Here is a 56083-nt window from a genome sequence, read left to right as displayed (position 1 = left end):
TGGTGCCGCCGGTGGCCGCGGGGATCGCCTACGTCCTGTTCGGCGAATCCCTGAGCCCCGTGCAGTTCGCCGGCATGGCCATCGCCGCGGCCGGCGTCGCCATCGCCAGCCGCGGATGAGCAGACGGCGGCAGGGATACTGAATACATTGAAGAAACCGGCCTGCCGCAGTGCAAAACCCCTACTCGGGGACCGGCGCGACCTATAAAGAAGGCACCAAGTGTAACGAACAGAGAAACGCCCATGTCCGCCACCGCCGCCGTTCAGACCACGCCGCAGGACCTGCTCACGCTCTCGCGGGAGGCGGCGGAAGCGGCCGGCGCCCTCGTCGCCGAGGCGACCCGCCGGGTGCGGACGCGGGTGGCCGGACCCGAGGGCAAGCTCTCCGCCGAGAAGCTCGAGACCGAGCAGCACGCCGCCCACGGCCTGTCCTGGCTCGCCACCTACGGCGAGGCCGTCCGCGAGCTTGCCGCCTACGCCGCCCGCCTCTCCGAGAGCGGCAGCCTCGGCGAGACCGAGACGCTGCTCGTGAAGATCGGCATCGGCGAGTATCTCGACCAGATGTTCGGCGGCATCCCCATGAGCCAGGGAGAGATCGTGCGGCCGACGACCTCGCTCGGCCTCTCGGCGCGGGAGCTTGCGAAGTTCCGCAGCGAAGCCGTCGAGGCGATGATCGCCGACGGCAACACCCCGGAGAACCGCGCGGCGCTGGTCGCCCGCATCCGCGACGGCGGCGGCTCGGCGACGGTCGGCAACTCCGGCCTCGACGAGGACATGGAGGCGATCCGCTCCGAGATGCGCCGCTTCGCCAAGGCCGAGGTGGTCGACAAGGCCCAGGAGTGGCACCGGGAGAACGCCTACATCCCGATGGAGATCATCGGGAAGATGGCCGAGCTCGGCGTGTTCGGGCTCACCATCCCCGAGGAGTACGGCGGCATGGGCATGCCCAAGGCCGCGATGTGCGTCGTCTCGGAGGAGCTGTCGCGGGCCTATATCGGCGTCGGCTCGCTCGGCACCCGCACGGAGATCGCCGCGGAGCTGATCCTCGGCGGCGGCACCGAGGAGCAGAAGCAGCGCTTCCTGCCCCGCCTCGCCTCTGGCGAGATCCTGCCAACGGCCGTCTTCACCGAGCCGAACACCGGCTCCGACCTCGCCAACCTTCGCACCCGCGCGGTGAAGGAGGGCGACGTCTGGAAGATCACCGGCAACAAGACCTGGATCACGCATCCGGTGCGCGCCGACATCATGACGGTGCTCGTGCGCACGAAGCCCGACGAGAAGGGCCATCGCGGCCTCTCGATGCTGATCGCCGAGAAGCCCCGCGGCGACGATGCCGAGCCCTTCCCGGTCCCCGGCCTCTCCGGCGGCGAGATCGAGGTGCTCGGCTACCGCGGCATGAAGGAGTACGAGCTCGCCTTCGAGGGCTTCGAGGTACCCGGCGCGAACCTGCTCGGCGACGTCGAGGGCAAGGGCTTCGCCCAGCTCATGCAGACCTTCGAGTCCGCCCGCATCCAGACGGCGGCCCGCGCCATCGGCGTCGCGCAGTGCGCTCTCGACCTGGGCCTCCGCTACGCCGAGGAGCGTGTGCAGTTCGGCAAGGCGCTGGTGAACTTCCCCCGCGTCGCCGACAAGCTCGCGATGATGGCGGTGGAGATCAACATCGCCCGCCAGCTCACCTACTTCTCGGCCCGCGAGAAGGACGAGGGCAAGCGCTGCGACCTCGAGGCGGGCATGGCGAAGCTGCTCGCCGCCCGCGTTGCCTGGGCAGCGGCCGACAACGCCCTCCAGATCCACGGCGGCAACGGCTTCGCGCTGGAGTACCCGGTGAGCCGGGTGCTCTGCGACGCCCGCATCCTGTCGATCTTCGAGGGCGCCGCCGAGATTCAGGCCCAGGTCATCGCCCGGCGCTTGCTGGAGCAGGCGTAGGCGTCACCGCCTACTTCGTCACCTTCACCGAGACGGGATCGCTGGAGGGAAAGGTCTCTTCGAGGGCGTCGTCCAGGCGCTCGTCGATCTTCTCCTTGGCGTTCTCCGGGTTCTTCCTGTCGTCGGGGCGCGGGGCCTGCCCCGATGGCTGATCCTCGGGCTTGGTCCTGTGCTCTTCGGCCATACGCGCGCTCCTTCGATCGGGTAATCCCGCTCGGACACCCTTGCGCATCAACGCGACGCGGGGGCCGGGTGTTTCAAGATCGCGGCGCGCCCGGGCTCGGGAGCGTGCGCAAGGCGGCACCGATTCGTTCCCCATGGCGCCGCTCCGGGCCAAGCATGCGCCGGGCCGCGGACGGAGGCGGCCCCTCTCTCGATCCGTGACGGCCATGCTGCGCTGCACGAGGCCGACCGACGCCGACAACTGAGCGTCGAAGGTTTCCGATCTGTAACCACAGTGCCGATACTGTCGTCGCATTGTCTGACGCTTGACATTCATGTTGCGTCGCAACATAAGGGCGGCGGTCGGGACCGGCCGCGGCCGCCCGATGCATCCCATTCGAGAGGATCCCATGACGCAGCCCTTCCAGGTTCCGAACGAGCTCCGGGACTTCGCCGAGAAGAGCGTCGACCAGGCCCGCACGGCGGTCGAGACGCTGTTCAGCAACGCCGCGAAGGCCGCCGAGCAGCTCCAGACCAGCGGTCACAGCTTCCAGTCCAACCTGCAGGGCGCGGTCGCCAAGGGCTTCGACTTCGCCCAGACCAACACGCACGCCACCTTCGACTTCGCCCAGAAGGTCGTCCGCTCGAAGGACCTCAAGGAGGCCTACGAGCTGCAGACGGAGTTCCTGCGCAGCCAGATCGCCACGTTCCAGGCCCAGGCCAAGGAGCTCGGCTCCTTCGCTCAGCCGGCGCGCTGAGCCTTTCGGACGGCGGGCTCCCTCCCGGAGCCCTGCCGCCCGCGCATCCGGCGCGCCGCTCGACAGCGGCCGCGCCGGGCTGCATCCTTGAGAGCGTGGAGACGCCCCGCCCCGCCCGGCGGGAGGCTGAAGGCTCCAGGGGCTCGAGATGGCGCGCCCGATCGCGCCCGGCCCGGACGACGAGGAGATCATCGCGATGGCGACGCGGAACCCCCCGCCCACCCCCGGCAAGACCTCCCCCGGCAAGGCGTCTCCCGGCAAGCCCGAGCCCGCCAAGACGACACCCGACACGAGCGCCCCCGCGCCGAAGGCCGCGGCATCGCCGAAGGGGCCGGTCGCCAAGCCCGCTCCCGCCGCCAAGCCGCCTGCGGCCAAGCCTGCCGCGGCCGCGCCGGCTCCTGCTCCGAAAGCCTCCCTGGTCGAATCGGTCGCCCCCGTCGCCGTCGCGAGCGCCGCGGTGAAGGTGGAGGCGCACAGCGACCTGCCGCTCGCCAAGAACCCGCCACCGGCCAAACCGGCGCCGTCGCCCCCGGTCGCGAAGCCCGCGCCTGCCGCCGCGAAGCCGGAGACCCCGAAGCCGGTTCCCGGCGACGCCGCCCCACCGAAAGCCGCCGAGACGCCGGCAGCAGCAGTCTCCGCCGCTCCGCCCGCGCCGAAGCCCGAACCCGTGCCCGTTGCTCCGGCCCCCGTCGAGCCGGTGGCCGGTCCGCGCCTCGTGTCCTCGAAGCCGCAGCCCGCACCGACGGCCGCCAACAGCGACGAGCCCGTCGCCCGCACGTCCCCCGCGGGGACGGCGAACGGGGGCGCTTCCGACCTCGCCGGGATCGGCGAGACCGTGGCGGAGTTCCTGCGCGGCGAGAGCGCTGCGGCTCTGGCTCACCTGAAGGCGCTCAGCGCCGCCCGCACGCCCGCCGAGGTGTTGCGGCTCCAGGTCGGCGAGTTCCAGCGCGCGGCCGACGCCTCGCTGACCGTCTGGAGCGACATCGCCCGCCGCACCAGCCGGCTGCTGACCACGCCCCGCGGCTAGGGTCCTCGCCCGGCGGCGGCCTCCGGGCCGTCACGGAGCCGACGCGGACTCTCGCCAGCCGCCATCGCGCGTTCTACATGCCCCGGAGCGCCGGGGCCCGGCGTCCCGGCCGCGCGACGGCGGCCGGTCGAGGCGGGCTCCCGGAGCGGGGGCGTCCCGGCTTGCGATTCGCAGGATCGCGGCGGGGCACGCCCTCCCTTTGGTGAGGCATCGTCCGAGGCCGGCCCGGCGGGCACCGGCGGGAGGATGCCGCGGTCCAGCCGGAGCCTTCGATGACGCGCCCGACCCTCCTCGCCGCCGCCGGCACAATCGGCCTGCTCCTCGCGCTGCCCGCGGGCGCGCAGATGGCCAAGACCCCGGACAAGACCCCCGAGAAGAGCGCCGAGATCACCAAGGCGGTCCCGCCCTCCCGCAGCGACGTGCAGCTCTCCTTCGCGCCGGTGGTGAAGCGGGCGGCGCCCTCCGTCGTCAACGTCTACGCCTCCCATGTCGAGAAGCGGGCCCGCACCAGCGCCATGGAGGAGTTCATGCGCCGGTTCTTCGGCGAGGACGGGCGCGGCCGGGGCATGCCCGGCGACCGGGCGCAGCGCTCGCTCGGCTCCGGCGTGATCCTCGACGAGACCGGGCTGATCATCACCAACAACCACGTCATCGAGAACATGAACGAGGTGAAGGTCGCGCTCGCGGACAAGCGCGAGTTCGAGGCCTCGATCGTGCTGCGCGATCCCCGCACCGACCTCGCCGTGGTGAAGATCAAGTCCCCGACGGGCGGCCTCACGCCGATGCCCTTCGGCGATTCGGACGGGCTCGAGGTCGGCGACTTCGTGATGGCGATCGGCAACCCGTTCGGCGTCGGGCAGACGGTGACGCAGGGCATCGTCTCGGCGCTCGCCCGCACCCAGGTCGGCCAGACCGACTACCAGTACTTCATCCAGACCGACGCGGCGATCAATCCGGGCAACTCCGGCGGCGCGCTGGTCGACCTCCAGGGCCGTCTCGTCGGCGTCAACACCGCGATCTACTCCCAGTCCGGCGGCAGCCACGGCATCGGCTTCGCGATCCCCGCGAGCATGGTCCGGGCGGTGGTCGAGTCGGCGAAGTCCGGCGCGAGCGTGGTGCGCCGGCCGTGGCTCGGGGCGCGGGTCCAGGGCGTGACGCCGGACATCGCCGAGAGCGTCGGCCTCGACCATCCGACCGGCGTCCTCGTGGCGAGCCTCCAGCCGAAGAGCCCCGCCGAGGAGGCCGGGCTGAAGCGCGGCGACGTGATCCTCACCGTCGACGGGCAGACCGTCGACGACCCGGAGGCCTTCGGCTACCGCTTCGCCCTCAAGGGCACCTCGGGCCAGACGAAGTTCGGGCTCCTGCGCGGCAGCAGCCGCACCACCGTTGCGGTGAAGCTCGGGCCGGCGCCGGAGACGCGGCCCCGCGACCTGCTTAAGGTGCGCACCCGCTCGCCCTTCATGGGCGCGACCCTCGTGAACACCTCGCCCGCGATCGCCGAGGAGATGCAGGCCGATTTCCCCGCCGACGGCGTCGCCGTGATGTCCGTGGAGGACAACTCCTTCGCCGCCCGGGCGGGCCTTCAGAAGGGCGACATGGTGCTCGCGGTCAACGGCGTGCCAGTGACGACCACCAAGGACCTCGAGCGCGTCACCCGCAACACGCTGGGCGCCTGGGAGGTCTCGATCAACCGCGGCGGAGAGGTGCTGACCTCGGTGTTCGGGGGATAGGTCGCACCCGGGCTTGCGCCGGCCGCCCGCCTCGGAGCTTGTGAGGCCATGTCCGATCTCTTCATCTCGGCCGGGCTCGGGGCCGATGCACCCCGGCCACTCGCCGACCGCCTCCGCCCGACGAGCCTCGATGAGGTCGTCGGCCAGGAGCATCTCACCGGACCGGACGGGGCGCTGACCCGTCTGCTGCGCTCGAAGTCGCTGGGCTCGCTGATCTTCTGGGGGCCGCCGGGCACCGGCAAGACCACGGTGGCGCGGCTGCTCGCCGGCGAGACGAGCCTGCATTTCGAGCAGATCTCGGCGATCTTCTCCGGACTCGCGGAGTTGCGGAAGGTGTTCGAGGCCGCGCGCAAGCGCCGGGCGACGGGGCAGGGGACGCTGCTCTTCGTCGACGAGATCCACCGCTTCAACCGCGCCCAGCTCGACGCCTTCCTCCCCGTGATGGAGGACGGCACCGTGACGCTCGTCGGCGCCACCACCGAGAACCCGTCCTTCGAGCTCAACCCGGCGCTGCTCTCGCGGGCCCGCGTGCTGCTGTTCCGGGCGCTCGACGAGGCGGCCATCGCCCGGCTTCTCGCCCGCGCCGAGGACGTGACCGGGCGGCCCCTGCCGCTCGACGAGGAGGCCCGCGGCGTCCTCGTGCGCATGGCCGACGGCGACGGGCGGGCCGCGCTGACCCTCGCGGAGGAGGTCTGGCGCTCCGCCGGTCCCGGCGAGACGCTCGATGCCGAGACGCTGCAGGAGATCATCCAGCGCCGCGCCCCGATCTACGACAAGGCGCAGGAGGGCCACTACAACCTCATCAGCGCCCTGCATAAGACCGTGCGCGGCTCCGATCCGGACGCGGCGCTCTACTATCTCTGCCGGATGCTCGATGCCGGCGAAGACCGGCTGTTCATCGCCCGCCGCCTCGTGCGCATGGCGGTGGAGGATATCGGGCTCGCCGACCCGCAGGCGCTCGTGATCGCTACCGCCGCCAAGGACGCCTTCGACTTCCTCGGCTCGCCGGAGGGCGAGCTGGCGCTCGCGCAGACGACCGTCTACCTCGCCTGCGCCCCGAAATCGAACGCGGTCTACGAGGCCTACAAGGCCGCGACGCGGGTCGCCAAGGCCCACGGCTCGCTGCCGCCGCCGCGCACCATCCTCAACGCGCCGACGAAGCTCATGAAACGCATCGGCTACGGCGAGGGCTACCGCTACGACCACGACGAGCCCGACGCCTTCTCCGGCCAGGATTATTGGCCCGAGGCGCTCGGCCGCCAGCATTTCTATGCGCCGACCGATCGCGGCATGGAGAGCCGCTACCGGGACCGACTCGACCACTGGGAGCGCCTGCGCCGGGAGCGGCGCGGCGAGGACTGATCGTGCCTCTCGACGTACTCTGGAAGGGCCTCGTCGGCGGCCTCGTCACAATGGCGATCGTGCTCGCCTCGAAGCGCGGCACCATTCTGCCGGGCATCCTGCCGCTGGCGCCAACCTTCGCGATCATCGCGCTGCTCGCCGTCGGCGCCAAGGGCGAAGCGGGCGCCTTCCGCGAGACCTGCCTCGCCGGCGTGAAGACCATCCCCGCCTATCTCACCTTCCTCGGCGTCGCCTGGTGGCTCGGCGGCGGGCTCGATTATCGGCTCGCCATCCTCGGCGCGCTCGCCGCGTGGCTCGCCGTCGCGCTGGCGATCTTCCTGCTGCCGGGCCGGCTCTGAGGCTGGACCCGGACCGCGCCGGGCGGTAGGGGAGCCGCCCCCCTATCCAGCCTTTCCCAAGGACCGACGCCCGATGGCGGCCTGCGGCCTCGATTTCGGCACCTCGAACACGACCCTCGGCCACCTGAGCGGCGGCCGGCCGGAGCTACTGCCCATGGAAGGCCGCCACCTCACGGTGCCGAGCGCGATCTTCTTCGCGCCGGGCCGCGAGCCGGTGATCGGCCGGGCGGCGATGGAGGCCTATGTCGAGGGCGTGGCAGGCCGGCTGATGCGCAGCCTCAAGTCGGTGCTGGGCACCTCGCTCATCGAGGAGACGACGCCGCTCGGCCACCAGCGCCTGCGCTTCCGCGACGTCATCGCCCGCTATCTCGCCGCGGTGAAGGCGCGGGCCGAGGCGGCGGCGGGGACCGAATTCGACACCGTCGTCCACGGCCGCCCGGTCCATTTCGTGGACGGCGACGGGGAGGGCGACCGCCGCGCGGAGGAGACGCTGCGCGAGATCGCCCGGAGCGTCGGCTTCCATCACGTCTCCTTCCAGTACGAGCCCATCGCCGCCGCCCTCGACTACGAGCGCAGCGTCACGGGGGAGGAGATCGCCCTGATCGCCGATATCGGCGGCGGCACCTCGGACTTCTCGATCGTGCGCCTCTCGCCCGAGCGCCACGCCCGCCCGGACCGGTCCGGCGACATCCTGGCCAACGACGGCGTGCGCATCGGCGGCACCGATTTCGACCGGATGCTGAGCCTCGGCACGGTGATGCCGCTGATGGGCCTCGGCAGCCCGATGAAACGTGGCGACCTCGCCGTGCCGAGCGCCTACTTCCACGACCTCGCCACGTGGTCGAGCATCAACCGGCTCTACAATCCGAAGACGCTCCGCGAGATCGAGGAAACACGCCGCGACGCCGCCCGGCCGGAGCTGATCGAGCGCCTCTACGGCGTGGTCGAAGGCGAGCGCGGCCATGGCCTCGCGCTCGCCGTCGAGGGCGCCAAGATCGCGGCTTCCGACACCGACACCGCCGGGATCGATCTCGCCTTCGTGGAGCCCGGCCTCAAGGCCGGCGTCGACCGCGCGAGCCTGGAGGCGCAGACCGGCATCCTGGCGCGCCGCGTCAGCGAGCGGGTCGGCCGCTGCCTGACCCAGGCCGGGCTCTCGCCGGAGCGGATCGACGCGCTCTTCCTCACCGGGGGCTCGACCGGGCTGCCGCATGTGCGCGCCGGCCTCACCGCCTGCCTGCCACGGGCGCGGGTGGTCGAGGGCGACACCTTCGGCTCGGTCGGCCTAGGCCTCACCGTCGAGGCCGCGCGGCGGGCGGGGTAGGGCTGCGGCGTCGATCTATCGCCGTCCCAGGCCGTAGGCGACCGCCGCGAGGGCGACGAGGAACGGCGCCCAGAAGTGGACGAGCCCGAGTCGGCTCCAGACCGAGAAGGTCTCCCGGCAGCCCGTGGTGTTCATCGCGCATCCCAGCGGCACGAAGTAGAAGAACCACACCATCGTCGCGAAGCCCAAGACGACGCCGAGAAGCAGTGCGAAGGTCCTCAACGCCATCCCCTTCGTGCGCGTGGGTGCCGCCCGGACCCGCCGCTCGTGTTATCCTCGAGGACGCTGCCTTCGATCCACTGCGGCGCCGCGGCCCGGATACCGGATTTCGCCGCGGTACCGCAGCGCTCTTCCTTCGGGCACGCGTGGCCAGCGTGGAAGGGCAGGCCGATGCGACACCGCGCGCGGGAGCAGGCCCGACGGCACGCCGACCTCAATTGTCGCCGTCGTGCCCGGATGATAGCAGCGCGGAGATGACGACGAAGCCTCCTCATCGCGGCGGTCCCGGCAAGGGCGGCGGCTCCGGCCGGGGACCGGGCAAAGCTCCCGGCCGGGGCGCCGGCAAAGCCTTCGGAGCGCCGGGCGGGCGTGGCGCCGCCCGCGGTCCGAAGCCCGGCGGACGGCCGGAGCGCGCCCGCACCGGCCCTCGCACCAGCGCCCTCGACGCCGCCCAGCGCGCCGCCCGCATGCGCGGCGACGACGCCCTCGATCGCTCGCCCTGGGAGGATGTCTCCGGCGAGGAGGCCCGTCCCGCCCGTGCCGCGGCGACGCCCCGGAAGGCGCCGGCCCCTCGCACCCGCTCTCGCGACGAGAGCACGGCGTCGCGCCAGCCCGGCGGCCGCGCGCGGGGAACGCCCGTGGCGAAGCCGCGCGCCGAGGTGCCGGAGGGTCCGACCCGGCGCGAGCAGCGCGCCGCGGCCTCCGCGACGCTGGCGAGCGGCGTGCAGACGCTGACCGTCGAGGCGGACGAGGCGGGCATGCGCATCGACCGCTTCCTCACCGCCCGCTTTCCGCAGCTGCCCTTCACCCGCGTGCAGAGCATCGTCCGCAAGGGCGAGCTCCGGGTCGACGGCAAGCGCGCCAAGCCCAACGACCGGCTGGAGCCCGGCATGAGCGTGCGGGTACCCCCGCTGAAGCTCGCCGAGCCGGAGGAGCGTCCGCGCTCGCCGACCCGCGACGCGGGCGACGCCGCTTTCATCCGCTCGCTGATCCTCTACGAGGACGCGGAGATGATGGTGCTCAACAAGCCCTTCGGGCTCGCCGTCCAGGGCGGCTCGGGCACCGTGCGCCACGTCGACGGCCTGCTCGACGCCCTCACCGGCCCGGACGGGCAGAAGCCGCGCCTCGTCCACCGCCTCGACAAGGACACCGCCGGCTGCCTGATCGTCGCCAAGACGAGGCTCGCCGCCTCGACGCTCGCCAAGACGTTCCGGTCCAGAGCCGCCCGCAAGGTCTACTGGGCACTGACCGCCGGCGTCCCCCGGGTCCGCCAGGGCCGGGTCTCGACCTACCTCGCCAAGGACGAGCCGACCGACGCGGACGCGCGCATGCGGGTCGCCAAGCACGGCGACGAGGGCGCGAGCCACGCCCTGACCTACTACGCGCTCGTCGACAACGTCGCGCAGAAGCTCTCCTGGCTCTCGCTGAAGCCCGTCACCGGGCGCACCCATCAGCTGCGCGCCCACGCGGCCCATATCGGCCACCCGATCGTCGGTGATCCGAAGTACTTCGACATCGAGAACTGGGAGCTGCCCGGCGGCATCCAGAACCGCCTGCACCTGCTGGCGCGGCGGATCGTCATCCCCCATCCGCGCACGGGGCAGCCCGTCGACGTGTCGGCGCCGCTGCCGCCGCACATGGCCCAGAGCTGGAACCTGCTCGGCTTCGACGCCGCCCGCTACGACCCGATCGTCGAGGCTCCCGAAGCCTGAGGGTTCGACCTTCCGGCCCCTTCGAGATCCTCGACCTTCCGGTCCCTTGGCAATCCCAGGGCAGAGCTTATTCTTCCCGCGCGGCTCCCGTCGGCCGCGGCCGCGAAGCGAGATCCGACCCCCATGAACCGCGCGACGATGGCCTGCCTCGCCCTGCTGCTGATCCCCACCGCGGGGGCGGCGCGCGCCATCGACAAGCCTGCCCAGCCCGCCGCCGCGCAGGCCGCCCAGCCCGCCGCCCAGGCGGCGCCGGCGCAGGCCGCGCCCGCGAACCCGCCGCGCGGGGTCGAGCCCCGCCGCCGGCGCTCCGGCTACGCCCGCTGCAACCGGCTCTCCCACGAGCGCGGCCTGCGCGGCGGTGCCCGGCGGCGCTTTCTGATCCGCTGCCGGCTCGGCTACGTGCGCAACAAGCCGGGACAGGCCGCGACGCAGCCGCCCCAAGTGCAGCCGCAGGGCCAGCCTCAGCCGCAGCCGGCCGTTCCGCCCGCGGACACGCAGCCTCCGGTGCAGGGCACGCGACCGGCCGCCCCCGTACCCGCCAAGCGCCCCTGAGCCGGAAGGGAAGGCCGCCTTGCCCGACCCGGCCGTGAAACTCCTCGTCTTCGATGTGGACGGCACCCTCATCGACAGCCAGCACCTGATCGTCGCCGCCCAGGGCATCGCCTTCGCCGAACACGGGCTGGCGCCGCCGAGCCGGGCGACGGCGCTCTCGGTGGTGGGCCTGTCGCTCCCCCAGGCGTTCCGCCGCCTCGTCGGCGACGACGGCCCCATCGAGGGCCTCTCGGAGAGCTACAAGCGGGCCTTCAACACCCTGCGCCTCGACCCGGCCCACGAGGAGCCGCTGTTTCCCGGCATGGCAGAGCTGCTCGCGCGGCTGCACGAGCGGGACGACGTGCTGCTCGGCATCGCCACCGGCAAGTCGCGGCGCGGCGTCGACCGGCTGATCGAGTCGCAGGGCTGGCAGGGCTGGTTCGCAACCACCCAAAGTGCCGACGACGCTCCCTCCAAGCCCGACCCCGCGATGTTGCTCCAGGCCATGGCCGAGGCCGGCACGCGGCCGACCCACACGATGATGATCGGCGACACCACCTTCGACATGGGGATGGCCACGAGCGCGGGCGCGGCGGGGATCGGCGTCTCCTGGGGCTACCACAGCCCCGGCGCGCTGCGCTCGGCGGGCGCGGTGACGGTGGTCGACTCGGCCGAGGAGCTCTCCGCCCTGTTCCCGCGGGCCTCCGCCGCCTGACGCTCGCGCCGGCCGCGCCCGCGCCCTATATCGGCGCCCGGATCACGAGACCGCGATACAGATGGCCGACGAGAGAGACGACGTCACCCGCGACTGGCTCGGCGAGCCCGGCGCCGAGAGCCGGCCCGACCCGCTCGCCGCCGCCCGCGGCGCCAGCCGCCCGACGCGGCCGAGGAAGTTCTACGCGCAGGCCGGGCTCGCGGAGGGGGAGGGCGGCTTCCGCCTGACGCTCGACGGCAAGCCCGCCAACACCCCCGCCCGCCGCCCCCTCGCGGTGCCCGACCGGCGCGTGGCGGAGGCGCTCGCCGCGGAGTGGCAGGGCCAGGGCGAGACCATCGAGCCCGCCACCATGCCGCTCACGCGGCTCCTCAACTCAGCGATCGACGGCGTCGCCGAGCGCCGGGAGGCGGTGGCCGAGGACCTCTGCGCCTTCGCCCAAACCGATCTCGTCGCCTATCGCGCGGACTCGCCGGAGCGCCTCGTCGCCGCGCAGGCCGCAGCCTGGGACCCGGTGCTCGACTTCGCCCGCGAGGCGATCGGCGCCCGCCTGCTGCTCAGCGAGGGCGTGATGCATGTCGAGCAGGCCCCGGAGGCCGTGGAGGCGATCCGCCGGGCGGTCCTGGCGGTGGAGGACCCGTTCCGGCTTGCCGCGCTCCACACGATGACGACGCTGACCGGCTCGCTCCTCATCGCGCTGGCCGTGCTGAACGGGCGCCTCACGGCGGCGGAGGCCTGGGAGGCGGCCCATGTCGACGAGACCTATCAGGCGAGCGTCTGGGGCCGCGACGCGGAGGCCGAGGCGCGGCTCGCCGCCCGCAGGGCCGAGTTCGATGCGGCCGCCCTGGTCGCGGCGCCTGATTCCACGCCCTGAGTTCGGGGACATGGCTATGCCGTGGGAGAGTGGAGGCTCTCTCAGGGCGCCGACTGTAGGACAAGCCGGTGCGGGCTCGGACATCCGCGACCATCTATCGGTAAGCCGATCAGGGGTTGCTTGTACCCCTTCCGAGACTTAGCCAATGCCCCGCTCGGCCGGCATGGACCGAGCGGGCAGGAGAAGACCGGTGGAAAGCGGACGGGTCGTCGCGGTATCCAAGGACGCGGAGCATCGCTTCTCGAAACGGTCTACCCCCGAACTGAACGTGATCGCCGGGCTGGGTATCGAGGGCGACGCGCATCAGGGCACGACAGTCCAGCATCGCTCCCGCGTCGCGGTGAACCCGTCACAGCCCAATCTCCGTCAGGTTCACCTCATCCCGATCGAGACACTCGACGAGCTGCGCCGGAAGGGATTCGCGGTCGGCCCTGCCGATCTCGGCGAGAATGTCACGACCGAATCCATCGACCTCTCCGCGCTGCCGAGAGGCAGCCTCCTCAAGATCGGCGCGACCGTGGTTCTGGAGATCACGGGACTTCGCAATCCATGCGTCCAGATCGAGCAGTTCCTGCCGGGCCTTCTGAAAGCGGTCGTCGACAAGGGGTCGAACGGCGACGTGATCCTCAAGGCGGGGATCATGACCGTGGTGCGCGAAGGAGGCGCCATCAGGCCGGGCGATCCGATCAGTGTCGAACTGCCGCCGATGCCTCATCTTCCGCTGGAGCGTGTCTGAGGGTTCGTTCGACGAGAGCTCGCGAACGCCGGATCGCGCCTGCCCCATATCACAGCCGATCGCTTCCAGACGTTGGGTTCGGGACTGACGAAGAGTCGATTTCGTCATCCGGGCACTCGTGCTAAGGGCGATCCCAAGCCCCACCGCCAAGCCTCGCGATGCCTCGACAAGACGCGCGCCGGCACAGCGAGACAAGGGGCGCCCGTCTCAGGCACAGCGGAGGCCGCACGCCCTATGAAGGACATCCTCGAGAAGCTCGAACAGCGCCGCGCGCAGGCCCGCCTCGGCGGCGGCGAGAAGCGCGTCGAGGCCCAGCACAACCGCGGCAAGCTCACGGCGCGCGAGCGCATCGAACTGCTCCTCGACCACGGGTCGTTCGAGGAGTTCGACATGTTCGTGCAGCACCGCTCCACCGATTTCGGGATGGAGAAGCAGAAGATCCCCGGCGACGGCGTGGTGACCGGCTGGGGCACCATCAACGGCCGCACGGTGTTCCTGTTCTCGAAGGACTTCACGGTGTTCGGCGGCTCGCTCTCGGAGACGCATGCCGCCAAGATCGTCAAGGTCCAGGACATGGCGCTGAAGATGCGCGCGCCGATCATCGGCATCTTCGATGCCGGCGGCGCACGCATCCAAGAGGGCGTCGCGGCGCTCGGCGGCTACGGCGAGGTCTTCCGCCGCAACGTCGCGGCCTCGGGCGTGATCCCGCAGATCTCGGTCATCATGGGACCGTGCGCCGGCGGCGACGTCTACTCGCCGGCCATGACCGACTTCATCTTCATGGTCCGCGACACGAGCTACATGTTCGTGACCGGCCCCGACGTGGTGAAGACCGTCACCAACGAGGTCGTCACGGCCGAGGAGCTCGGCGGCGCCAAGGTCCACACCTCGAAGTCCTCCATCGCGGACGGCTCCTTCGAGAACGACGTCGAGGCGATCCTCCAGATCCGGCGCCTGCTCGACTTCCTGCCCGCCAACAACATCGACGGCGTGCCGGAGATCGAGAGCTTCGACAGCGTCGACCGGCTCGACAAGTCGCTCGACACCCTGATCCCCGACAACCCGAACAAGCCCTACGACATGGGCGAGCTGATCCGCCGCGTCGTCGACGAGGGCGATTTCTTCGAGATCCAGGCGGCCTACGCGCGGAACATCATCACCGGCTTCGGACGCATCGAGGGCCGCACCGTCGGCTTCGTGGCGAACCAGCCGCTGGTGCTGGCCGGCGTGCTCGACTCGGATGCCTCCAGGAAGGCCGCCCGCTTCGTGCGCTTCTGCGACGCCTTCTCGATCCCGATCGTCACCTTCGTGGACGTGCCCGGCTTCCTGCCGGGGACGGCGCAGGAATACGGCGGCCTCATCAAGCACGGCGCCAAGCTGCTCTTCGCCTACTCGCAGGCCACCGTGCCGCTCGTGACCATCATCACGCGAAAAGCCTTCGGCGGCGCCTACGACGTGATGGCGTCCAAGCACGTCGGCGCCGACCTCAACTACGCCTGGCCGACCGCGCAGATCGCGGTGATGGGCGCCAAGGGCGCCGTCGAGATCATCTTCCGCGCCGAGATGGGCGAGCCGGACAAGATCGCCGCGCGCACCGGCGAGTACGAGGAGCGCTTCCTGTCGCCCTTCGTGGCTGCCGAGCGGGGCTACATCGACGAGGTGATCATGCCACACTCGACCCGCAAGCGCATCGCGCGGGCGCTGGGCATGCTGCGCACCAAGGAGATGGAGCAGCCCTGGAAGAAGCACGACAACATCCCGCTCTGAGGATCTTTCGCGCTGGGGCAACAGCGTCCCGGCGCGAATGGCCCTCTCGGGAGCCGTGCTACTTGGAGGGGTCGGCGCCTTCGGCGGCCACGCAGAGCTTCACCGCGGCCTCGATCTCGATGTCGCGGGGATCGCCGACATTGGCAGTCTCCTCCAGGCAGCGCAGGAAGTACTCCTTGTCGAGGCCCGGCGAGAGGGCCGAGAAGGACTTGCCGAGCCGTGTCGCGAGGTCGAGCCTGTCCGCCGGCGGGGCCCGGCGATAGGTGCTGATCTTGTCGACCACCGAGAGCCGCGCCTCGGCCGCTCCGGTGAGGAAAACCATGAAACCTAAGACAAACGTAAGATCACGCGCGTGCATCGGCGACGATCCTCCCTGCTTTTTCCAAATCATAGAAGCAGAGAGGCGCGGCGAACAAGACGTTCTCAGGTTCTGTCGTCGCGCTGGATCGCCGCGCAGAGCGTGAGCGCGCCCCGCTCGGCCGAGTCCGTCACGGAGCAGACGATCCGCAGGCCCGGCAGGTCGACGCTGCTGTGGCGCAACCGCGAGGCGGCGTCGCGGGCCTGCCGGCCGGCGGCCTCGATCGCGGCGGGATCGGCGCCCGTCACCACGGCGCCGGCCTTGCCAAGCAGCGCGTAGAAGCGCTCCGGCGGCTCCTTGCCCTTGAACTGCACCCCGGTGGAGGTGAGCGGGCCGCAGGCCAGCGTCAGCCCGGTGTCGGGGCCGGCCTCGAGATTGGCGAAGTCGCTGCGGCCGGAGGTCACCGTCGCGCCGGTCGCCGCCGCGATCCTATCGGCAAGGGCGCCGCACTCGTCGGCGCAGGCGGGCAGAGCAGTGAACAGCAGCAGGGCGGGGACGAGAAGGCGCATGCCCACAGAGCTAGGGCGCTCCGGTTCGCGTGCGAGCTCAGCCAAAGTCGCCGCTGCGGGTGGCGGCAAGCCGCGGCGCCTCCGCGATTAACCGCCGCTTCAGACGCACGATGCCCTCCCGCTGCAGCTCGCTCGGGGCGGAATGGGCGCCCGCGACGCTCCCGAGCATGTCGACGAGGTCGCGGCGCTCGGCCTCCGTCAGGGCCTCGCGCAGGAGCGGCAACAGCGGATCGGCGGCGAGGGAGAAGGGCCGGCGCGGCTCGGTGTAGGACCAGGCCCGCTCGAAGGTGCCCTCGACGTCCTCGACGCCGAGATTGTCCTTCATCAGCGTCAGGATGCGGTTCTTCTCGCTCGCCGTGACGGGGCTGCCGGTGCGCACGAGCTGGATCATCAGGATTACCGCCGCGAGCCGCGGGTCGCGCACCCGCTGGAGCGGCGTGCCGATGATGCCCTCGATAGTCGAGCGGGCCCGCCGCTGAAAACCCTTGGTGTCGTGGTCGATCTCGCGGATCTGCTTCACGGTGCCGTGGGCGCGCAGCACCCAGAACAGGATCCCGGCGATGATCGCCGCGACCGCCAGGAGGAACGCCATCGACCCACTCCCCGTCATGCCCCCGGAAGGGCGGGAGTCGAACCATGGCCGGCCGCCCGCGTCAAACCGGAGCGTTCAGGAGCGCAGGGCGGCGACGGCGGGCGGATGCCCGAGATCGAGCAGCACGATCTCCGGCGGCACGCCGAAGCGGACCGGGATTCGGCTGACGCCGAAGCCCCCGGAGATGATCATGTGCCGGCCGCCGCGCACGATGTGGCCGTAGGCGTAGCCGTTCCCGTAGGAGGAGGGCACCACCGGCGAGAAGCCGAACAGCCGCACCTGCCCGCCATGGGTATGGCCGGCGAGCGTCAGGGAGACACGCTCGGGCACCTCGGTGAAGATGTCGGGCTCGTGCACCATCAGCAGAACCGGCGCCTCGTCGGTCACCTTGGCGAGGGTGCCGGGCAGGTCGTCGCGTCCCTGCGGGTCGCCCTGGATGACGAAGGGCTCCTGGTCGCCGATGCCGGCCACCCAGAAGGGCAGGCCGTTCTTGGCGAGGCGCACCGCCTGGTTCTCGAAGACGGGGATTCCTTCCGCCTCCAGCACCCGCTGCGCCTCGCAGGGGCCGCGGCGGGTCCTCTGCGCGGTGCGGTCGTCCCACCAGTCGTGGTTGCCGAGGATGGCGAAGGTGCCGAGCGGCGCCTTCAGCCCGGCGACGACGCGGGCGAACTCGACGAGCGGGATCGGCCGCCACATCACCCGGCCGCCCGGATAGTCGCCGAGCATCAGGATCAGGTCGGGCTTGAGGGCGTTCGTGGCGTCGACGATCTCGCTGATGCGGTCCAGCGGCATGAACGGCTCGCCGACGTGGAAGTCGGAGAGCACCGCGACGCGCAGCGACAGGCCCGGCGTCCAGCGCGGCAGGGCCGGCGCGTAGCGGGTGACGACGAGCCGGTGGAGCGGCTCGATGTCGAAGGCATAGGCCCCCGTGGAGAGGCCGACGGCGCCGGCCCCGGCCAGGAACTGCCGTCGACTCGGCAGGATGAGCATGCGCGCCTTCCCCTCGGACCTCGTCCGGAACTGCGATCCCTGACCCGTCAATGGGCCGGTTTCGCGGCGCGGAGGAGCCTAGCGGGAGAAGGCGCGCGAATCCTTAAGGAAGGCCCCGTCAGACGACGGGCGTGTCCTCGTGGACCATCGCCAGGATGCCGCGGCGGCCGGTCTTGGCGGCGTCGGTCCGCGCCTTGATCGGCTGGTTGCGGCAGGCAGCGGCGAGCGCCGGCAGGGCGACGGGCCGTACGCCGGCCTGGGCCCACTCCGCATCCGTCAGGCGGCGAGGCGCCACGCGATCTTCGAGCGGAATTTCCGACTTGGCGGACATGATTTCTTAACCTTCTCTGTCTCGTCACCCTCGGAGGCTGATCCGAGTAATGAATACGAACATGCCGCGATGCAGCGAACACCTCGGCAATGGACGCGAGCCCTCCCGTCAATGGAAAGCCGGCTCGTCACCATAGAGATGGTCTCAACCTGAATGGCGGCTTAAAAAAGGTCGCGAAAACGCCGTGTGTTGCTACGCACCTACCGTTGCGTTCGCGGGATTAGTGGCGCAGAACTGCTCGTGCCTCTCAAAGAGGCAGCGGCTCCAGCCCCTCGGCGGCGACCCACGCCGCCGTGCGGTCGAGGGCCCGGCCGAGCCGCTCGAACAGGGTGTCGATCTCGCCGGGCTGGATGACCAGGGGCGGGCAGACCGCGATGCGGTCGCCGGCGAGGAAGCGCACGATCAGCCCCTCGTCCTGCGCGAAGGCGACGCAGCGGGCGGCGACCCCGGCCTTCGGGTCGAACTGGGCCCGGCTCGCCTTGTCGGCGACAATCTCGAGGCCACCGATCAGCCCGATGCCCCGCGCCTCGCCGACGATCGGGTGCCCGGCCAGCGCCGACAACCGGGCCTGGAACTGCGGCGCCTTCTCCCGGACGCCCTCGACGATGCGGTCGCGCCGGTAGATCTCCAGGGTCTTGAGCGCCACGGCGCAGGCGACGGGGTGCCCGGAATAGGTGGTGCCGTGGCCGAAGGTGCCGAGCTTGGCGCTCTGCGCGACGAGCACGTCGTAGAGGGCCGGATCGACCGAGACGCCCCCGAGCGGCATGTAGCCGGACGTCACAGCCTTGGCGAAGGAGATGGTGTCCGGCCGCAGGCCCAGCGCCTGCGAGCCGAACCACTCGCCGGTGCGCCCGAAGCCGCAGATCACCTCGTCGGCGACGAGGCGGATGCCGTAGCGCTCGGTCACCGCCTGGATCGCCTCGAAGTAGCCCTCCGGCGGCACCACGGCCCCACCCGCCCCCAGCACCGGCTCGGTCACGAAGGCGGCGATGGTCTCGGGGTCCTCCCGCTGGATCAGGGCGTCGAGATCCGCGGCGAGCCGGGCGGAGAAGTCGCGCTCGCTCTCACCCGCCTGCGCGAAACGGTAGTGGTGCGGGCAGCCTGCATGCAGGAAGCCCGGCAGCGGCAGGTCCCAGTCGGCGTGGTTCGCCGGCAGACCCGTCATCGAGGCGGTCGCGACGGTGACGCCGTGATAGCCGCGCACGTGGCTGACGATCTTCTTGCGCCGCGGCTGACCGAGCGCGTTGTTGAGATACCAGAGCAGCTTGACCTGGGTGTCGTTCGCCTCCGACCCGGACGAGGTGAAGAACACCTTCGAGGTCGGGCAGGGCATCAGTTCCTTGAGCGCCTCGGCGAGCTCGATCGCCGGATCGTGGCTGCGGCCGGAGAAGAGATGCGTGAAGGGCAGCCGCGAGAGCTGCTCGCTGGCCGCCTCCACCAGCTCCTCGTTCGAGTAGCCGAGCGCCGTGCACCAGAGCCCGGCCATGCCCTCGAGATAGGGCCGCCCGTCCCCATCGTAGACCCAGACCCCGTGGCCGCGCTCCAGCACCAGCGGCCCGGTCTCGCGGAAGGTCGAGAGGTTGGTATACGGGTGGACGAGGGTCGCGACGTCGCGGGCGGCGCGGTTCGACAGCATCGGGCGCGTCCTGCTTGCTGCAAAGAAGGAGCGCCACACTACCGGCCCGATGGCCCCCTAGATAGGCGCGCCGCCCGAAGACACCCGAAGACATCTGCACGAACTCGCCGACCCGGACCCATGCTCGATCCCGCCCACATCGTCGCGCAGCCCGCTCCCGGCCGGGAATGCGGCACCTGCACGCTCTGCTGCAAGATCTACGACGTGCCCGCCGTCGAGAGCCTCGCCGGGCAGTGGTGCCGGCACGCCAAGGTCGGCAAGGGCTGCGGCATCCACGCGACGCGCCCCGACCATTGCCGCGCCTTCCACTGCCTCTGGATGACGGAAGCCTGGCTCGGCCCCGAGTGGAAGCCGGAGCGGGCCAAGATGGTGCTCGGCATCGACCCCGGCTCGCGCAATCTCAGCGTGCAGGTCGACCCCGGCCAGCCGAACGTCTGGCGGCGGGAGCCCTTCCTGAGCCAGCTCCGGCGCTGGGCGGCGGCCTCGATCCCGCAGGGCCGCCACGTCCTCGTCCACGTCAACCGCACGACCACGGTGGTGCTGCCGGACCGCGACGTTCCGCTCGGCACCTTCGCCCCCGGCGACCGCCTCGTCTCCCGCCCGCGGATGACCCCGCAGGGGCCGACCCTCGACGTGGAGCGCGTGGCCGGCGTCTAGGGTCCGAAGCCTTTCAGCTCGGCCGTCCTGGCTTCGGCCGACGAGACGGCACCGCCGGCCGCTGCCGACGGCGACGCGACCGAGCCTGCGTTCCGCCGGCCGGGCGGGTCCAGCCTGCCGCCATCGGCGAGCGCTCAAGGAGCCTGAAGGCACTTCGTCATGAGCACGTAGCGCCCGTCCGCGCCCGCAGGACGATAGCCGAGCTTCTCGTACAGATGTCGTGCCGGATTGTGGCTCACGAAGCCCAGCTCGGCCCTGGAGCACCCGGCTCGTCGGGCTTCCTCCTCGAACCGCTCCATCAAGAGCGACGCGATCCGCCTGCGTCGGTGCGACGGGTCGACGTTGACGGACGCGAGCACCGCCTTTTCACCGGCGGGCTCCCAGAACAGGTGGCCCACCCGGATGCCGTTCAGTCGCGCGATGGTGGTTCGAGGAAGGCCGACGACCCACTGCTCGAGAAGGCGCTCGAGGCCTTCGTACCAGCCGGCAAGCTGATCGCTCTCAAGCTCCTCCATGTACCGCCGCTCCGATCGATAGACGAAGGGGAGATCATTCGGCTCGCCGCGACGCAACTCCATCCGATCTTCCTCGGTGAGATCCATGAATTCCATTCGATTCTTCGGGACATCGGGTGCCCCGTCGCCAGGCTGGGCGGCTCCCCGAAGGATCACGCGGATCGGGCCCCGCTTGTACAGCGGCCGATCTTAACCCGCCGGCAACCATACCGGGCAATAAACGGGAACCGGCCTCACCAGCCCCGGATTCCGGCGGCAGCGTCGCCGGGCGTGACTTCCCTCGAGGCGGGTCGGTTCGGCGTGGGTATCAGGCGCGTACAGCGGCGGGACGGACTGCGCTGGGTCGGGGCGGCTGCGACCCCCTGGATCGCCGGGCTCGGCCTGCTGGTCTCCTTCACGGCCGATGCAGGCACGGAAAGCTCCATCGGCGCGAGCCCCGTCGCGCTCATCGACGCCCGCACGGTGCCGGCGCTTCCGCCCGGCACGACCCTGATCGGCGCCGAGCGGGCGGGCGACGGCGCCGCGACGCTGATCGCCTCGGTCCGGGGCGGGCGCATCCTCGCCGAGGAGCCCCTGCGGGACGAGTTGAAGCCCAACGCCCGCACGTTCCCCATCGTCCGGCGCGAGGGCAAGGGCGACGCCCTGGTGCCGCCCGCCGCGAGCTTCGCCCGCAGCGCCGAGCGCCTGCGCGAGGGCGGCGCCCCGACCTTCGCCAACCTCACCGGCTCCGTGAGCGGCGTGCTCACTCCCGGACCCGCCACCTGGACGCCGGACCTCGACTCGGAACAGGGCTTCCAGCCGGTGCCCGATCTCGGTCTCTCCCCGCACGGGCTCGTCACGGCCGAGGCGGAGATCGCGGAACCGGAGGATCTCGGCGACGGCGCGACGCCCGCCATCCCCCGCGCCGTGGCGCTCGGCTCGACGACGCCGGCCCCGGCCGACGCGATCCCCATCGAGGTCGCCGCCGCGAGCCTCGCGCTTCCCGGCTTCAGCGCGCGGGAGGCGCCGAGCGCCGCCGGCGTGCCGCTGGATTCGCGCCATCGCTACGCCGACCTCATCGAGCCGGATTCGATGGACCGGGAGCAGCGCTGCCTCGCCGAGGCCGTCTATTTCGAGGCCCGCAGCGAGCCCGAGGACGGCCAGGCCGCCGTGGCGCAGGTCGTGCTCAACCGCGTCAAGAGCGGGCTCTATCCGCAGAGCGTCTGCGGCGTCGTCTACCAGAACCGGCACCGCTACATGGCCTGCCAGTTCTCCTTCGCCTGCGAGGGCAAGTCCCTGCGCATCACCGACGCCGCCTCCTGGCAGAGCGCCACCCGCATCGCCAAGGCGGTGATCGAGGGCCGCACCTATCTGAGCGAGGTCGGCGGCGCGACCCACTACCACGCGGACTACGTGAAGCCCCGCTGGTCCCGGCGCCTGCTCAAGATGGACGTGATCGGCCGCCACATCTTCTATTCGCTGAAGCGTGGGCAGACCTGACGCGCGGCGAGCGGGTCCGCCATACGCGAGCAGCGCGATCGAAGGATCGCGCAAGAGCCGTCAGAGTCGAATAAAAATCAGAAGCTTAGACTGGTGCTGCGAGAGAGGATTGAACTCTCGACCTCCTCATTACCAATGAGGTGCTCTACCACTGAGCTACCGCAGCGAGGCGGGTGGCGCGTCCTGCGCCGACCGGCCGGTGGGCATTAGCGGATCGCATCGGGCTTTGCAATCGCGCTGCGACGACCGGCGCTCAGGCCGTCGGCTCGCGCTTGAAGGCGGAGCGGATGATCGCCGCGAGGCCGGGCTCCGTCACCGCGTCCGCCGCGTCCGAGGGCGTGAACCAGCGCAGGTCGCGCTGCTCCCGCTCCGGCCAGCGCTTGAGCTGCTTGCGGACCTCGAGAGGAAACACCTTCACCTGGCAGAGCACGGAGTCGCGGTTCTTGAGGCGCTTCTCGTAGAGGTAGAATCCGAGCGGGCGCCTGCCGATCTCGCCGACCAGCCCCGCCTCCTCGTAGGCCTCCTGGGCCGCGGCCTCGAAGGGCTTGCGGCCCTTCATCGTCCAGCCCTTCGGGATCACCCAGCGCCGGCTCTCGCGGGAGGTGACGAGCAGAACCTCGCAGCCTCCCTCCGCGTCCCGGCGGAAGGGGAGCGCCCCCACCTGTCGGCCAGGCTCGCGCGGCTCCTCTTGAGGCATCTTCGTCATGGCATGACAGTATGGAAACGCGGCGCATGTTCCCCGCCGCGCGGCGTGTTTATCGCCGGTCGATGACGACCGAGGCCATGCGGAACGTCATGCGCCGCGATTTCCCGGTCCTGGGACGCTGCCGTCATCCCGCCGCGCTCAGGGTCTCGATGAGGCGGTTGAGGTCCGAGCGCAGGGCGCGGATCTCCGGCTCCGAGAGGTCGAGCTGGCACATCACCGCCTGCCGCACCTGGAGCGCCCGGGCCCGCAGGGCCCGCCCCTCGTCGGTCAGGCTGATCTCGACCTCGCGCTCGTCGGACTGCCGGCGGCTGCGCAGCAGCAGGCCGGCGCTCTCGAGGCGCTTCAGAACGGGCGTCAGCGTGCCGGAGTCGAGCCGAAGGCGCCGGCCGATCTCCGAGACCGTGAGCCCCTCCGTCTCCCACAAGACGAGGAGGACGAGATACTGCGGGTAGGTCACGCCCAGGCCATCGAGCAGCGGCCGGTACGACTTGGTCATGCGGTGGGCCGCGGCGTAGAGCGCGTAGCAGAGCTGGTTGTCGAGCAGCAGCGGGTCGTTGGCCGGGACCGGCCTCTCGTCGATTGCGTTCGCCTTCACATCACACCGTCCGCCGCGGACGTATCCGCGCTCAACCTTTAATCCGCTCTGGCACCGACGTTAACCGACGGGGCGCGCTCTCGTATACGTTGAATTCAATCGCATCCCGCCGCGCACCCACGTTTTCGCCGCCGCGCCGATCCGGCGCCGGAAGCCGGCGACGATCCCGCCTCTGCGAGCCGCCGCGACGAGGTCCGCAGGCCCCGATCCGCCGAGGCGGAGACCATCCACGACGCTCCCTGCGAGCGTCCGCAGCCGGTGCCGCGACGACGGGGCGGCCGCAAGGTCCGGAAAACGCGCGGCGGGGCTTGCAAAGGCCAAACCGACCCTCTAGACCCCCGCTCCACGGCAGCGCTGACGCGCCGCCGGGCACGCGCCCGTAGCTCAGCTGGATAGAGCACCAGACTACGAATCTGGGGGTCAGAGGTTCGAATCCTTTCGGGCGCGCCATTTTCGCACGGCATTGCGAACGATCCGTCCGAGCGAGACCGCAACTGCGTCGCCCTCTTGCGTGCGACCTCCATGGCGGATCGGCGTCCTCTGCGCCTTCGAGCGGCGCGTTCGGCGGCGCCTGGCATCCGCGCGCCGGCGCCTCACGGAAGCGTTGCCGGTGGGAACGCCGAGTAGCCGGCGGCCGGCGCTTCTCAGGCTTGTCATGGAAGCCTGCTTCTAGTCACTCCTCAGCCTGACGCCCTCCGGGTTAGCGACCATGACGCACGACGACCGCACGCCTCGCGACATCGACATCGAGGCGATCCGTCGAGAGATCGCCGACAGCTACGACGAGGAGCTGGAGCTCGAGCTCGAGGACGAGCGCCTGGAGCATCTCGAGCCGCATCCGGGCGAGGACCACCCGGACGGTCCGAGCCGTCGGGAATACTTCCGCGAACTGCTGCGCCTCCAGCACGAGCTGGTGCGGCTTCAGGACTGGGTGCAGGACCAGAGGCTGCGGGTCGTGATCCTGTTCGAGGGGCGCGACTCGGCCGGCAAGGGCGGCGTCATCAAGCGGATCACCCAGCGCCTCAACCCGCGCGTCTGCCGCGTCGCGGCGCTGCCGGCCCCGAACGAGCGCGAGCGCACCCAGTGGTACTTCCAGCGCTACGTCGCCCACCTGCCGGCCGCCGGCGAGATCGTGCTGTTCGACCGCTCCTGGTACAACCGCGCGGGCGTCGAGCGCGTGATGGGCTTCTGCTCGGAGGCCGAGGTGGAGGAGTTCTTCCGCTCGGTCCCCGAGTTCGAGCGCATGCTCGTGCGCTCCGGCATCGTCCTGCTGAAATACTGGTTCTCGATCACCGACGTCGAGCAGGAGCTTCGCTTCCGCATGCGGATCGAGGATCCGCTGAAGCAGTGGAAGCTGTCGCCGATGGACGTGGAGTCCCGCCGTCGCTGGGAGGACTACACCCGCGCCAAGGAGGACATGCTGGCCCGCACCCACATCCCCGAGGCGCCCTGGTGGGTCGTCGAGGCGGTCAACAAGAAGCGCGCGCGCCTCAACTGCATCAGCCACCTCCTGGAGCAGATCCCCTACGGCGAGGTCGCCCATCCGGCGGTCCACCTGCCACCCCGGGAGCGCCACGCGGACTACGTGCGCGGGCCGGTTCCGGCGCAGATGTACGTCCCGTCCCGCTACTGAGCGGCCCTCGACGCGAGGCGACGCGGATGGCGGCGACATGAGGCGCCGGGCGAGCGCCACGCCGCGGGGCCTTCGCGCGCGGCGGTTGCGGTGCCCGGGGTTGGCAGCCCTGCTGCTGCTGTCGGCCTCCACCGCCACGGCGCAACCGGCCCGCGAGGGTGCCGCCGAGCCCCCCGCGATCAGGTTCGACGGGGGCGCCGGCGGCGATCCGCAGACCTCCGTCGCGCAGCCGATGTTCTCGGCGCAGCGCTCGGCGGACGTGACGACCTCGATCCAGGATCTGCTTGGGGAGGCCGGAGACCCGGGCGGATACCGGGCCTACCTGCGCGCGCGGGGCATCGCCTACGACATCATCTACTTCGCCGAGGCCCTTCACACGGCCCGCGGCGGGCTGCGCCGCGGCACGGCGACGCTCGGGATGGTGGACATCGACGTCGACGTCGACCTCGACAGGCTGGCGGGCTGGACGGGCGGCTCGCTCCACACGACCTTCTACCAGATCCACGGCAGTGGCGCGTCCCGCTCCTATGTCGGCAACCTCCTGACGGTCAGCGACATCGAGGCCCTGGGCGCCTCGCGCCTCAACGAATTGTGGGTCGAGCAGAGCCTGTTCGACGGGCGGCTGGCGATCCGGCTGGGGCAGCTCGCCACCGACACCGAGTACATGGTGAGCCAGACCGGCATCCTGTTCACCAACGGCTCCTTCGGCTGGCCGGCGATCCTCGCGAGCAACATCCGGGGCGGCGGCCCGTCCTACCCGCTCGCGGTGCCGGGCATCCGGGTGAAGTTCGTGCCGAACGCCAACCTCTCGTTCCAGGCCGGGCTCTACGACGGCGATCCGGGCGGCCCCGACCGCTTCGGCCGCGAGCCCGAGGCGCAGCGACGCAACCCCACCGGCACCCGCTTCCCGCTGTCGGACCCGGGGCTGGCCATCGCCGAGGTCTCCTACGCCTACAACATCGCGCCCGGCGCGACGGGCGAGCCCGGCACGGTGACGCTCGGCGGCTGGTATCATTTCGGGCGCTTCGATGCGCTCGCCCGCGATGCCGGCGGCCGCGTCCTCGCCGATCCGGCGAGCTCCGGGACCGGCCGCCGGCTGCGGGGCGATTCCGGCGTCTACGGGCTCATCGACCAGACGGTGTACCGTGAGCCGGACGACCCGAACGACGGCGCCAGCGTCTTCCTGCGCGCCTCGGGCTCGCCCGGAGACCGCAACCTGCTCGATCTCTACGTCGACGGCGGCATCGCCTATCGCGGGCTGCTGCCCGGCCGCTCGGACGACACCGTGGGGCTCGCCGTCGGCTACGCCCGGATCGCGCGGGCCGCCCACCGGCTGGACGTGGCGGCGGCCGCGCTCGGCGACGGGCCGCGCCCCCGGCGCAGCCTGGAGGCCGTGGTCGAGGCGACCTACCAAGCCGTGCTCGGGCCGGGCGTCGCCCTCCAGCCGAGCGTCCAGTACGTGTTCAAGCCCGGCGGCGGCATCGCCAACCCCCGCGATCCGGACGGCGCGCGGGTCCGCAACGCCGCGATCTTCAGCCTGCGGGCGATCGTGCGCTATTGAGAGAGGCTCTCAGTCGCGCGGCGGGCGGATGCCGAGGACGCGGATCAGCGCGAAGACCGCGACCGCCGAGACGAGCGCGACCATGATGGCGACCGACGAGCCGCTCTCGTTGTCGGCGAGCGGCAGGCCCTTCGTGTTCATGCCGAACAGGCCGGTCACCAGGGTCGGCGGCAGGAACAGGGCGGTGAGCACCGACAGGGTGTAGAGCTGGCGGTTCGAGGCCTGGGCGAGGTAGGAGGCCAGCTCGTCCTGCATCAGCCGGCTGCGGTCGGCGAGCATCACCATGTCCCGGTCGAGGGCGTCGAGGCGCTGGGCGATGCGGGCCGCCGCGGCGACCGCCACCGCCGGAACCTGCTCGTCGGCGGCCGCCGTCTCGAGGCGGTGGAACACGGCCCGCAACCCGAGAAGCTGCCGGTGGAGGCGGACCGCATCGCGGCGGATCGGCCCAAGACGGCGCCGCTCGCCGCGGACCCGCTCGTCGAGGATGTGGTCCTCGATCTCGTCGAGCTCGTCGGCGAGCCGGCCGCCCATCCGGGCCATCGCGCCGACGACCTGCTCGACGATGATCTCGAGAAGCTGGAAGGGCGCGAGGATGCAGCGCCCCTCGGTCGTCGCGTCGCGCGCCAGGTCTGGTCCGGCGACGGGGTGGCGCCGGCCGCTCGCGAGGAGGCGCGGCCCCATCACGAAGTGCAGGCGCCCGCCGGCATCGGCCTCGCCGGGCTCGGCCCTCTCGCCCGTCCCGTGGACGAGGTCGGCCACGACCCCGCCGATATGGCCGTCCTCGACCATCAGGCGCTGATGCGGATCGCTTCCGAAGGAGGCCGCCGTCAGGTGGCGCGGGCCGAGCCGCCCCTCGGCGACGAGGGTCGCCAGCCGCGCGTCGTTCAGGTTGAAGTGCAGCCAGGTGAAGCCCTCGCCGAAGCCTCCAGGCTCGGGCAGCACCTCGTCTTCGCCGACGAGGCGGCCGCGGCCGGCCGCGTCGAAGCGCATGGCCCAGAGCAGGCCGGGAAGGTCCGGCTCGTCGCAGAGAAGACGGGCCGGAGCGGCCGGTGCCGTGCTCATCCCGGCTCAGAACAGGCGCGAGAAGATCACGTAGAGCGTTCCCGACAGCAGCATCGCCACCGGCAGAGTGAGGATCCAGGCCATCGCCAGGTTGCGCAGGGTCGCGAGCTGGAGACCCGAGCGGTTGGCCGCCATGGTGCCCGCGACGCCGGACGAGAGCACGTGGGTGGTCGAGACCGGCAGACCGAACATGTCGGCGGCGCCGATGGTGCCCGCCGCCACCAGCTCCGCCGAGGCGCCCTGCGCGTAGGTGAGGTGGGTCTTGCCGATCTTCTCGCCGACCGTGATCACGATGCGCTTCCAGCCCACCATGGTGCCGAGGCCGAGCGCGATCGCCACCGCGACCTTGACCCAGGTCGGGATGAAGCGCGTCGCCTCGTCGAGGCCCTTCTTGTAGGCGTTGAGCGTGCCGACCTCGGCCGGCGACAGCTCGTTCTCCTTGTCCTTCATCAGGAAGCGGATGGCCTCGGAGGCGAGGTACATGTCGTTGCGGGTGTTGCCCACGGCCTCGGCCGGCACCTTGGCGAGCGTGCCGTAGCGGTCGACCTGCTCGCCGATCTGCCGGATCAGGACCGAGAGGGACGGGTAGGTGCCGCCCTCGATCTTCCGGGCGGCGACGTAGGCCGTCACCGCCGGGCGCGGATCGCCGATGACGCTGTAGCCGGCGGCCTTCTGGGCCACCACCTCGGACGCGGCCTGCGAGGCCTGCCGGAACTGCGCCACCGAGGAGTCGGGCAGGGCCCGGTTGAGGGCGTAGGCGGTCGGCACGGTGCCGATCAGGATGAGCATGATCAGGCCCATGCCCTTCTGTCCGTCGTTGGAGCCGTGCGCGAAGGAGACGCCAGTGCAGGTCGCGATCAGGAGACCGCGGATCCACAGCGGCGGCGGCTCCTTGCCCTTCGGCTCGGCGTAGAGGGCCGGGTTGCGCACCAGGAAGCGCAGGACGAGGAGCAGGGCGCCGGCCGCCATGAAGCCGAAGACCGGCGAGAGCAGGAGCGACCATCCGATCTCGGTGGCCTTCGACCAGTCGACGCCCGAGGTTCCCGAGCGGCCGTGCAGGAGCGCGTTGGCGACGCCGACGCCGATGATCGAGCCGATCAGGGTGTGCGAGGACGAGGCCGGCAGGCCGAAGTACCAGGTCCCGAGATTCCAGATGATCGCGGCGATGAGCAGCGCGAACACCATCGCGAAGCCGGCGCCCGACCCGACCTGGAGGATCAGCTCCACCGGCAGCAGGCTGACGATGCCGAAGGCGACCGCGCCCGAGGAGAGCAGCACGCCGAGGAAGTTGAAGAAGCCGGACCAGACCACGGCCACGTTCGCCGGCAGCGAGTGCGTGTAGATCACGGTCGCGACGGCGTTGGCCGTGTCGTGGAAGCCGTTCACGAACTCGAAGCCGAGGGCGATGACGAGCGCCACGAAGAGCAGGATGTAGGGCAGGTAGGTGGTGACGTGGACGCCCGTGGCGTCGACGTCGAGGTAGATGCTGTAGGCGACGTAGGCGAGCGCCGCGGCGATGGCGCCGGTCAGCAGGACGGCCGTGAGGATCGAGCGATGGCCGTCGAGATTAGGGCGGCCGTGATGCGGTTCGGGCCCGGCATGGTCCCGATTTGGCGCGTAGCTGCCGGCTGCCGACCCTGCCATGCCCGGATCTCCGATGGTCACCCAACGGCTTCGCGCCGCCTGAAGGCTCCCTGAGCACGGGGCCGGCGAAATATTTGTGACAGGTCCGGGATTAAAGCCGGAATTCGCACGACCGCCTGTTGAGCGCTGCGTGCGCGCGGCCGTCGCCGCGAGCGTGCCGACCTTCCGGCTCCACCGCACGCCTCTCCCGACAGCACCTGTGCGACAGGACCGTTTTTGTCCTATCTTTGGATCGGTCCGAGCGGGCGTGGGAGTCGCCGAGATGAACCGGCAGCTGATCCTGTCGACGGCGGGGGGCGTCGCGATGTTCACGGCGGTGGTCGCCGTGGGCGCCTTCGCGATCGTCAGCGTGTCGCCGCCGGAGCGGCCGCCGCCGGTCGCCCGGGGAACGCTGCTGATGGAGGCCGCCCCGGCCCCGCAGCGCCTCGACGAGCCGCCGAAATCCGCCCCCGCTCCCCTCGAACCGCTCCTTCCGCCGCTCGCGGAGCCGCCGCGGGTCGACGCCGAGGCGTCACCTCCGGCCCGCGCCGCCGACCCCGTCGCGCCCGGTCCGGCCGCGGCACCGGAGCCGCGGCGCCCGCCGCGCGCGGTGGCGGCCCTGCCGCCGGGTGTGGGGCCGGCGGCGCCCGGCCCGCTGGCGACGCACCCTCCCGCCGCCGCGCCGATCCCGGCTCCGGCTCCGGCCCTTCGCCCGGCGCCCCGCCCGGAGCGACGCGCCGACGGGGTGCTGACGGCCGCCGAGATCCGCCGCTTCCGCCTCGGGCTTCGCCTGACCCGCGAGCAGGAGCCGTACTGGCCGGCGGTGGAGCAGGCGCTCCTCGATCTCGGCGCGCAGCAGGCCGCCCTGATCCGGGCGGGGCAGGACCCCAAGGACGCCTTCGGCATCGGCGCGGCGATGCGCATGCAGGCGGCCGCGCGGCCCCTCCTCGACGTGCTCCGGGAGGACCAGAAGGCGAGGGTCCGCGAGCAGGCCCGCGCCATGGGCTTCGGCGCGATCGCCTCGGCGATCTGAGGGCTCAGCGCGGCGCGGAGGCGGCGGGCTCGGGCACGCTCACGCCCTTGACGCTGCGGTAGCGGTCGAGGCGTAGCGAGATCATCGATTCGAACTTGCCCGTCACCTCGGCCACCGACAGGCTCTTCGAGCCGGTCCCGTAGAAGATCGGCTTGTTCGCGGCGGCCGGCTTCGGCAGCAGCTCGGCCGCCACCGTCTCCGGCCGGCGCGAGACCGCGTCGATCATCTGCTCGGCCCCGGCCGGACCGAGGAAGTGCACGAGGTAGACCTCGCCGCCGGTAAGGTTGCGGCCGACCCGCCGGGCGATGCGCAGGCTGTCGCGCTTGAGCATCTCCGCGGCGAACACCGCGGAGAGATACGGGTCGCGGCGCATCTCCAGGATCGCGACGCGCTGCGCCCGGCTCGGCTCGCCGCTGGCAAGGAGCGCCGCCTCCTTCTCCAGGCCGTAGCGGGGGCCGAAATCGCGCACGACGCCGAGCCAGGTCTTCTCGATGAACTGGTAGAGGCCGGTGGCCGAGGAGGTCTGCGCCTGGACCTCGGTCTTGAAGCTCGATTCCTTGTCGGCGATCGCCATGAGTAGCACGGGATCGACGCTCGTCGCCCGGGAGGCGCGCACGATCTTCTCGACAAGGTAGCGGCGGACCTTGATCGGGCCGAAGATGAGGAGCTCGTCCGGGTTGCGCGGCCCCTTGGCCTCGAGCTCTGTGGCGAGCGCCGAGTAGGCCGCGAGTTCCGGCCGGTTGCGGGCGCTCGCCCGCACGGCGTCGGTGTCGCCGTCGACGAGGGACTTGCCGACCCCGGCGGAGAGCTTCACCGAGGGCGGGGCCGCCGGCCCCGCGCCGGGCACGACCGTGGGCGCGCCGCTCTTGTCGAGCTTCGGGTCGACCCGGATCGAGGAGGCGAGCGGCGAGTCCGGGTCGGCGTCGACGTCGGTGACGTCGTAGAGCTGGGCGGCGACCTCGGGCGAGACCAGGATGACGGGGGTGCGCTCCCCGAGGCTGAGCATGGCGGTGGCCTGCTCGACCTCGCCGTCGGATTCGGAGGCCGGCGGCACGATGAGCCAGCCGATCCCGGCCCCGGCCAGCATGAACAGGATGATGGCGGCGATGCCGAGCAGCGGACGCTGCTCGACCCGGCCGAGCCCCTGGGGAAGCGCCACGAGGGAGCGCAGGGTCTGCCAGAGCGTCTCCCGGCCGGGATCGGCCGCCATCGGCGCGGCGCCCCCCGGAGAGGTCGCGGCGGGCTCCGGTGCGGGCGCGGCGGCCCCGGTCCGGTGCGCGGCAACGAAGGACGCGATCGCGGGAAACCAGCCGGCCTGCGTGCCGGGATCGGCCGCCGCCCGCAGTCGCCGCAGGCCCGCCTCGATCTCCGCCGCGGTCCGGCCGTCGACGCCGAGCCGCCGGCGCAGGGTGCGCTGGGAGCCCTCGCCGCGGGCGGCGAGATCGACGGCGAGGAACCACTGCGCCAGCGACGGGCGCGGCCTCGCGAAGGGCGTGTCCTGGCAGGGGAACACCTTCATGCCGCAGGCCCGGCAGGAGAAGGCCCGGTTGCGGCTCTCGCGCCGGAAGCCCTCCCGGCCGCCGCAGGCCTTGCAGGGTGCGTCCGCGAAGCGCAGGCGCATCACGAGGTCGAGACAGGCGCCCTCGTCGAGCTCGGCCTCGGGACGGCCCGCCACCGCTCAGCCTCCGACCTTGAGGTAGCGCACGGCGACGCCGACCGCGCCTCCGGGGCTCGCGGCCTGCCGCGCGAGCGCCGGGAACAGGGCCTCGGTCTGGCGCCCCGAGCCCTGCCGGGCGGCGGCCTCTCCACCCGACACCGCGACGAGAAGCTGCGGCCGCCACGGGTCTCCCGCCGGCCTCTCGAGGCGGACGGCGAAGCCGGCCCGGCCCTCTCCCCGCTTCAGGGATCCGGTGAGGTCGTGCAGGGTGCCGTCGCCCTCGACCAGCCACAGCCTCAGGCTGCGAGGATCGCCCCACTCGACGCGGCCCTTCAGCTCGTCCCCGCCGCGTATCCTGTCCGCGTCGATCTGCAGGATCGGGACGCCGGCCGGCTTCGCCTGCGCCTGCGCGGCGAGAAGCTCGATCACAGGGCACTGGCCGCTCTCGATCTGCCGAAGCTGGATACGAGCTTCGAAGCCGAAGGCGGCGCGGAAGGCGGCGTCGAAGGCCCGGGCGGGTGCCGGGTCGGTGCCGTAGGCCTCGACCGTGGCGCTCGCGGCCCCCACCGCCGTCGGGTTGAGGAAGAAGCAGGGGCCGCCGCGGTAATCGCGGATGAAGGCCGCGACCCGCTCGATCGGCGTGGGCGAGGGCGCGGTCGGAGGCGTGACCGGGGGAGCGACGGGCGCGGTCGCAGGCTTCGGCCGGTTCTCCGGGGCCGCCGCGCCCTGGCTCGGCGACTCCGAGACCGTCGGGGTGTTGCGGCCGCGCCCGCCATCCGCCTGATCCGGGCCGGGCTCGCTGCCGGGCGTCTGCAACGGGGCGGTGGCGGCCTTGCCTTCGGGGGTCTCCGAGGCGGGGGGGAGGGCGGGCCCGCTCGGCGCGGTCCGGCCGCCGGGCGCCGCCTGCTCGGCGGGCGCCGTATCGAGTCTCGGCGCCTCTGCCGGGACAGGACGCTCCGAGAGAGCCGGGCCACCGGCCTGCGGCGGCGCCGTCGTCTCCGGCCGGGAGAGCAGGAGCGCGGCGACGACGGCCGCCGCGAGGGCGAGGGTGCCGAGCACGAGGGCGACGACGCGGCCCCTGCGGGCCGGCGGGATCGCCCGCGGCACGTCGCGGGCCACCGGACGCCAGGATTCCACCGCCGCCATGCTCTCGGGGCGCCGGGACGGGTCGGGCTGGAGCATCGCCTCGATCAGGGGGCGCAGGCGCGCGTCGAGGCCGGCGAGGTCGGGCAGCGCCGAGCGGCGGGCGACGAACTCCGCGGGGCTGCCCCCCATGTCGACCCGCCGGCCCCGGCTCGCCTCGGCGAGGACCAGGCCAAGGCTGTAGATGTCGGAGCGGGCGGTGACGTCGCCCCCCTGGAGACCGAGCTGCTCGGGGGAGACGTAGTCGTACTTACCGGCGAAGCCGTCGCCGATCACCGTCTGGCCGGTGGCCGAGCGGGCGATGCCGAAATCGATGATCTTGGCCCGCGCCGGGTCGCCCCCGGGCAGGATCACGTTGTCGGGCGAGATGTCCCGGTGGACGATCCCGGCCTCGTGGGCCGCCTGGAGGCCGCCGGCGAGGCGCCGGCGCAGGATCTCGACCTCCTCGAAGGAGAGGGGGCCGCTCCGCAGGCGCTCGGCCAGGGATTCGCCGGTGACGAACTCCATGGCGAGGTAGGGGAGGTCGAGCCGGCGGTCGATCGAGAACACGTAGTAGCGCACCACCGCGCCGTGGTGGACGTCGCGCAGCGCCGCCGCCTCCTTGCGGAAGAGGGCGAGCGCCTGGGCGTTGCCGGCGAAGTCCGGGCGGATGGTCTTGATCGCGACCGCGTCGCCGGTCTCGATGGCGTGGCCGCGGAAGACCTCGCCCATGCCGCCGGCCGCCAGCAGGGCGTCGATCTCGTAGAGGTCGTTGAGCCGCGTTCCCGGCCCGGCCCGCGCGGGCGGGCGCGGCTCGACCACGGTGCGCTCGCTCATGACGGCCTCCCGTCGCCGCGCGCGCCGAGCATCGCCACGGTCTCTCCCGGCGCGGATGCGGCCGAGCGGCGGCCGGGCGAGGGCGCCCCGAAGCGGACGATGACGGCGCTGACATTGTCCGGCGCGCCCCGGTCGAGGGCGAGGGCGAGGAGGGCGTCGCAGGCCCATTGCGGGGCGGACGTGCCGGCGGAGAGCAGGATGTCGCGGTCGGAGAGCGGACCGGTGAGCCCGTCCGAGCAGATCACGAACACGTCGCCGGGCTCCAGCGTGCCCTGCTCCAGGTCGACCTCGGGCCGCTCGCGCACGCCCACCGCGCGGGTGATGACGTGCCGGCGCGGCCAGGCCGCCATCTCGCTCGCGCTGAGCAGGCCGCGCTCGAACAGGTCGCGGCCCTCGGTGTGGTCGCGGGTGAGCTGCTCGATGGCGCCGCCGCGGATGCGGTAGATGCGGCTGTCGCCCGACCAGACGCAGGCGAAGTCGCGGCCGTAGATCAGCAGCACCGCCACCGTCGAGCCGACGATCCCGCCGCGGGCCTGGCCCGACGCCCACAGGGTGGCGTTGGCCCGCAGGATGCGGTCCTCCAGGCGCGCCATCAGGTCGGCGGCGGAGACGGCCGCGCCGATCGAGGCCAGCGCCTCGACGACGGTGGCGCTGGCGAGCGCCCCGTCCGCGTGGCCGCCCATGCCGTCGGCGACGGCGAAGACCCCGAGATCGGGCGCGGCGAGGCAGCGGTCCTCGTTCTCGGCCCGGACCATGCCCGGATGCGTGACGGAGCCGGCCTCGACCCGCAGCGGCGCCTCCGGCGAGGCCCAGGCGGCAGGCCCGGGTACCGCCCCGGGATCATGCGGCGAGGTCATCGAAATCCCCCGTCAGCATGCCGGTGACGAAGGCCGGGTCCGGCATCCCGCGGCAGGATGCGACCCGCGGCGCGAAGCCCTCGCCGCCGGGCGTCCACCAGTAGGTCATACCGGCATGCAGGCGCGCGGCGCCGGGCGTCCTCAAGGCCCCGAGCGCCTCGCCGAGACCCGCGGCCGCCGGAGCGACGAGCGCTCCGCCGCGCAGCCGGACGACGCCTCCTCCCGATAGGGGCTCGGGAGGCGCCGGCGGGTCCGGGCAGGCCGCCAGCGCGGCCGCCACCGCCTCGAAGCCGGTCTCGTCGGTCAGGACGGACAGGAGCAGGCTCTCCGCCCCCTCGAACCAGCCGTCGCAGGGGTCGAGCTCCGGGGGGCGCGGCACGCCGCCGGAGCCGGCCTGGCCGACGAGGGTCAGGGGGAAGTAGCGGCCGATCCCGTCGACGGAGGGCATGATCGCCCCGAGCGAGCCGGCGCCGGCCACCTCCGTGCCGAGCCAGAAGCGCCAGATCGGCGCACGGAGATAGGCGGGCTGCCAAGCCTCGCGGAGCGCGAGGCGGCTCGCCGCCAGACCCGCCTGGAGCCAGGGCTCGAAGACCCGCAGGAAGGCGCCGGGCACGGAAAGGGCGATGAAGTCGCGCTTGGCCGGCAGCTTGCCGTAGAGGCCGCAGGGCATCCTAGATCCCCGTCGGGCAGCGGAACTCCCGCAGCGCCGGCAGCACCAGGGGGTTCTGAACGGTGCTGGTGGTGAAGCGCAGCGCGAGCTGGCGCGACCCGGCGGTGAGGGTGGCCACCACAGCGTCGCCCTGCTTGAGGACCGAGCCGCCGTCGAGGAGCCGGAACAGCGACCAGGTGCCGAGCTTCTCGACGGCGGCGGTCCCGCCGCCCGAGGTGCCGAAGAAGCTCGGCGTACCCTCGATCTGGAGGGCGGTGCGCGCCGGGCTCGCCGGACCCGGCCACTGCACGGTGACGGGGGCGCCGACGCCGCCCTGCGCGACGACCGCCGTGCCGTTGATGTCGAGGGTGGCGCGGCCGGCATCCCCCGTCATCGAGAGCGGCGTGACCGAGAAGGCGACCGCCGGCATCGAGCCCCCGGTCGAGAAGAAGGCGTCCCGGATCTCGGCCGCCCGCTGGAACTCCCGGAGCGTCGCCGCCGAGAGCCCGCGGGCGACCTGATCGTCGATCCGCCAGGCCCATTGCGGACGCGAGCGGTCGGCCCGGCTCGCGAGATTCTGGGCGAAGAAGCGGTCGAAGACGCCGTTCGGGGCGAACAGGCGGGCGAAGTCGGCGAGCGGGACCTCGCGGTCGCTGTTGCGGGCGAAGGGGTAGCGGTTGGCGGCGATCTGCTGGCACTCCCGCAGAACCTCGTCGGCGAGCGCCTTGCCGAGATGGCCCAGCGCGGCGCCCGTCGCGCTGCCCTCGAACTCGCCGGCGATCTGGCGGATCATCGCCTCGAAGGGCTGGGGGAAGCGCGCCGCCAGCGAGCGCAGCGCCGCGGTCTGCGTCACCAGCGCGTTGTTCGCGGCGGGAGCCTGCCCGGGGTTCGTCGCCTCGATCGCCGCGTTCTTGATCTCGTTGAGGTTGGCGAGCAGCACATCGGTCGCGCGGCGGCCGGGCTCGCCCTCCGTGAGCACGTGGAACGGCCGGAAGCCCGCCTCGATGGCGGCGCCGGGCGCCTGGTTCGCTCCTTGAGCGAAGCGCTCGCCGGGGGCGGTCGCCGCCGGGCGCCCCTCGGCGGCGAGGCGACCGAGGGCGGCGGCGGTCTCGGCGGCACCGGAGGGCAGGACGGCGCCGACGCGGCTCTCCGCCTCGCGGCCGGCCGCGGCGCCAAGCACCGCCTTCGCCCGCCCCGCCCGGGTGTCGGCGGCCGGCGCGCCGGGCTTGGCCGGACGCTCGCGGGTGAGCCGCGTCTCCTCGCCGATCGACTCGATCACGAGCTTGAGGGGCGAGGTCGGCGCAGCGATCGCCTGGAGGGCGAGGTAGCGCGGCTTGTCGGCGGTGAGGGGGCGGACCTTGAGCCGCTTGAGCGCCTGCGACCAGGCCTGCTGGAACTCGCGGGCATGGATCCGCAGGAGGTCGGGGAAGAGCGAGCCGTACTGGCTCCGGTAGGCCTGCTGCTCGCCAGCCGGCCCCAGCACCCAGCGGTCGCGCTCGGCGATGTCGGCCGCCTCGCCGAAGCGGTCGATGAAGGCCTCGAAGAACCCGTCATAGGTGAAGAAGAAGGGCACGCGCACCGCGTCGAGGTCGCCGCCGCCCGCGACCTCGAAGACGAGGCCTGCATCGGCGCCGCCGGCCCGCTGCACGGTCCAGTCGCGCGCGGTCGCGCCGCGGGCCTCGGACTTCAGAAGCTCGTAGGTGCGCTCGGCGATGCTGAGCCGGGCGAGCGTGCGCTGCCCGTCCTCGATGAGCGCCTGGTTCAGGGTGACGAGGGGTGCGCTGCCGTCGTCGAGGTCGAGGGTCGCGAGGAGGTGGTCCTCCAGAAGCTGGCGCCCGCGGGCGAAGCCAGCGCCGGGGTAGAGGTTCTCCGCCCAGTCCCGCCGGAACCAGCCGACCACGAGGTCCCGGTCGAGGGGGACCTCGGCCCGGCCGCCGAGCATCAGGTAGACCTTGAGCGCCTCGTAGACGAAGCCCGGATTGGCGCGGTTCGCCTCCAGCTGCTCCTCGAGGCGGAAGATCAGCCGCGGCCGGAACAGGCGCTCGAGCCCGGCCCGGTAGCTCGTCTCGGCGGCCGAGCGCAGGCGGGGACGCTGGCTCAGGCCGAAGGTCGCGAGCACCGGCTCGCCCTCGTCGCGGGTGGCGTAGCCGGTGGGCAGGTAGCGGAGCGAGTTGAGGAGCGGCAGCACCTTGGAGAAGTTGCGGTCGGCGATCACAGGCTCGCGCAGGGTCTCGGCGGCGTCGGCGCGGTACTTGCCCGTCAGCGCGTTCGTGAGCGCCACGAGCTGCCCGTTGCGCAGGAAGCTCGTCCACCAGAGGCCGACGAGCACGGCCGAGGCCAGCGCCAGGCCCGCATAGGCCCCGAGCCGCAGGAGGTTCGTGCGGCGGATGGCTGCGCGGTTGGTGGAGACCCAGCCCGCCTCGCCGATGACGACCTTCCGAAGGAGATCGGTGAGGAAGTAGCTCCGGCCCCGCCCCGAGTAGGCGGCGGCACCGACATCCTCCGAGCCGAAGCTGCGGGAGAGGGCGCCGATGAGCTGGTCGATCGGCGTGCCCTCCTGGGTGCCGGAGGTGAAGTAGAAGCCCCGGAGGGTCGCGTTGACGTGGAAGCGGCTCGGCTCGAACACCCGGCCGAGGAAGTCGACGACCTTGGCGCGGGCTGCGGCCACCTGGCTCGGAAAGCCGAACAGCACCACCCGCGAGGTCGGGGCGACCTCGTCCTGCAGGCGGTCGGGCATCCACTCGTTGAGGCGCTCGACGAGGGCGTCGAACTCGGGCGCGACCTCGCCGATCATGTTGCGGGTCTTGTCGGTGGTCTGGAAGGTGTGGCCCCAGACCATCTGGCGGTCGGCCTCGGAGAGTTGCCCGAAGAACTCGGTGAAGCCGGCGACGAGGTCGGCCTTCGTGAAGACCGCGTAGACGGGGAAGTCGACCTTCAGGTGCTCGTGCAGCTCGAGGAGCCGCTTGCGGATCGCGCTCGCGTGGGCCTCGATCGCGGCCTCGTCGCCGGTGAGCAGGTCCTCCAGGCTGATGGCGATGAGCACGCCGTTGATCGGCTGCTTCGGCCGCGACCGGTGGAGGAGGTCGAGGAAGGCGAGCCAGCTCGCCCGGTCGCCCTTGGGATCGGAATCCTGCGTCGTGTAGCGGCCGGCCGTGTCGATGAGCACGGCCTCCTCGGTGAACCACCAGTCGCAGTAGCGGGTGCCCCCGAGGCCGGCCACGGCCTCGGGGGTCTTGCCCTTGGCGAGCGGAAACTTCAGGCCCGAGCGCACCAGCGCCGTGGTCTTGCCGGCACCCGGCGGGCCGATGATCACGTACCAGGGCAGGTCGTAGAGGTGGTTGCCCTTGCCGCCGCGGGACTTCGCCAGCGTCGCCAGCGCGTCGGCCATGCGCTCCTTGAGAACGTCGCCGTCGCCCGCCGGCTCGGCGTCACCGCCGGCCAGCTCGGCCTGGAGCGCCCGCATCGCCTTGCGCCGGCGCCAGGCCTCCCAGCCGATGAAGCCCCCGACCCCGAGGAGGATCAGCGCGCAGAGCGGGGCCCGGACCCAGACCGGATCGAGCGGACGCACATCCGCCACCGCGACGAGCGGGCCGGCCCACCAGACGAGCGCCGCGAGCGCCAGCGCGCCGAGGACGAGCGCCGCGAGGCGTGCCCAAGCCCGAAGCGTCATCGCCGCCCCTCCCGCAAGGCTCTCATCCGCTCCCTCCCTAGCGCGCGCGGGGCACGACGATGTCGACGCGCCGGTTGCGCGCCCGGCCTTCCGGCGTCGCGTTCGAGGCGATCGGCACGTCGGCGCCCTTGCCCTCGGTCTCGATCCGGTCGGGCTTGGCGAGGCCGCCCTTGACGATCTCGGCGACGGCCTGCGCGCGGGCCTGCGAGAGCTCGAAGTTCGAGGGGAAGCGCACCGTCTTGATCGGGAAGATGTCGGTGTGCCCGACGATGCGGATCGGCCCGGCGCCCTTGTCGAGGAGCCCGGCGAGGCGTTGCAGCAGGCCGGCGAAGGCGGGCTTCACCCGCGCGTCGGCGGGCGGGAACAGCGCCGCGGCGATGCGCAGCACGATCTGGTTGCCGTTCTCGACGACGGCGATCGAGCCGTCCGCGATCTCGGCCTTCAGGATGTCCTGGTAGCGGGCGGCCTGGCTCTCCGGCGGGGGAGGGGGCGGCGGCGGGGGAGGCGGGGCGTAGACCCGGCGCTGGAGGCCGATCTCCGTCGTCGGATGCAGGGAGACGAGATCGGTGGCCGCGGCCTCGGCGTTGCCGGTCAGCATCGTGCGCAGGGCCAGGAACAGGCCGAGCAGCACCACGCCCACGACGGCCGCCGTCGCCCAGAGCGGGATCTGCACCCGGAACGCCTCGGCGGCGATGGGCTGGCCCTGCCAGCGGGGCGAGACCTCGCGGATGAGGGGCCGCGTCCGGCGCAGCAGCTCGTAGAGGTTGCGCTGGATGGTCTGGAGCGCGGCCGCGCCGCCGCCGCCGCTGCGGTGCATGCCCTGGAAGCCGATGCCGAGGCAGGCGTGGATGAGCTCGAGCAGGTGGTAGTTGCCGCTCGGGTCGACCTTCGCCTTCTCCAGCTCCTCGAAGAAGCGCACCCCGCCGACGCGCTCGCCGAAGAAGCGGCTCAGCATGCTGTACTGGGTCCAGACGTGGCGCTCGTCGGTGGGGATGTTCTGGACGATGTCGTCGGCGGTGGCGCAGACGATGTACTTCGCCGCCCGCACCTGCTCGGGAGAGGCGCCGGAGCCGCGGGTGTCCTTCTCGAAATCGTCGATGCTCGCCGCGACCTGCTCCATGAGGTTCGAGAAGGAGGCGGTCGAGAGCTGCACCCGCAGGCGGCCGAGCAGCAGCAGCAGCGGGGCCGCCGCCCGCAGGAATGGGTTGGCGTTGGGCGCGCTCACCACGTCCCGCTTCAGCACCAGCGCCCGGCGGCGCTCGTTGGGCTCCGCGGCGGGGGGAGGGGCGCGGTTGCGGGCGGCGGTGTCCGAGAGCGCCCAGTCGTCCGGGTCGGCCGCGCCGGAGGCGGGCGTCGCCGCGGGCGCCGTCGGCCAGGAAGGAGGCGCCTGCGGCCGGGATGCCGGCTGCGGAGCCGGGGCCGACGGGCGGGGATCGGGGGCCGCCGGCCGCCGGCCGCCGGGGTCCGGCAGGATGATGGTGCGGTCGCCGCGGCCGAACGGGTCGTTCACGGCGCGCCTCCGTGGGCGATGCGGGCGCTCACCGGCGCCCCTCCAGCACGGCCCACAGCTCCAGCTCCAGCTCCGGCCAGTCGCCGGAGAAGTGCATGCCGATGGAGCTGGCGACCGAGAACTCCGGCCAGAGCGGCGACTGCCGGTCGAGCAGGAAGTAAACGTGGTCGGTGATCGCCCGGATCTGCGGGGGCGGCGTCGGCAGGTGGACGAGGGGCACGCCGGGCAGGTGGGCGTGGACGATCTCGTTCATCTTCGTGTTCGGCCCGACCTTGAACAGGTGCGGGAACTGGCTCTGGATCTCGGTGAGCGGCCGGCGCACGGCGACCTCGAGGACGAGGCTCGCGTTGCGGAACAGGTTGCGGTCGCGGATCGTGGAGACGAAGGCGTTCGGCGCCCGCTCGATGATCTCCAGCCGGATCGCGCGGCGGCCGAGCTGCGCGGAGAGGAAGTCCTGGATGTCGCGCACCACCGGGGCGAAGGTGGTCTCCAGGTCGTCGTGGTCGTACGCTGGATAGGTCCGCGCCCGTCGCTCGCTCGTCGTGAAGGTGGCGAGCTCGCCCGCGATGCGCAGGAACTCCTCGTAGAGCCGCTCCGGATGGACGTAGCGGGACTGCTCGAAGTGGCGCAGCACCGGGATGTGCCGGTTGAGCAGTTGCAGGATGAAGTAGTCGGCGCTCTGGAGGCCGCCGCCGGCGGTCGGGTCGGCGGCGTAGCGGGCGAGCTCCTCAAGCTTGTTCTCGATCCAGCCGATGACCCGCTCGATCCAGCCGTGGACGACGGGGTGGCTCGCGCAGGTCAGCACCGGCGGCGCGAAGGTCTCGTCGAAGACGATGGCCCGGTCGCGGACCTCGACGACCCGGGCGATCGGCAGGGCGACGTAGCCGGGCTTGGCGGTCTTGCGCAGCGCGTAGGCGAGGCGGGGCTGGGCGACCTCGATCTCCTCCTCGACCCGCAGCGCCGAGGCGGTGTCGATGAGGCGCACGTTCGCGGGCACGAAGCGGCTCGCGCCCTCGGTGCCCTCCGGCTCGATCTCGCGGGTGTTCGGCGAGCCGAGCGGCAGGGTCAGCCACAGCACCTGCCGCCCGGCCCCCTCGGGCACGTCGATCGGCGGGGGCGGGGGCGATTCGGCGGGGATGTCGAAGGGCGTCCCGTCGGGCATCACGCCGACGGCGCGACGCAGCCCGAACCGGCTCTGCTGGGCGAGGTCCCGGTCGATCTCGACGGCCGAGAATCCCCACGGATAGGGCGTGACGTGGCGGGTGCGGCTCTCGACCAGACCCTCGACGTAGCGGTCGCTCTGCTGGAGGTGGTGCGGCCGCAGGAACAGGCCCTCGGACCAGACCACCTTGCTCTTCCACGACATCGCCGCCCGCTCTCCCGGCCCCGGGACGGAAGAAGTCCCGCGGGGCCGCCCCGATGCCGGCCGTCGCCCGGCCAGGGTCGATGCATAGCGGCTTTTTTTGGTCTGTCCAATGCCGGCGCGAGGGCCTAGCGGTTGCGGTCGTAGCAGTCGGCGAAGAAGACCATGAAGGCGTCGACCATGCCGTCGTCGTGGGGGGAGGCCAGCGCGTCCCAGCGGGTGGCGTAGAGGTCCCAGAGCCGGGCCTTGCGCGAGCCCAGCAGCCCCCCGAGGCCCCGGTCGCCCTCGTCGGAGGCCTCGACACCCTCGGGGCTCAGCTGGTCGAGAAGCAGCCGCGCGGCGTTCTGCATGGCGGCGTAGGTCTTGACCTGATGCGCCTTCAGGTCGCGAAACCCGGTCTCCATGGCCCGGCGCGCCTCCAGGTAGCCGCTCGACGGGGGCCCGAGCATGATGCGGAGCGCATCGTCCACGGTCGGCGCGAACTTGAGGGGGTTGTTGTCGAGCGCCTGGATCGTGGTCTGGCTCGACGCCTTGGCCGTGCGCTTCGATTCGGCGCGGGCGGCGAGCAGCTGCTTGAGGCTCTCCGCGGAGAGGCGGAGCAGGGCGCCGGCCTCCTCGGCCAGCGCCTCCGGGTCCTGCCAGGACAGAACCTCCGGCGAGACCCCGAGCCCGGCCGCGAACCGCCTGACGAAGGCATCTCCGCCGATGCCGGCCGGGCGCGGAACGGGCGGTGCAGGGTCCGGCATTCGCGGCTGCGGCGGCTCCCGCGGGACACGGTCCTCGACTGCTGGCCGCGGCGGGGCCGGCGCGGCGATCTGGAGATCGGCGGTGCCCCAGGGGTCGCCCTCGCCGGGACCGGGCGTCGGCCGCGCCGGAGACGCCCAGGCGGCGGGTCCCGCCGGGTCGTCCTCGACGGGCGGGGCGGCGCGGCGGGGAGAGGGTATCGGCGGCGGCGGAGGGGGAGGTGGCTCGGGGGTCGCCCGCGCCCAGTCCATGCCGTCACCGGCCGCGCCCCCGGCAGGTGCGACCGCCGGCCGGCCGGGATCGGTCGGCAGGTCGACGGCCCAGTCGATGAAGTCCGGACGCACGGGCTTCAGCGCGGCGGGCGGCCTCAGGTCGCGGCTCGGGATCGGCGGGGCCGATTCGCCTTGGCCGTCCCAGAAGTCGCCCGGCGCGGGCCGCTCCGCCGCGGGGGCCGGCGGGGCCGCCTCGGCCTCGCCCTCGATGGCGACGCGGATCACGTAGCGGCCGATCTCGATGCGGTCGCCTTCTCGCAGCCGGCAGGCTTCCTGGAGACGCTGGCCGCTGCGGTTGAGGAACGTGCCGTTGCGCGACACGTCCTGCAACCAGTAGCCGCCGTCGCGGTGGCGGATCTCGGCGTGCTTACCGGAGATCACCCGGTCGGGGTCGGGCAGGGTCCAATCGAGATACTGGTCGCGTCCGATGTCGATGCCGCGCCGACCCGACAGGCTGACGCTGAGCGGACCGCCATCCGGCAGCCGGTCGAGATTCTCGATCGTCAGGACGAGCGTCATCGTCAAGCCCTTCCCCGGTGGGAGTTCCTCCGCCGGCGCACGCTCACGATACCCCTCGCTTAAGCTGCATCAGGGGCACCCCGAGGTCGATGCAGGCCTGGAGCCGGCTCGCGCGGTCGCGGGCGGTTACGGTGGCGAGCGCCACCAGGATCGCGGTGCGCACCGCCTTCGGCGTCATCTCGGGGCTCGCCGGCACGACGGCGTGGCTCGGGCCGACATTGCCGCCGGACCAGCCGGCGGCGAGCGCCACCCAGGGCGTCGCGAGGCGCTGGTTGCCCCCCATGCCGAGCCGGAGCGCGTTCCGGCGCAGGAGATCGTCGGGATCGCGCACCCAGGCCTCGGCGGCCTGGAGCGGCGCATCCTCCTGCCCCGCCGCGATCCCGCAGAGGAGGCGCACACTCTGGATCGCCCACCACACCGCCTCCCGGCGGCCGAGCGCGTAGGCGAGCAGGCTCACCGCGTCCTCCGGGGTCTCCCCCCGCCGCAGCCGGTCGAGGAAGGCGAGCGGCGGCTCGTCGGAAGGCGCGGCGCTGATGTCGCGCTCCGCGTCGGGGAAGGCGGCGAAGAGGTCGCGGGTGCTGCTGAAGCGGGAGCCGGTCACGGAGGGCGCCGTCAGTTGAGGGTGATGAGAGGCGCCTTCTCCTCGATCAGCGCCGTGCCCTGCAGCGTGATCTTGCCCGCCTCGATGGTGATCGAGGCCGGGTCCATGGTGATCTTGCTTGCGCCGACCTCGAGGACGAGCCGCGTGCCGGCCTTGATGTGCACCTCCTGGGCGACCTCGGCCTTCCAGTTGCCGCTCTCGACCTTGAGCTTCTCGTCGCCGTTCTTGAGGGTCGTCGAGCGCGACGGCTTGCCGGAGGGCGTGTCGAAGGCGACGCCGACCTCGCGGGTCTCCGAATTGCGCACCACCGATTCGAGGTCCTTCTCGGCCCGGAACACCACCTTCTCGGAGGATTTCTTGTCGTCGAAGGTGAGCTGGTTGAAGCCGCCGTGGCCCTTGGTCGAATCGGACTTCATGCCCGAGACGGTCTTCTCGTCGGGCAGCTTGTAGGGATAGGGGTAATCCTTGTTGTAGACGGTCCCGACGACCAGCGGCTGGTCCGGGTCGCCCTCCAGGAACTGCACGACGACCTCCTGGCCGACCCGCGGGATGACCTGGAACCCCCAGGACTTGCCGGACCACATCTGCGCGACGCGCACGGGGCGGGAGATCTTGTCCCGGTCGCGGTTCCAGTGGAACTGGACGAAGATCCGCCCCTCCTCGTCGACGTCGATCTCCTCGCTCTCCCGGCCCTTGCGCGTGGTGACCACGGCCGTCTGCGGGCCCTGCACCAGGGGCCGGGGCGTGACGGGCGGCGCCCGGAACGGCCGGTCGACGGGCTGAATCTCGTAGACGCCGCTGTAGAGCTCGCCCTCGGCCGCCTCGCCGCTGCGATAGGCCTCCGCCTGGATGGTGTGGCGGGCGGAGACGACGAGGTACTGGCCGTCGTCGGTCGGGTGCTGGCGCATGGTGACGAGGCCGCCGGGATAGAGGCTCGCGGCGTCCCCGGAGGCGGAGCGGCGGTGGTCGAGGGCCTGCTCGGCCTCGAGGCGCACCTTCACCCGCTTGCGGCCGAGGTCGTTCTCCGTGTAGCGGCCGGGATAGTCGTAGCGCTCCAGGGAGGCCTTCTCGTAGCGCTCGGCGCCCTGCGCGTCGGCCTTCAGGTCGGCCGTCGGCTTCATGTAGTCGTAGTCGAGGCTCGTGAACCGTCCGCTGCGGAAGCGGCGCTCCGAGCGCCAGGTCGAGACGTGCTCGCGCTCGCGCCGGTCCTGGCCGCCGAGCGCGATGAAGGGGATCGCGCCGCCGCCCGCCTTGACCGGCCGGTGGCAGGAGCGCGAATCGGCCAGCACGAGCTTGTGCCCGCCCTCGCTATGCTCGAAGAAGGTGTAGACCCCCCACTCTTCCATCAGCCGGGAGACGAAGCCGAGATCGGTCTCGCGGTACTGCACGCAGTACTCGATCTTGTCGTACTCGCCCCGCGCCGCCCGGATCTCGTAGTCGGAGAAGCCGGCCTTGCGGAACACGTCCTCGATGATGTCGAGGACGTTCTTGTCCTTGAAGATCCGGCAGTCGGAGCGGCGGCCGAGCAGCCAGAGCCAGGGGCGCAGCGTCAGCCGGTAGGCGTTGGCGGCCTGCCGCACGCCGGTCCATTCCGTGTCCACGACGAGGCCGCTGAAGTAGCGGTCGACGCCCTCGTAGGAGCGAAAGCGGACATGGGCCTTCTTGCCGAGCAGCGCGTCGAAATCGAAGTTCCGGTCCCGGCACAGGGCCTCGATCCGGTATTCGAACAGCCGGCTCAAGCCTTCCTCACCCTCGAAGCGAAGAAGAACGAACTTGTCCTTGCCAGCCGAAGTCACCAGCTCGGCGACACGGCTACCTTGCGAGAAGTCTTGTAGATCCGTCGAGTCCACCGTTCGATCCGCGCTGGATTTCGGCACTTTTTGGCGCTAGATCACACCTGATTGGTCAGGTGACCATCCCAAAAATGCTCTCATCGATCGGATCCGTGCCATGACATCTGCGATTCGATACTGCGCACAGCTCGTGACCCCCGCGATCCTCGGTGCGGCCTCCGGCGCGTTGCTGCTCGCCGGCGCCGCCCTGGCGGACCCGGCCTACAGAGCGGCGGACATCGTGGCCCACTTCACCCCCGGCGCCGCGCCTCCGAAGAGCCTGGGCCGCCCGCGGGCGCTCTGCATCGGAACCGAGACCGAATGCGCCAAAGACGTACCAGAACCGGCCAGGACTGTCGACGGCTTCGATCTGCGGGTGAACTTCGACTACAACTCCGCCCGGCTCACCCCGGCGGCGCGGACCAATCTCGACGAGTTCGCCCGCGCCCTGCGGGACCCGGCGCTGGCGGGCGCCCGCTTCCTCGTCGAGGGCCACACCGACGGCGCCGGCAGCGATTCGTTCAACCTCGACCTCTCCATGCGCCGCGCCGGGGCGGTGGTCGACTACCTCACCCATAGCGGTGTGCCCGGCGCCCGCCTCGAGGCGATGGGCTACGGCAAGCAGAAGCCGCTGGTGCCCGATCCGATGGCGAGCGAGAACCGGCGGGTCGAGACCCGGCTGCGGGCCCCGTAGCGGCCCCGGCGCTCCATGGCCCTCGATCTCGATCCCGCGCGCCTCGTCGCGCCGCTCTCCGACGACGCGCCCTGCGGGGAGGACCTCGACGCGGCCGGCGACATCGATTTCCTCAACCGGGTCTCGCATGTCGAGAGCCTGCTGCCGGCGAGCTTCTTCACCCGCGACGACGAGGGCCGGCCGCAGCCCTTCGACCGGGCGAGCATCGACTTCCGCCGGGAGGAGGCGGCGCTCCTCGCCCTCCTCGACCGCAGCCGCGACCTCCGGGTCCTGACGCTGCTCGCGCGCCTGACGATGCTCGACCGAGACCTTCCGGGGTTCGCGGCGGCGCTCTCGGCCATCGCCGGGCTGCTCGAAGGTCAGTGGGAGGCGGTGCATCCCCGCGGCGAGGGCGGCGGCTACGAGCTGCGCGGTGCGGTCCTCCAGACGATCGACGACGTGCCGACGGTGATCCTGCCGCTCCAGCACGTCCCGCTCGCCCAGAGCCGCCGCCACGGACCGATCAGCTTCCGCAGCGTGATGACCGCCGACGGCGAGGTCCCCGCCCGGGAGGACGAGCCCGCCCCGGACCGGGAGGCGATCGGCCGTGCGCTCGACGAGGCGGACCCGGAGCTCCTGCGCGGGCAGCACGACACCCTGGCCGCTGCGGCCGCCGCGCTGGCGCGGATCACGGCGGCGACCGTCGAGCACGGGGGCTATGCCAGCGCCGTCGGCTTCGAGCGCCTGAGCCTCCTCGTCGGACGCATGCAGGCGCTTCTCGACCGCGCCGCGGCCGCGGCGACGGACGATACCGAGCAGGTGCCGGCGGACGAGCCGGCGCGGCCGGAGGGCCGGGCGACGCCCGCGCGGACCCCCGGCGGCATCGAGCGCCTCGCCGACGCCTCCGCGGCGCTGGCCGCGGCGGCGGAGTACCTGCGCCGACAGGAGCCGTCGAGCCCGGCCGAGGTGCTGACGCGCCAGGCGCAGATGCTGATCGGCAAGTCCTTCGTCGAGGTGATGCGGATCCTGGTGCCGGACAGGGCCGGCGAGGCGGTCCTGTCGGTGGGCAGCAACCGGGGCCTGCGCCTGACCTTCGATCAGCTCGCGGCCGTGCCGGAAGAAGCCGGCGCCGAGGACGGCTGGGGCGAGGAGCAGGCCGAGACGCCCGACGCGGCGCCGGCCGCGGCCTTCAAGGCGTCGAGCCGAGGGGAGGCGACGGGGCTGCTGCGGGAGGTGGCGGCCTTCTTCCGCCGCCACGAGCCGTCGAGCCCGATTCCCCTGCTGCTCGACAAGGCGGTCGGCATCGCGGACCGCGATTTCCTGGCGATCCTGCGGGACGTGCTGCCGGAGACGGCCACCGAGTGAGCCCGGCCCGCACCGGGCGGCCTCGTCCCGCATCGGGGCCGGTCTCCGCCCACAGGCATTCCCCGGAGCGGACACATCGGCGCCCCCTCGCGGCAGCCCGAGACGCAAGCGGGACCGCTTGCGTCGGCATCAGAAATCTGCTGGACTGCTTTTGGTCTGAAAAAGAGCGGCGCCCGAAGCAGAATCGGCCGCACGGTATCTTTGGTCGGTCCAATCCTGCCCCGTGGGGGCGGCAGCCTTGGAAGGACGCGCCATGTCCGATTCGAGCCATAAGTTCATCAAGCGCAACCGGCCGCCTCGGGTGCACATCACCTACGAGGATCCCTACGACGCCGAGCGCAAGGTCGAGCTGCCCTTCGTGATGGGGGTGATGTCGGACCTGTCCGGGAACGCCTCCTCCGTCGAGAAGCCGGACATGGCCGAGCGCAAGTTCGTCGACATCGACATGGACAACTTCGATCAGCGCATGGCCGCGATCGATCCGGGCGTGCGCTTCAACGTGCAGGACAAGCTCTCCGACAGCGATTCGAAGCTCTCGGTCGAGCTGCACTTCAAGAAGATCGACGATTTCGGCCCCGCCGCCGTGGCGCGGCAGGTGCCGCCGCTGGCCAAGCTGCTGGAGGCGCGCGAGCAGCTCGCCAACCTCCTGCGCTACATGGACGGCAAGGCCGCCGCGAGCGACCAGATCAAGGCGCTCCTCAAGGACCCGGCGCTGATGGAGGCGCTGAAGGAGCGCCTCGCCACGCCGGCCGGGGAGGCGGAGACGTCGCCCTCCGCCTGACCCTCCGCGACACCTTCGCCCGGCTCCCGCCGGCCTCCCGCTCCGTTTCCGTTCGCGAGTCGTCCCGATGGCTGCCGATTCCACACAGCTTGCCACCCACCCCGCCGCCGGCACCGAGACGCAGGAGGCCGGCGAGTTCGCAGACCTCCTGCGCCAGAGCTTCAAGCCCCGCACCGAGCGGGCGGCGACCGAGGTCGAGAACGCCGTCGGGACCCTGATCCGCGAGGCGCTCTCCGACTCCAGCCTGATCAAGGACGACGTCCTCGACACGATCGAGGAGATGATCGCCCGCATCGACCAGAAGCTGACCGCGCAGGTCAACGCGATCCTTCACGCGCCCGAGTTCCAGAAGATCGAGAGCGCCTGGCGGGGTCTGAACTACCTCGTCTTCAATTCGGAGACGGACACGACCCTGAAGATCAAGGTCATGAACGTCTCCAAGGAGGAGATTCACAAGAACCTCCGCCTCTTCCCCGGCGCCCGCTGGGACCAGAGCCCCCTCTTCAAGAAGGTCTACGAGGCCGAGTTCGGCCAGCTCGGCGGCGAGCCCTACGGCTGCCTGATCGCCGACTACTACTTCAGCCACCTCTCGCAGGACGTGCAGCTGCTGCGCGAACTCTCGAAGGTCGCGAGCGCCGCGCACGCTCCCTTCTTCGCGGCGGCCGATCCGACGCTCCTCGGCATGGACAGCTTCACCGAGCTCGCCAACCCGCGCGACCTCTCGAAGATCTTCGACACGCCCGACTACGTGCAGTGGAAGGGCCTGCGCGACGCGGCCGACTCCCGCTACGTCGGCCTCTGCATGCCGCGCGTCCTCGCCCGGCTCCCCTACGGCGCCAAGACCGAGCCGGTGGAGGAGTTCGCCTTCGAGGAGGAAACGGACGGCCACACCGGCGACCAGTACGCCTGGATGAACGCGGCTTACGCCATGGCGGTCAACATCAACCGCGCCTACAAGGATTGCGGCTGGACTGTGCGCATCCGCGGTGTCCAGTCGGGCGGCGAGGTGGTCAACCTGCCGAGCCACACCTTCCCCACCGACGACGGCGGCGTCGACCTCAAGTGCCCGACCGAGATCGCGATCAGCGACCGGCGCGAGGCGGAGCTGGCCAAGTCGGGGCTGATCCCGATTATCCACCGCAAGAACACCGACAAGGCCGCCTTCATCGGCGCGCAGTCGGTCTACAAGCCGAAGCAGTTCTACGGGGAGAAGGGCGTCGAGGCGACCGCCTCCGACAATCTCTCGGCGCGTCTTCCCTACATGTTCGCCGTATCCCGCTTCGCGCATTACCTGAAATGCATGGTGCGCGACAAGATCGGAGCCACCAAGGAGAAGGACCAGCTCACGCGCTGGCTCCAGGAGTGGATCAACGAGTACGTCGACGGCGATCCGATCAACTCGAGCGAGCAGACGAAGGCACGCAAGCCTCTCGCGGCGGCCCGGGTCGACATCTTCGAGAACGAAGAGAACCCCGGATACTACTCGGCGAAGTTCTATCTGCGCCCGCACTATCAGCTCGAGGGCATGGATATCGGCATGAGCCTCGTCTCGCGCCTGCCGGCCCCCAAGCAGTAGCCGGCGCGCCGATCACGTCCCTTCCACCCGCGGCCCCCGGCCGAGGGCCTCTCCGGTCGCGTCCGGCCGCGAGCCGTTCCGTCCGCACGTTCAACGACACGTCAGGGGAAGCATCATGGCACTCGACATCTTTCTGAAGCTCGATGGGATCAAGGGCGAGGCGCAGGATCACAAGTACAAGGACGAGATCGACGTGCTCTCCTGGTCCTGGGGGGCGAGCCAGTCCGGCACCACGCATGGCGGCTCGGGCTCCGGCGCCGGAAAGGTCAGCATCCAGGACCTGAGCATCACCAAGTATCTCGACAAGTCGAGCCCGACGCTGTTCCAGCACTGCGCCAATGGCAAGCACATCAAGAAGGGCACGCTCATCCTGCGCAAGGCCGGCGAGAAGCCGCTCGAATACCTGACCATCGAGTTCGAGGACATCATCGTCACGCACGTCTCGATGGGCGGCTCCGGCAGCGAGGACCGGCTGACCGAGAACGTCACCCTGAACTTCGGCACCTATCACATGAAGTACGCGGTGCAGACCGCGACCGGCTCGAAGGGCGCCGAAGTCGAGCACAAGTGGCACATCTCCAAGAACATCGCCGGCTGAGCGCGTCTCAGGGCATCGCGGCCGGCGCGCGCCGTCCTGCGCGCCGGCCGTCTCGGGACCGTCCGCGCGGGCGCCGCGCCGGGCGCAGGAGGGACAGCATGGCCGTCCGCGCCGACGTGAAGCGCGTCCGTATCCCGCTCATGGACGCCTTCCGCACCGCCCATGCCGACCGCGACGCGCGGCGCCACCTCGACGTCCGCGACGAGAGCGGCGAGCGCGTCCTGGCCGGGCGGCGGGTGGGCGCGCGCTCGGCGGTGACGGCGGGCGATCTCCAGCGCAGCGTGGCGGGGGACCTCGAACGGCTCATGAACGCCGTCCACCTCGCGGCCGACATCGACCTCGATGCCTTCCCCGAGGTCCGGCGCTCCATCCTCAACCACGGCTTCGTCGACATCGCCCGGCTGTCGATCGACGACGGCCGCGTCGAGGAGATCGGCCGCGAGATCGCGGAGGTGCTCCGCGCCTTCGAGCCCCGGCTCGCGCCGGACTCGGTGGCCGCGCGGCGCGACACGAGCGTCGATCCGGCGGAGTTGAAGCTGCGCTTCCTGGTCCGGGCCGAGATCGAGGCCGATCCGCTCAACGTGCCCGTGGAGTTCGTGGCCGAGCTGGAGCGGGACACCGGCCGCATCAAGGTGGCGCAGCGATGAGCGGCCCGCCCACCGCGGGGGACGCCCCGTGAACCGCGAGTTCCTCGACCTCTACAACCGCGAGCTCGGCTTCCTGCGCGGCCACGCGCGGGAGTTCGCACAGGAGTATCCGGGCATCGCCGAGCGGCTCGGCGGCCTCGTGGAGGAACAGGCCGACCCGATGATCGCCGGCCTCCTCGAAGGGGCCGCCTTCCTCGCCGCGCGGGTCCAGCTCAAGCTCAAGCACGAGTTCCCCGAGTTCACGCAGAACCTCATCGAGCAACTCGTCCCGAACTACCTCGCGCCGACGCCCTCCGTTCTGCTTGCCCGCGTCGACCCGCCCTTCGGCGATCCCTCCCTGCGGGAGGGGCCGCGGATCGGGCGCGGGGCGCGGCTCGACGCGACCTACCGCGAGCGCGAGCGGCAGATCTCCTGCCGCTTCCGCACCACGGCGCCGCTGCGCCTCTGGCCCTTCGACGTCGCCGGCGCCGAGTACTTCTCCCATCCCGCACCCCTCCAGGCGCTTGGCGTCGGGGGCAGCGAGACCGTCGCGGGCATGCGCCTGACGCTGCGGCACCGCACCACCCCGCGGGTCGAGGACGAGCCGGAAGGGTCGGGGGCCACCGATCCCCAGACCATGCTCTCGGGCTGCGCCGTCGATGCCCTGCCGATCCATCTCGTGGGGCCCGAGGCCGACGCGGTGGCGATCTACGAGCAGGTCTTCGCCGACTGCACCGGCGTGTTCCTGCGCTACCCCGACGCCTTCGGCGACCCGGTCGTGGTGCCCCTCGGGCGGGAGCGGATCGAGCCGGTCGGCTTCTCCGCGGACGAGGCCCTGATCCCGAAGGACGAGCGCCTCTTCGACGGCTTCGACCTGCTGCGGGAGTACTTCACCTTCCCGCGCAAGTTCCTCGGCTTCCGCCTCACGGGTCTCGGGCCGCTGCTCGCCCCCGTGCGCGGCCGGACGCTCGACATCCTGCTCACCTTCGACGAGGCGAGCCCCCGCCTCGGCGCGGCGGTGCGCACCGACGCCTTCGCCCTCTACGCGGTGCCCGCCGTCAACCTGTTCGAGATGAGCCTCGACCGGGTCGCCGTCGAGACGAGCCGTCACGAGTACCATCTCGTGCCGGACCGCAGCCGGCCGCTCGACTTCGAGCCCCACCGCATCCTCCAGGTCTTCGCCCATCGCCCCGGACAGGCGGGCAAGGTGCCCGTGGCGCCGCTCTACACGCCGGGAAGCGGAGGCGACGGCGGCCGGCTCAGCTACACGGTGCGCCGCATGCCGAGGCGGCGCACGGGGCGCGAGCGCGCCTACGGCGCCGCCTCCGACTATACCGGCACCGACCTGTTCCTGTCGCTCGCCGAGCCGGCCGGGACGGAGGCTCGGGACGGCGAGGGCGTGGCGGAGATCAGCGTCCGCGCGCTCTGCTCGAACCGCCACCTGCCGGAGCTCCTGCCGATCGGCGCCTCGGGGGCGGATTTCCGCTTCGCCGACGACGGCGCGCTGCCCGTCACCTGCGTCGCCGGCCCGACCCGGCCGCGGGAGCCCGTGGTGGCCCAGCTCCGGGGCCGCTCCGAGCACCTCTTCACCGGGGCGGTGTCCTGGCGGCTCATCAGCCTGCTCAGGCTCAACCCCCTCGGGATCGTCGGTACGGGAGCCGGGGAGGACGGGGCGGAGACCCTGCGCGAGGCGATGATGCTCTTCGCCGATCTCTCCGACAGCGCCGTCGAGCGGCGCATCCGCGGCGTGCGCAGCCTGGAGAGCCGGCCCGTGGTGCGGCGGCTGCGCCAGCGGGTCGGCACCGGCACGGCGCGGGGCACCCAGGTGACGCTCACCCTCGACGACAAGGCCTTCGAGGGCACCGGCCCGTTCCTCCTCGGCGCGGTGCTGGAGCGGTTCCTGGCCGAGTACGCCTCGCTCAACCACTTCACCCAGACCGTGATCCGCACCGTCGAGCGCGGCGAGATCATGCGCTTTCCCCCCCGCGTCGGCGGACGGAGGCTGCTGTGAGCGCCCGCGGCAGCCATCGGGAGCGGCTGGAGGCGGCGCCTTGGGCGCACGACTTCCTCGCAACGCTCCGCCGGATCGAGCGCGACAGCGCCGACCGGCCGCGCATCGGCGACAGCGCCGCACGCGAGACCGACGCCGTCACCCTCGGCCAGGACCCGTTCCTGGCCTTTCCGGCGAGCACGCTCTCCGCTGCCAGCCACGACGGGAAGGGGCGGCCTCGCCTCCTCGTGCGCTTCCTCGGCCTGCTCGGCCCGCAGGGCGCGCTGCCGCTATCGACGACGGACGAGGCCTATGGCTGGCTGAATGCGCGCGACGACGCCTTCGCCCGCTTCCTCGACGTCTTCAACCACCGCTTCCTGCAGCTGTTCTTCCGGGCCTGGGCGGATGCGAGGCCGATCGCGCAGGCCGACCGGCCCGGCGCGGACCGCTTCGAGAGCTATCTCGGGTCGGCGGTCGGGCTCGGCCTTCCGAGCCTGCGCGAGCGCGACACCGTTCCCGACAGCGCCAAGATCGCCTTCGCGGGGCTGCTCGGGCCCGCCGCCCGCTCGGGCTCGCGGCTGTGCAACGCGATCACCGGGCTCCTCGGCGCCGCCGTCGAGGTCGAGGAGTTCGCCGGCGCCTTCCTCGAGTTCGAGCCGGCCGACTGCTCGCGCCTCGGCGGCGCCAACGCCCGGCTCGGCATGGACCTCCTCGTCGGGCGCAGCGTGTTCTCCGTCGAGGACCGCATCCGCCTGCGCATCTACGCCGCCGACCTCGATGCCTACGAGCGCCTCCTGCCGGGCGGCGCGGACTGCCGGCCGCTCGCCGACCTCGTCCTGTTCTACCTCGGCGACGAGCTGGAATGGGAGGTCGAGCTGGCGCTGCCGGTCGCCTGCGCGCGGCCGCTCCGCCTCGGGGAGGGCGGCGGCCGGCTCGGCTACACGGGCTGGATCGGCCAAGCGGACGGGCAGGGCGGAGACGGATACCGGCGCGACGCCCGCTTCCAGCCGGCGGAACGCCTGGGACGCGGCGGCGGCCAGAGCTTGGAGCGGGCAGCATGAGCGAGATCAGCCTCGAGACCGTCACCGGCAAGCTCAACCGGGTCGGCTACGACGCCTTCATCCAGGCGCTCCGACAGGCGCGGGGGGCGGGCAACCGCAACGTCGAGCTCGCCCATTGGCTCGGCCGCCTTCACGAGCAGGACGGGAGCGACCTCGCGCTCACCGCCGACCGCTACAAGCTCGACCGCGGGCGGCTCTCCGCCGACCTCGCCAGGGCGGTGGACGGGCTGAAGCGCAACGAGACCGAGATGCCCGGCATCGCCAACGGCGTCGTCGATCTCCTCGATCGCGGCTGGCACTACGCGACCCTGCTCTTCGGCGAGACGCAGATCCGCTCCGGGCACCTGATCGTCGGCGCGCTGAAGTCGAACGACCTGCGCCGGACCCTCACCGGCCTCTCGGCGGAGTTCGGGAAGATCCCTGTCGACACCCTCGTCGGCGAGCACCGCGCGGTCTGGGCGAAGTCGAGCGAAGAGAACCTGCGCCCGATGGACGGGGCGGGCCCGGTCGCGGCGGGCGCCGCCGGCACCGCCGAGGGCGCGAAGGGGCGCACCGCCCTGGACCGTTTCTCCCAGGACCTCACCGCCAAGGCCGAGGCCGGCGAGATGGACCCGGTCCGCGGCCGCGACGAGGAGGTCCGCCAGCTCGTCGACGTGCTGATGCGCCGCCGCCAGAACAACCCGATCCTCACCGGCGAGGCCGGCGTCGGAAAGACCGCCGTGGTCGAGGGCTTCGCGCAGGCCATCGCCGCGGGCAGCGTGCCGCCGGCGCTCCGCGAGGTCAGGCTCCACGCCCTCGACATCGGCCTGATGCAGGCGGGCGCCTCGATGAAGGGCGAGTTCGAGCAGCGCCTGCGCTCGGTCATCGACGAGGTCCAGTCTTCGCCGAAGCCCATCATCCTCTTTGTCGACGAGGCCCACACCCTGATCGGCGCCGGCGGCCAGGCGGGAACGGGGGACGCGGCGAACCTCCTGAAGCCCGCGCTGGCGCGGGGCACGCTCAAGACCATCGCCGCGACGACCTGGGCGGAGTATCGCCAGCACATCGAGAAGGACCCGGCGCTGACCCGGCGCTTCCAGCCGATCCAGGTCGGCGAGCCCTCGGTGGCGCAGGCCTGCGACATGCTGCGGGGGCTTCTCGCGCCCATGGAGAAGCACCACGGCGTGCGCATCTCCGACGCGGCGGTGGTGGCCGCGGTCAACCTCTCCCACCGCTACATCCCGGCCCGCCAGCTTCCCGACAAGGCGGTGAGCCTCCTCGACACCGCGAGCGCCCGGGTGGCCATCAGCCAGACATCGGTGCCGGCGGCGATCGAGGACACCCGCG

General features: G+C 71.9%; 51 protein-coding genes and 2 tRNA genes (2 of these 53 only partly in view). 29 read left to right on the top strand and 24 right to left on the bottom strand.

What is annotated here, in order from left to right:
* Positions 1-119, top strand: the final stretch of a protein-coding gene (locus MFF04_RS13445) for a DMT family transporter (RefSeq protein ID WP_238276503.1). The gene continues 766 nt to the left of window position 1, outside the view; 119 of the gene's 885 nt are visible here — the last part of the coding sequence; its start codon lies off the left edge, out of view; it ends in the stop codon at positions 117-119.
* Positions 120-242: 123 nt separating this feature from the next.
* Positions 243-1925 carry an acyl-CoA dehydrogenase family protein gene (locus tag MFF04_RS13440; RefSeq protein WP_238276502.1) on the top strand — a complete coding sequence of 561 codons (1683 nt, stop codon included), beginning with the start codon at positions 243-245 and terminating at the stop codon, positions 1923-1925.
* A 10-nt stretch (positions 1926-1935) separates the two neighbouring features.
* Here the strand turns inward: MFF04_RS13440 and MFF04_RS13435 are convergent, their stop codons facing one another.
* Positions 1936-2109 (bottom strand): hypothetical protein, encoded by a 174-nt coding sequence (locus MFF04_RS13435; RefSeq protein ID WP_238276501.1) that lies wholly within the window; start codon positions 2107-2109, stop codon positions 1936-1938.
* A 388-nt stretch (positions 2110-2497) separates the two neighbouring features.
* Between MFF04_RS13435 and MFF04_RS13430 the strand changes: the two genes are divergently transcribed.
* The 6 genes from MFF04_RS13430 to MFF04_RS13405 all read left to right on the top strand — a co-directional run bounded on the left by MFF04_RS13430 (position 2498) and on the right by MFF04_RS13405 (position 8623).
* Complete coding sequence (locus MFF04_RS13430) at positions 2498-2845, top strand: phasin (RefSeq protein ID WP_238276500.1); 348 nt, start codon at positions 2498-2500, stop codon at positions 2843-2845.
* A 148-nt stretch (positions 2846-2993) separates the two neighbouring features.
* Entirely contained in the window at positions 2994-3872 is an 879-nt protein-coding gene (locus MFF04_RS13425; protein WP_238276499.1) for a hypothetical protein, read from the top strand.
* Between the two features lie 272 nt (positions 3873-4144).
* Positions 4145-5602, top strand: coding sequence for a Do family serine endopeptidase (locus MFF04_RS13420; protein ID WP_238276498.1), 1458 nt, complete (start codon positions 4145-4147; stop codon positions 5600-5602).
* 48 nt (positions 5603-5650) lie between these two features.
* Complete coding sequence (locus MFF04_RS13415; protein WP_238276497.1) at positions 5651-6964, top strand: replication-associated recombination protein A; 1314 nt, start codon at positions 5651-5653, stop codon at positions 6962-6964.
* A gap of 2 nt (positions 6965-6966) precedes the next feature.
* Entirely contained in the window at positions 6967-7302 is a 336-nt protein-coding gene (locus MFF04_RS13410; RefSeq protein WP_238276496.1) for a GlpM family protein, read from the top strand.
* Between the two features lie 73 nt (positions 7303-7375).
* Complete coding sequence (locus MFF04_RS13405) at positions 7376-8623, top strand: Hsp70 family protein (protein WP_238276495.1); 1248 nt, start codon at positions 7376-7378, stop codon at positions 8621-8623.
* A 15-nt stretch (positions 8624-8638) separates the two neighbouring features.
* On the opposite strand, the gene MFF04_RS13400 is transcribed toward MFF04_RS13405, so the two are convergent.
* Positions 8639-8845 carry a hypothetical protein gene (locus tag MFF04_RS13400; RefSeq protein ID WP_163436411.1) on the bottom strand — a complete coding sequence of 69 codons (207 nt, stop codon included), beginning with the start codon at positions 8843-8845 and terminating at the stop codon, positions 8639-8641.
* A 251-nt stretch (positions 8846-9096) separates the two neighbouring features.
* Here MFF04_RS13400 and MFF04_RS13395 point away from each other — a divergent pair, with 251 nt between their 5' ends.
* The 6 genes from MFF04_RS13395 to MFF04_RS13370 all read left to right on the top strand — a co-directional run bounded on the left by MFF04_RS13395 (position 9097) and on the right by MFF04_RS13370 (position 15174).
* Complete coding sequence (locus tag MFF04_RS13395; protein ID WP_238276491.1) at positions 9097-10554, top strand: RluA family pseudouridine synthase; 1458 nt, start codon at positions 9097-9099, stop codon at positions 10552-10554.
* 123 nt (positions 10555-10677) lie between these two features.
* Positions 10678-11106: a hypothetical protein gene (locus MFF04_RS13390; RefSeq protein ID WP_238276489.1), complete on the top strand. Its 429-nt coding sequence runs from the start codon at positions 10678-10680 to the stop codon at positions 11104-11106.
* 34 nt (positions 11107-11140) lie between these two features.
* Entirely contained in the window at positions 11141-11800 is a 660-nt protein-coding gene (locus tag MFF04_RS13385; protein ID WP_238276487.1) for an HAD-IA family hydrolase, read from the top strand.
* Positions 11801-11861: 61 nt separating this feature from the next.
* Positions 11862-12671, top strand: a complete 810-nt coding sequence (locus MFF04_RS13380) for an ATP12 family chaperone protein (protein ID WP_238276485.1) — start codon at positions 11862-11864, stop codon at positions 12669-12671.
* 190 nt (positions 12672-12861) lie between these two features.
* Positions 12862-13407 carry an MOSC domain-containing protein gene (locus MFF04_RS13375; RefSeq protein WP_238276483.1) on the top strand — a complete coding sequence of 182 codons (546 nt, stop codon included), beginning with the start codon at positions 12862-12864 and terminating at the stop codon, positions 13405-13407.
* A 234-nt stretch (positions 13408-13641) separates the two neighbouring features.
* A complete protein-coding gene (locus MFF04_RS13370) occupies positions 13642-15174 on the top strand; it encodes an acyl-CoA carboxylase subunit beta (RefSeq protein ID WP_238276481.1) in 1533 nt (510 codons plus the stop codon).
* 58 nt (positions 15175-15232) lie between these two features.
* On the opposite strand, the gene MFF04_RS13365 is transcribed toward MFF04_RS13370, so the two are convergent.
* The 6 genes from MFF04_RS13365 to MFF04_RS13340 form a co-directional block, all read right to left on the bottom strand.
* Positions 15233-15496, bottom strand: coding sequence for a hypothetical protein (locus MFF04_RS13365; RefSeq protein WP_238276479.1), 264 nt, complete (start codon positions 15494-15496; stop codon positions 15233-15235).
* Positions 15497-15597: 101 nt separating this feature from the next.
* Positions 15598-16041: an ABC transporter ATPase gene (locus MFF04_RS13360; protein ID WP_238276477.1), complete on the bottom strand. Its 444-nt coding sequence runs from the start codon at positions 16039-16041 to the stop codon at positions 15598-15600.
* 37 nt (positions 16042-16078) lie between these two features.
* Positions 16079-16633, bottom strand: coding sequence for a TerB family tellurite resistance protein (locus tag MFF04_RS13355; RefSeq protein ID WP_238276475.1), 555 nt, complete (start codon positions 16631-16633; stop codon positions 16079-16081).
* A gap of 75 nt (positions 16634-16708) precedes the next feature.
* Positions 16709-17623, bottom strand: a complete 915-nt coding sequence (locus MFF04_RS13350; RefSeq protein WP_238276473.1) for a metallophosphoesterase — start codon at positions 17621-17623, stop codon at positions 16709-16711.
* Between the two features lie 118 nt (positions 17624-17741).
* Positions 17742-17918, bottom strand: coding sequence for a hypothetical protein (locus MFF04_RS13345; protein WP_238276471.1), 177 nt, complete (start codon positions 17916-17918; stop codon positions 17742-17744).
* 283 nt (positions 17919-18201) lie between these two features.
* On the bottom strand, positions 18202-19590 hold the full coding sequence (locus MFF04_RS13340; protein WP_238276469.1) for an aminotransferase: 1389 nt from the start codon (positions 19588-19590) through the stop codon (positions 18202-18204).
* Between the two features lie 120 nt (positions 19591-19710).
* On the opposite strand from MFF04_RS13340, the gene MFF04_RS13335 reads away from it, so the two are divergent.
* Positions 19711-20247: a hypothetical protein gene (locus MFF04_RS13335; RefSeq protein WP_238276467.1), complete on the top strand. Its 537-nt coding sequence runs from the start codon at positions 19711-19713 to the stop codon at positions 20245-20247.
* A gap of 134 nt (positions 20248-20381) precedes the next feature.
* Here MFF04_RS13335 and MFF04_RS13330 read toward each other — a convergent pair whose 3' ends face one another.
* A complete protein-coding gene (locus MFF04_RS13330) occupies positions 20382-20849 on the bottom strand; it encodes a GNAT family N-acetyltransferase (RefSeq protein ID WP_238276465.1) in 468 nt (155 codons plus the stop codon).
* A 279-nt stretch (positions 20850-21128) separates the two neighbouring features.
* Between MFF04_RS13330 and MFF04_RS13325 the strand changes: the two genes are divergently transcribed.
* Complete coding sequence (locus MFF04_RS13325; RefSeq protein WP_238276542.1) at positions 21129-22241, top strand: cell wall hydrolase; 1113 nt, start codon at positions 21129-21131, stop codon at positions 22239-22241.
* A 91-nt stretch (positions 22242-22332) separates the two neighbouring features.
* On the opposite strand, the gene MFF04_RS13320 is transcribed toward MFF04_RS13325, so the two are convergent.
* The 3 genes from MFF04_RS13320 to MFF04_RS13310 all read right to left on the bottom strand — a co-directional run bounded on the left by MFF04_RS13320 (position 22333) and on the right by MFF04_RS13310 (position 23542).
* Positions 22333-22407, bottom strand: a tRNA-Thr gene (locus tag MFF04_RS13320).
* Positions 22408-22494: 87 nt separating this feature from the next.
* The gene (locus MFF04_RS13315; RefSeq protein WP_238276463.1) at positions 22495-22947 is read right to left on the bottom strand and encodes an NUDIX hydrolase; all 453 of its coding nucleotides are present in this window, start codon (positions 22945-22947) and stop codon (positions 22495-22497) included.
* Positions 22948-23071: 124 nt separating this feature from the next.
* Entirely contained in the window at positions 23072-23542 is a 471-nt protein-coding gene (locus MFF04_RS13310) for a MarR family winged helix-turn-helix transcriptional regulator (RefSeq protein ID WP_238276461.1), read from the bottom strand.
* A gap of 373 nt (positions 23543-23915) precedes the next feature.
* Between MFF04_RS13310 and MFF04_RS13305 the strand changes: the two genes are divergently transcribed.
* From MFF04_RS13305 to MFF04_RS13295, 3 genes are all read left to right on the top strand, one after another.
* A tRNA-Arg gene (locus MFF04_RS13305) sits at positions 23916-23992 on the top strand.
* 259 nt (positions 23993-24251) lie between these two features.
* Entirely contained in the window at positions 24252-25175 is a 924-nt protein-coding gene (gene ppk2 / locus MFF04_RS13300) for a polyphosphate kinase 2 (RefSeq protein WP_238276459.1), read from the top strand.
* 37 nt (positions 25176-25212) lie between these two features.
* On the top strand, positions 25213-26736 hold the full coding sequence (locus MFF04_RS13295; RefSeq protein WP_238276457.1) for a carbohydrate porin: 1524 nt from the start codon (positions 25213-25215) through the stop codon (positions 26734-26736).
* A gap of 9 nt (positions 26737-26745) precedes the next feature.
* On the opposite strand, the gene MFF04_RS13290 is transcribed toward MFF04_RS13295, so the two are convergent.
* Together MFF04_RS13290 and MFF04_RS13285 are read right to left on the bottom strand one after the other, a co-directional pair.
* A complete protein-coding gene (locus MFF04_RS13290; protein WP_238276455.1) occupies positions 26746-27798 on the bottom strand; it encodes a transporter in 1053 nt (350 codons plus the stop codon).
* A gap of 6 nt (positions 27799-27804) precedes the next feature.
* Positions 27805-29442 carry an inorganic phosphate transporter gene (locus MFF04_RS13285; RefSeq protein WP_238276453.1) on the bottom strand — a complete coding sequence of 546 codons (1638 nt, stop codon included), beginning with the start codon at positions 29440-29442 and terminating at the stop codon, positions 27805-27807.
* A 262-nt stretch (positions 29443-29704) separates the two neighbouring features.
* Between MFF04_RS13285 and MFF04_RS13280 the strand changes: the two genes are divergently transcribed.
* Positions 29705-30454 carry a hypothetical protein gene (locus tag MFF04_RS13280; RefSeq protein WP_238276451.1) on the top strand — a complete coding sequence of 250 codons (750 nt, stop codon included), beginning with the start codon at positions 29705-29707 and terminating at the stop codon, positions 30452-30454.
* A 4-nt stretch (positions 30455-30458) separates the two neighbouring features.
* On the opposite strand, the gene MFF04_RS21995 is transcribed toward MFF04_RS13280, so the two are convergent.
* From MFF04_RS21995 to MFF04_RS13230, 10 genes are all read right to left on the bottom strand, one after another.
* Entirely contained in the window at positions 30459-32129 is a 1671-nt protein-coding gene (locus tag MFF04_RS21995; protein ID WP_306308067.1) for a transglycosylase SLT domain-containing protein, read from the bottom strand.
* A gap of 3 nt (positions 32130-32132) precedes the next feature.
* Positions 32133-34070 carry a serine/threonine-protein kinase gene (locus tag MFF04_RS13270; protein ID WP_238276449.1) on the bottom strand — a complete coding sequence of 646 codons (1938 nt, stop codon included), beginning with the start codon at positions 34068-34070 and terminating at the stop codon, positions 32133-32135.
* A complete protein-coding gene (locus MFF04_RS13265; RefSeq protein ID WP_238276447.1) occupies positions 34067-34927 on the bottom strand; it encodes a PP2C family protein-serine/threonine phosphatase in 861 nt (286 codons plus the stop codon). Before MFF04_RS13265 ends, MFF04_RS13270 begins: the two co-directional genes overlap by 4 nt.
* Complete coding sequence (gene tagF, locus MFF04_RS13260; protein WP_238276445.1) at positions 34911-35597, bottom strand: type VI secretion system-associated protein TagF; 687 nt, start codon at positions 35595-35597, stop codon at positions 34911-34913. Before tagF ends, MFF04_RS13265 begins: the two co-directional genes overlap by 17 nt.
* A 1-nt stretch (position 35598) precedes the next feature.
* Entirely contained in the window at positions 35599-39246 is a 3648-nt protein-coding gene (gene tssM / locus MFF04_RS13255) for a type VI secretion system membrane subunit TssM (RefSeq protein WP_238276443.1), read from the bottom strand.
* A 37-nt stretch (positions 39247-39283) separates the two neighbouring features.
* Positions 39284-40756: a type IVB secretion system protein IcmH/DotU gene (gene icmH / locus MFF04_RS13250; protein WP_238276441.1), complete on the bottom strand. Its 1473-nt coding sequence runs from the start codon at positions 40754-40756 to the stop codon at positions 39284-39286.
* 28 nt (positions 40757-40784) lie between these two features.
* Positions 40785-42122, bottom strand: a complete 1338-nt coding sequence (gene tssK / locus MFF04_RS13245; protein ID WP_238276439.1) for a type VI secretion system baseplate subunit TssK — start codon at positions 42120-42122, stop codon at positions 40785-40787.
* 125 nt (positions 42123-42247) lie between these two features.
* Positions 42248-43654, bottom strand: coding sequence for a type VI secretion system-associated FHA domain protein TagH (tagH, locus tag MFF04_RS13240; protein ID WP_238276436.1), 1407 nt, complete (start codon positions 43652-43654; stop codon positions 42248-42250).
* Between the two features lie 43 nt (positions 43655-43697).
* Entirely contained in the window at positions 43698-44255 is a 558-nt protein-coding gene (locus MFF04_RS13235; protein ID WP_238276434.1) for a DUF6931 family protein, read from the bottom strand.
* An 11-nt stretch (positions 44256-44266) separates the two neighbouring features.
* Complete coding sequence (locus tag MFF04_RS13230) at positions 44267-46051, bottom strand: type VI secretion system Vgr family protein (RefSeq protein WP_283206371.1); 1785 nt, start codon at positions 46049-46051, stop codon at positions 44267-44269.
* Between the two features lie 154 nt (positions 46052-46205).
* Between MFF04_RS13230 and MFF04_RS13225 the strand changes: the two genes are divergently transcribed.
* The 9 genes from MFF04_RS13225 to tssH all read left to right on the top strand — a co-directional run.
* Positions 46206-46781 carry an OmpA family protein gene (locus tag MFF04_RS13225; RefSeq protein WP_238276430.1) on the top strand — a complete coding sequence of 192 codons (576 nt, stop codon included), beginning with the start codon at positions 46206-46208 and terminating at the stop codon, positions 46779-46781.
* A 15-nt stretch (positions 46782-46796) separates the two neighbouring features.
* Positions 46797-48125, top strand: a complete 1329-nt coding sequence (locus MFF04_RS13220) for a type VI secretion system protein TssA (RefSeq protein WP_238276428.1) — start codon at positions 46797-46799, stop codon at positions 48123-48125.
* Positions 48126-48378: 253 nt separating this feature from the next.
* Positions 48379-48906, top strand: coding sequence for a type VI secretion system contractile sheath small subunit (tssB, locus tag MFF04_RS13215; RefSeq protein ID WP_238276427.1), 528 nt, complete (start codon positions 48379-48381; stop codon positions 48904-48906).
* A gap of 67 nt (positions 48907-48973) precedes the next feature.
* Positions 48974-50482, top strand: coding sequence for a type VI secretion system contractile sheath large subunit (tssC, locus tag MFF04_RS13210; RefSeq protein ID WP_238276426.1), 1509 nt, complete (start codon positions 48974-48976; stop codon positions 50480-50482).
* 115 nt (positions 50483-50597) lie between these two features.
* Positions 50598-51080, top strand: a complete 483-nt coding sequence (locus MFF04_RS13205) for an Hcp family type VI secretion system effector (RefSeq protein WP_238276425.1) — start codon at positions 50598-50600, stop codon at positions 51078-51080.
* Positions 51081-51178: 98 nt separating this feature from the next.
* A complete protein-coding gene (gene tssE, locus MFF04_RS13200; RefSeq protein ID WP_238276424.1) occupies positions 51179-51727 on the top strand; it encodes a type VI secretion system baseplate subunit TssE in 549 nt (182 codons plus the stop codon).
* A 28-nt stretch (positions 51728-51755) separates the two neighbouring features.
* Complete coding sequence (gene tssF / locus MFF04_RS13195; protein WP_238276423.1) at positions 51756-53717, top strand: type VI secretion system baseplate subunit TssF; 1962 nt, start codon at positions 51756-51758, stop codon at positions 53715-53717.
* Positions 53714-54757: a type VI secretion system baseplate subunit TssG gene (gene tssG, locus MFF04_RS13190; RefSeq protein ID WP_238276422.1), complete on the top strand. Its 1044-nt coding sequence runs from the start codon at positions 53714-53716 to the stop codon at positions 54755-54757. The genes tssF and tssG overlap by 4 nt, the downstream gene beginning before the upstream one ends.
* Positions 54754-56083 carry the 5' portion of a type VI secretion system ATPase TssH gene (gene tssH, locus MFF04_RS13185; protein ID WP_238276421.1) on the top strand. The gene runs 1451 nt beyond the window's last position, so the window shows 1330 of its 2781 coding nt (coding positions 1-1330); the start codon lies at positions 54754-54756; its stop codon lies beyond the right edge, outside the window. The genes tssG and tssH overlap by 4 nt, the downstream gene beginning before the upstream one ends.

Source organism: Methylobacterium jeotgali (assembly GCF_022179345.1).
Taxonomy (GTDB): Bacteria; Pseudomonadota; Alphaproteobacteria; order Rhizobiales; family Beijerinckiaceae; genus Methylobacterium; species Methylobacterium jeotgali.
The sequence above is the reverse complement of the archived record's forward strand: the minus strand, read 5'-3'. Positions and strand labels throughout refer to the sequence as shown.

Excerpts from the sequence above, each read along its gene's own strand:
- MFF04_RS13440 (WP_238276502.1), top strand. The coding sequence starts at position 243 with ATGTCCGCCACCGCCGCCGTTCAGACCACGCCGCAGGACCTGCTCACG.
- MFF04_RS13435 (WP_238276501.1), bottom strand. The coding sequence starts at position 2,109 with ATGGCCGAAGAGCACAGGACCAAGCCCGAGGATCAGCCATCGGGGCAG.
- MFF04_RS13430 (WP_238276500.1), top strand. The coding sequence starts at position 2,498 with ATGACGCAGCCCTTCCAGGTTCCGAACGAGCTCCGGGACTTCGCCGAG.
- MFF04_RS13425 (WP_238276499.1), top strand. The coding sequence starts at position 2,994 with ATGGCGCGCCCGATCGCGCCCGGCCCGGACGACGAGGAGATCATCGCG.
- MFF04_RS13420 (WP_238276498.1), top strand. The coding sequence starts at position 4,145 with ATGACGCGCCCGACCCTCCTCGCCGCCGCCGGCACAATCGGCCTGCTC.
- MFF04_RS13415 (WP_238276497.1), top strand. The coding sequence starts at position 5,651 with ATGTCCGATCTCTTCATCTCGGCCGGGCTCGGGGCCGATGCACCCCGG.
- MFF04_RS13405 (WP_238276495.1), top strand. The coding sequence starts at position 7,376 with ATGGCGGCCTGCGGCCTCGATTTCGGCACCTCGAACACGACCCTCGGC.
- MFF04_RS13395 (WP_238276491.1), top strand. The coding sequence starts at position 9,097 with ATGACGACGAAGCCTCCTCATCGCGGCGGTCCCGGCAAGGGCGGCGGC.
- MFF04_RS13390 (WP_238276489.1), top strand. The coding sequence starts at position 10,678 with ATGAACCGCGCGACGATGGCCTGCCTCGCCCTGCTGCTGATCCCCACC.
- MFF04_RS13380 (WP_238276485.1), top strand. The coding sequence starts at position 11,862 with ATGGCCGACGAGAGAGACGACGTCACCCGCGACTGGCTCGGCGAGCCC.
- MFF04_RS13370 (WP_238276481.1), top strand. The coding sequence starts at position 13,642 with ATGAAGGACATCCTCGAGAAGCTCGAACAGCGCCGCGCGCAGGCCCGC.
- MFF04_RS13365 (WP_238276479.1), bottom strand. The coding sequence starts at position 15,496 with ATGGTTTTCCTCACCGGAGCGGCCGAGGCGCGGCTCTCGGTGGTCGAC.
- MFF04_RS13360 (WP_238276477.1), bottom strand. The coding sequence starts at position 16,041 with ATGCGCCTTCTCGTCCCCGCCCTGCTGCTGTTCACTGCTCTGCCCGCC.
- MFF04_RS13355 (WP_238276475.1), bottom strand. The coding sequence starts at position 16,633 with ATGGCGTTCCTCCTGGCGGTCGCGGCGATCATCGCCGGGATCCTGTTC.
- MFF04_RS13350 (WP_238276473.1), bottom strand. The coding sequence starts at position 17,623 with ATGCTCATCCTGCCGAGTCGACGGCAGTTCCTGGCCGGGGCCGGCGCC.
- MFF04_RS13340 (WP_238276469.1), bottom strand. The coding sequence starts at position 19,590 with ATGCTGTCGAACCGCGCCGCCCGCGACGTCGCGACCCTCGTCCACCCG.
- MFF04_RS13335 (WP_238276467.1), top strand. The coding sequence starts at position 19,711 with ATGCTCGATCCCGCCCACATCGTCGCGCAGCCCGCTCCCGGCCGGGAA.
- MFF04_RS13330 (WP_238276465.1), bottom strand. The coding sequence starts at position 20,849 with ATGGATCTCACCGAGGAAGATCGGATGGAGTTGCGTCGCGGCGAGCCG.
- MFF04_RS13315 (WP_238276463.1), bottom strand. The coding sequence starts at position 22,947 with ATGACGAAGATGCCTCAAGAGGAGCCGCGCGAGCCTGGCCGACAGGTG.
- ppk2 (WP_238276459.1), top strand. The coding sequence starts at position 24,252 with ATGACGCACGACGACCGCACGCCTCGCGACATCGACATCGAGGCGATC.
- MFF04_RS13295 (WP_238276457.1), top strand. The coding sequence starts at position 25,213 with ATGAGGCGCCGGGCGAGCGCCACGCCGCGGGGCCTTCGCGCGCGGCGG.
- MFF04_RS13290 (WP_238276455.1), bottom strand. The coding sequence starts at position 27,798 with ATGAGCACGGCACCGGCCGCTCCGGCCCGTCTTCTCTGCGACGAGCCG.
- MFF04_RS13285 (WP_238276453.1), bottom strand. The coding sequence starts at position 29,442 with ATGGCAGGGTCGGCAGCCGGCAGCTACGCGCCAAATCGGGACCATGCC.
- MFF04_RS13280 (WP_238276451.1), top strand. The coding sequence starts at position 29,705 with ATGAACCGGCAGCTGATCCTGTCGACGGCGGGGGGCGTCGCGATGTTC.
- MFF04_RS13270 (WP_238276449.1), bottom strand. The coding sequence starts at position 34,070 with ATGAGCGAGCGCACCGTGGTCGAGCCGCGCCCGCCCGCGCGGGCCGGG.
- MFF04_RS13265 (WP_238276447.1), bottom strand. The coding sequence starts at position 34,927 with ATGACCTCGCCGCATGATCCCGGGGCGGTACCCGGGCCTGCCGCCTGG.
- tagF (WP_238276445.1), bottom strand. The coding sequence starts at position 35,597 with ATGCCCTGCGGCCTCTACGGCAAGCTGCCGGCCAAGCGCGACTTCATC.
- tssM (WP_238276443.1), bottom strand. The coding sequence starts at position 39,246 with ATGACGCTTCGGGCTTGGGCACGCCTCGCGGCGCTCGTCCTCGGCGCG.
- tssK (WP_238276439.1), bottom strand. The coding sequence starts at position 42,122 with ATGTCGTGGAAGAGCAAGGTGGTCTGGTCCGAGGGCCTGTTCCTGCGG.
- tagH (WP_238276436.1), bottom strand. The coding sequence starts at position 43,654 with ATGACGCTCGTCCTGACGATCGAGAATCTCGACCGGCTGCCGGATGGC.
- MFF04_RS13225 (WP_238276430.1), top strand. The coding sequence starts at position 46,206 with ATGACATCTGCGATTCGATACTGCGCACAGCTCGTGACCCCCGCGATC.
- MFF04_RS13220 (WP_238276428.1), top strand. The coding sequence starts at position 46,797 with ATGGCCCTCGATCTCGATCCCGCGCGCCTCGTCGCGCCGCTCTCCGAC.
- tssB (WP_238276427.1), top strand. The coding sequence starts at position 48,379 with ATGTCCGATTCGAGCCATAAGTTCATCAAGCGCAACCGGCCGCCTCGG.
- tssC (WP_238276426.1), top strand. The coding sequence starts at position 48,974 with ATGGCTGCCGATTCCACACAGCTTGCCACCCACCCCGCCGCCGGCACC.
- MFF04_RS13205 (WP_238276425.1), top strand. The coding sequence starts at position 50,598 with ATGGCACTCGACATCTTTCTGAAGCTCGATGGGATCAAGGGCGAGGCG.
- tssE (WP_238276424.1), top strand. The coding sequence starts at position 51,179 with ATGGCCGTCCGCGCCGACGTGAAGCGCGTCCGTATCCCGCTCATGGAC.